General features: G+C 69.8%; 49 protein-coding genes and 3 tRNA genes (1 of these 52 cut by a window edge). 25 read left to right on the forward strand and 27 right to left on the reverse strand.

Going from position 1 to position 56,203, the window contains the following annotated elements:
- Positions 1 to 174: 174 nt before the first annotated feature.
- From ACIBK4_RS31390 to ACIBK4_RS31400, 3 genes are all read right to left on the reverse strand, one after another.
- Positions 175 to 1,053: an LLM class F420-dependent oxidoreductase gene (locus ACIBK4_RS31390; protein WP_399000099.1), complete on the reverse strand. Its 879-nt coding sequence runs from the start codon at positions 1,051 to 1,053 to the stop codon at positions 175 to 177.
- 81 nt (positions 1,054 to 1,134) lie between these two features.
- Positions 1,135 to 1,653, reverse strand: coding sequence for a heme-degrading domain-containing protein (locus ACIBK4_RS31395; RefSeq protein WP_399000101.1), 519 nt, complete (start codon positions 1,651 to 1,653; stop codon positions 1,135 to 1,137).
- The gene (locus ACIBK4_RS31400; protein WP_399000104.1) at positions 1,650 to 2,735 is read right to left on the reverse strand and encodes a Gfo/Idh/MocA family oxidoreductase; all 1,086 of its coding nucleotides are present in this window, start codon (positions 2,733 to 2,735) and stop codon (positions 1,650 to 1,652) included. Before ACIBK4_RS31400 ends, ACIBK4_RS31395 begins: the two co-directional genes overlap by 4 nt.
- A gap of 101 nt (positions 2,736 to 2,836) precedes the next feature.
- On the opposite strand from ACIBK4_RS31400, the gene ACIBK4_RS31405 reads away from it, so the two are divergent.
- The 9 genes from ACIBK4_RS31405 (at position 2,837) to ACIBK4_RS31445 (ending at position 11,663) form a co-directional block, all read left to right on the forward strand.
- Positions 2,837 to 4,117: an ROK family protein gene (locus ACIBK4_RS31405; RefSeq protein WP_399000762.1), complete on the forward strand. Its 1,281-nt coding sequence runs from the start codon at positions 2,837 to 2,839 to the stop codon at positions 4,115 to 4,117.
- Between the two features lie 208 nt (positions 4,118 to 4,325).
- Positions 4,326 to 5,138, forward strand: coding sequence for a hypothetical protein (locus tag ACIBK4_RS31410; RefSeq protein ID WP_399000106.1), 813 nt, complete (start codon positions 4,326 to 4,328; stop codon positions 5,136 to 5,138).
- A 31-nt stretch (positions 5,139 to 5,169) separates the two neighbouring features.
- Positions 5,170 to 5,925: a GntR family transcriptional regulator gene (locus ACIBK4_RS31415; RefSeq protein ID WP_399000108.1), complete on the forward strand. Its 756-nt coding sequence runs from the start codon at positions 5,170 to 5,172 to the stop codon at positions 5,923 to 5,925.
- A 131-nt stretch (positions 5,926 to 6,056) separates the two neighbouring features.
- A complete protein-coding gene (locus ACIBK4_RS31420) occupies positions 6,057 to 7,181 on the forward strand; it encodes a TIGR03364 family FAD-dependent oxidoreductase (RefSeq protein WP_399000110.1) in 1,125 nt (374 codons plus the stop codon).
- Between the two features lie 8 nt (positions 7,182 to 7,189).
- Positions 7,190 to 7,876: a phosphonatase-like hydrolase gene (locus ACIBK4_RS31425; protein ID WP_399000764.1), complete on the forward strand. Its 687-nt coding sequence runs from the start codon at positions 7,190 to 7,192 to the stop codon at positions 7,874 to 7,876.
- The gene (locus tag ACIBK4_RS31430) at positions 7,873 to 8,919 is read left to right on the forward strand and encodes an ABC transporter ATP-binding protein (protein ID WP_399000112.1); all 1,047 of its coding nucleotides are present in this window, start codon (positions 7,873 to 7,875) and stop codon (positions 8,917 to 8,919) included. The genes ACIBK4_RS31425 and ACIBK4_RS31430 overlap by 4 nt, the downstream gene beginning before the upstream one ends.
- The gene (locus ACIBK4_RS31435; protein ID WP_399000114.1) at positions 8,912 to 9,772 is read left to right on the forward strand and encodes a 2-aminoethylphosphonate ABC transporter permease subunit; all 861 of its coding nucleotides are present in this window, start codon (positions 8,912 to 8,914) and stop codon (positions 9,770 to 9,772) included. The genes ACIBK4_RS31430 and ACIBK4_RS31435 overlap by 8 nt, the downstream gene beginning before the upstream one ends.
- Positions 9,759 to 10,556 carry an ABC transporter permease gene (locus ACIBK4_RS31440; protein ID WP_399000116.1) on the forward strand — a complete coding sequence of 266 codons (798 nt, stop codon included), beginning with the start codon at positions 9,759 to 9,761 and terminating at the stop codon, positions 10,554 to 10,556. The genes ACIBK4_RS31435 and ACIBK4_RS31440 overlap by 14 nt, the downstream gene beginning before the upstream one ends.
- A gap of 51 nt (positions 10,557 to 10,607) precedes the next feature.
- The gene (locus tag ACIBK4_RS31445; RefSeq protein ID WP_399000118.1) at positions 10,608 to 11,663 is read left to right on the forward strand and encodes a 2-aminoethylphosphonate ABC transporter substrate-binding protein; all 1,056 of its coding nucleotides are present in this window, start codon (positions 10,608 to 10,610) and stop codon (positions 11,661 to 11,663) included.
- A gap of 3 nt (positions 11,664 to 11,666) precedes the next feature.
- Here ACIBK4_RS31445 and ACIBK4_RS31450 read toward each other — a convergent pair whose 3' ends face one another.
- Positions 11,667 to 12,446 carry an HAD-IIA family hydrolase gene (locus ACIBK4_RS31450; protein ID WP_399000121.1) on the reverse strand — a complete coding sequence of 260 codons (780 nt, stop codon included), beginning with the start codon at positions 12,444 to 12,446 and terminating at the stop codon, positions 11,667 to 11,669.
- A gap of 156 nt (positions 12,447 to 12,602) precedes the next feature.
- Here ACIBK4_RS31450 and ACIBK4_RS31455 point away from each other — a divergent pair, with 156 nt between their 5' ends.
- Together ACIBK4_RS31455 and ACIBK4_RS31460 are read left to right on the forward strand one after the other, a co-directional pair.
- A complete protein-coding gene (locus ACIBK4_RS31455) occupies positions 12,603 to 13,148 on the forward strand; it encodes a hypothetical protein (RefSeq protein ID WP_399000123.1) in 546 nt (181 codons plus the stop codon).
- A 5-nt stretch (positions 13,149 to 13,153) separates the two neighbouring features.
- Positions 13,154 to 13,837, forward strand: coding sequence for a class F sortase (locus ACIBK4_RS31460; protein WP_399000125.1), 684 nt, complete (start codon positions 13,154 to 13,156; stop codon positions 13,835 to 13,837).
- A 281-nt stretch (positions 13,838 to 14,118) separates the two neighbouring features.
- Here ACIBK4_RS31460 and ACIBK4_RS31465 read toward each other — a convergent pair whose 3' ends face one another.
- The gene (locus tag ACIBK4_RS31465) at positions 14,119 to 14,871 is read right to left on the reverse strand and encodes an ANTAR domain-containing protein (RefSeq protein ID WP_399000127.1); all 753 of its coding nucleotides are present in this window, start codon (positions 14,869 to 14,871) and stop codon (positions 14,119 to 14,121) included.
- Positions 14,872 to 15,047: 176 nt separating this feature from the next.
- Here ACIBK4_RS31465 and ACIBK4_RS31470 point away from each other — a divergent pair, with 176 nt between their 5' ends.
- Positions 15,048 to 16,079: a glycoside hydrolase family 6 protein gene (locus ACIBK4_RS31470; RefSeq protein WP_399000129.1), complete on the forward strand. Its 1,032-nt coding sequence runs from the start codon at positions 15,048 to 15,050 to the stop codon at positions 16,077 to 16,079.
- 40 nt (positions 16,080 to 16,119) lie between these two features.
- Here ACIBK4_RS31470 and ACIBK4_RS31475 read toward each other — a convergent pair whose 3' ends face one another.
- Complete coding sequence (locus tag ACIBK4_RS31475; protein WP_399000132.1) at positions 16,120 to 16,497, reverse strand: MerR family transcriptional regulator; 378 nt, start codon at positions 16,495 to 16,497, stop codon at positions 16,120 to 16,122.
- Between the two features lie 76 nt (positions 16,498 to 16,573).
- On the opposite strand from ACIBK4_RS31475, the gene ACIBK4_RS31480 reads away from it, so the two are divergent.
- Positions 16,574 to 17,302 (forward strand): SDR family oxidoreductase, encoded by a 729-nt coding sequence (locus tag ACIBK4_RS31480; protein WP_399000134.1) that lies wholly within the window; start codon positions 16,574 to 16,576, stop codon positions 17,300 to 17,302.
- Positions 17,303 to 17,350: 48 nt separating this feature from the next.
- Here ACIBK4_RS31480 and ACIBK4_RS31485 read toward each other — a convergent pair whose 3' ends face one another.
- From ACIBK4_RS31485 to ACIBK4_RS31500, 4 genes are all read right to left on the reverse strand, one after another.
- On the reverse strand, positions 17,351 to 19,285 hold the full coding sequence (locus ACIBK4_RS31485; protein WP_399000136.1) for a galactose oxidase-like domain-containing protein: 1,935 nt from the start codon (positions 19,283 to 19,285) through the stop codon (positions 17,351 to 17,353).
- Positions 19,282 to 21,279: a glycosyltransferase family 2 protein gene (locus ACIBK4_RS31490; protein ID WP_399000138.1), complete on the reverse strand. Its 1,998-nt coding sequence runs from the start codon at positions 21,277 to 21,279 to the stop codon at positions 19,282 to 19,284. Before ACIBK4_RS31490 ends, ACIBK4_RS31485 begins: the two co-directional genes overlap by 4 nt.
- Before the next feature lie 321 nt (positions 21,280 to 21,600).
- Positions 21,601 to 22,314 carry a FadR/GntR family transcriptional regulator gene (locus ACIBK4_RS31495; protein ID WP_366432499.1) on the reverse strand — a complete coding sequence of 238 codons (714 nt, stop codon included), beginning with the start codon at positions 22,312 to 22,314 and terminating at the stop codon, positions 21,601 to 21,603.
- 104 nt (positions 22,315 to 22,418) lie between these two features.
- Positions 22,419 to 22,492: transfer RNA gene (locus ACIBK4_RS31500), tRNA-Lys, on the reverse strand.
- Between the two features lie 180 nt (positions 22,493 to 22,672).
- Here ACIBK4_RS31500 and ACIBK4_RS31505 point away from each other — a divergent pair.
- From ACIBK4_RS31505 to ACIBK4_RS31525, 5 genes are all read left to right on the forward strand, one after another.
- Entirely contained in the window at positions 22,673 to 24,019 is a 1,347-nt protein-coding gene (locus tag ACIBK4_RS31505; protein WP_399000141.1) for a peptidoglycan-binding protein, read from the forward strand.
- Between the two features lie 77 nt (positions 24,020 to 24,096).
- The gene (locus tag ACIBK4_RS31510) at positions 24,097 to 25,224 is read left to right on the forward strand and encodes an SPFH domain-containing protein (protein WP_399000143.1); all 1,128 of its coding nucleotides are present in this window, start codon (positions 24,097 to 24,099) and stop codon (positions 25,222 to 25,224) included.
- A gap of 97 nt (positions 25,225 to 25,321) precedes the next feature.
- Positions 25,322 to 25,930 (forward strand): lytic polysaccharide monooxygenase, encoded by a 609-nt coding sequence (locus ACIBK4_RS31515; RefSeq protein WP_399000145.1) that lies wholly within the window; start codon positions 25,322 to 25,324, stop codon positions 25,928 to 25,930.
- A gap of 104 nt (positions 25,931 to 26,034) precedes the next feature.
- Positions 26,035 to 26,499, forward strand: coding sequence for a DUF3592 domain-containing protein (locus ACIBK4_RS31520; protein WP_399000147.1), 465 nt, complete (start codon positions 26,035 to 26,037; stop codon positions 26,497 to 26,499).
- 41 nt (positions 26,500 to 26,540) lie between these two features.
- Positions 26,541 to 28,196, forward strand: coding sequence for a long-chain-fatty-acid--CoA ligase (locus ACIBK4_RS31525; protein WP_399000149.1), 1,656 nt, complete (start codon positions 26,541 to 26,543; stop codon positions 28,194 to 28,196).
- Here ACIBK4_RS31525 and ACIBK4_RS31530 read toward each other — a convergent pair whose 3' ends face one another.
- Together ACIBK4_RS31530 and ACIBK4_RS31535 are read right to left on the reverse strand one after the other, a co-directional pair.
- Entirely contained in the window at positions 28,197 to 28,658 is a 462-nt protein-coding gene (locus ACIBK4_RS31530; RefSeq protein WP_399000151.1) for a PH domain-containing protein, read from the reverse strand. It lies immediately after the preceding gene.
- Position 28,659: 1 nt separating this feature from the next.
- Complete coding sequence (locus ACIBK4_RS31535; RefSeq protein ID WP_399000153.1) at positions 28,660 to 35,283, reverse strand: RHS repeat-associated core domain-containing protein; 6,624 nt, start codon at positions 35,281 to 35,283, stop codon at positions 28,660 to 28,662.
- Positions 35,284 to 35,787: 504 nt separating this feature from the next.
- Between ACIBK4_RS31535 and ACIBK4_RS31540 the strand changes: the two genes are divergently transcribed.
- Positions 35,788 to 36,084: a hypothetical protein gene (locus ACIBK4_RS31540; protein ID WP_399000155.1), complete on the forward strand. Its 297-nt coding sequence runs from the start codon at positions 35,788 to 35,790 to the stop codon at positions 36,082 to 36,084.
- A 121-nt stretch (positions 36,085 to 36,205) separates the two neighbouring features.
- Here the strand turns inward: ACIBK4_RS31540 and ACIBK4_RS31545 are convergent.
- The 6 genes from ACIBK4_RS31545 to ehuB form a co-directional block, all read right to left on the reverse strand.
- A tRNA-Lys gene (locus ACIBK4_RS31545) sits at positions 36,206 to 36,279 on the reverse strand.
- Positions 36,280 to 36,402: 123 nt separating this feature from the next.
- Positions 36,403 to 37,161: an IclR family transcriptional regulator gene (locus ACIBK4_RS31550; RefSeq protein ID WP_399000157.1), complete on the reverse strand. Its 759-nt coding sequence runs from the start codon at positions 37,159 to 37,161 to the stop codon at positions 36,403 to 36,405.
- 220 nt (positions 37,162 to 37,381) lie between these two features.
- Positions 37,382 to 38,179: an ectoine/hydroxyectoine ABC transporter ATP-binding protein EhuA gene (ehuA, locus tag ACIBK4_RS31555; protein ID WP_399000159.1), complete on the reverse strand. Its 798-nt coding sequence runs from the start codon at positions 38,177 to 38,179 to the stop codon at positions 37,382 to 37,384.
- The gene (gene ehuD / locus ACIBK4_RS31560; protein ID WP_399000161.1) at positions 38,169 to 38,819 is read right to left on the reverse strand and encodes an ectoine/hydroxyectoine ABC transporter permease subunit EhuD; all 651 of its coding nucleotides are present in this window, start codon (positions 38,817 to 38,819) and stop codon (positions 38,169 to 38,171) included. The genes ehuA and ehuD overlap by 11 nt, the downstream gene beginning before the upstream one ends.
- On the reverse strand, positions 38,819 to 39,535 hold the full coding sequence (gene ehuC, locus ACIBK4_RS31565; protein ID WP_399000163.1) for an ectoine/hydroxyectoine ABC transporter permease subunit EhuC: 717 nt from the start codon (positions 39,533 to 39,535) through the stop codon (positions 38,819 to 38,821). The genes ehuD and ehuC overlap by 1 nt, the downstream gene beginning before the upstream one ends.
- On the reverse strand, positions 39,532 to 40,449 hold the full coding sequence (gene ehuB / locus ACIBK4_RS31570; protein ID WP_399000165.1) for an ectoine/hydroxyectoine ABC transporter substrate-binding protein EhuB: 918 nt from the start codon (positions 40,447 to 40,449) through the stop codon (positions 39,532 to 39,534). The genes ehuC and ehuB overlap by 4 nt, the downstream gene beginning before the upstream one ends.
- Before the next feature lie 47 nt (positions 40,450 to 40,496).
- On the opposite strand from ehuB, the gene ACIBK4_RS31575 reads away from it, so the two are divergent.
- On the forward strand, positions 40,497 to 40,991 hold the full coding sequence (locus tag ACIBK4_RS31575; RefSeq protein WP_019056630.1) for a DUF3830 family protein: 495 nt from the start codon (positions 40,497 to 40,499) through the stop codon (positions 40,989 to 40,991).
- On the opposite strand, the gene ACIBK4_RS31580 is transcribed toward ACIBK4_RS31575, so the two are convergent.
- Positions 40,972 to 42,375 (reverse strand): amidase, encoded by a 1,404-nt coding sequence (locus tag ACIBK4_RS31580; protein WP_399000167.1) that lies wholly within the window; start codon positions 42,373 to 42,375, stop codon positions 40,972 to 40,974. The genes ACIBK4_RS31575 and ACIBK4_RS31580 overlap by 20 nt on opposite strands.
- Before the next feature lie 22 nt (positions 42,376 to 42,397).
- The gene (locus ACIBK4_RS31585) at positions 42,398 to 43,360 is read right to left on the reverse strand and encodes a D-2-hydroxyacid dehydrogenase (RefSeq protein WP_399000169.1); all 963 of its coding nucleotides are present in this window, start codon (positions 43,358 to 43,360) and stop codon (positions 42,398 to 42,400) included.
- A 169-nt stretch (positions 43,361 to 43,529) separates the two neighbouring features.
- Here ACIBK4_RS31585 and ACIBK4_RS31590 point away from each other — a divergent pair, with 169 nt between their 5' ends.
- Complete coding sequence (locus ACIBK4_RS31590) at positions 43,530 to 44,315, forward strand: aspartate/glutamate racemase family protein (protein ID WP_318016523.1); 786 nt, start codon at positions 43,530 to 43,532, stop codon at positions 44,313 to 44,315.
- Positions 44,312 to 45,046 (forward strand): aspartate/glutamate racemase family protein, encoded by a 735-nt coding sequence (locus ACIBK4_RS31595; protein WP_399000172.1) that lies wholly within the window; start codon positions 44,312 to 44,314, stop codon positions 45,044 to 45,046. The genes ACIBK4_RS31590 and ACIBK4_RS31595 overlap by 4 nt, the downstream gene beginning before the upstream one ends.
- Positions 45,047 to 45,063: 17 nt before the next feature.
- Here ACIBK4_RS31595 and ACIBK4_RS31600 read toward each other — a convergent pair whose 3' ends face one another.
- Positions 45,064 to 45,483 (reverse strand): MarR family transcriptional regulator, encoded by a 420-nt coding sequence (locus ACIBK4_RS31600; protein WP_399000174.1) that lies wholly within the window; start codon positions 45,481 to 45,483, stop codon positions 45,064 to 45,066.
- 71 nt (positions 45,484 to 45,554) lie between these two features.
- On the opposite strand from ACIBK4_RS31600, the gene ACIBK4_RS31605 reads away from it, so the two are divergent.
- Positions 45,555 to 47,006, forward strand: a complete 1,452-nt coding sequence (locus ACIBK4_RS31605) for a DHA2 family efflux MFS transporter permease subunit (RefSeq protein WP_399000176.1) — start codon at positions 45,555 to 45,557, stop codon at positions 47,004 to 47,006.
- 43 nt (positions 47,007 to 47,049) lie between these two features.
- The gene (locus tag ACIBK4_RS31610; protein WP_399000178.1) at positions 47,050 to 48,171 is read left to right on the forward strand and encodes an LLM class flavin-dependent oxidoreductase; all 1,122 of its coding nucleotides are present in this window, start codon (positions 47,050 to 47,052) and stop codon (positions 48,169 to 48,171) included.
- Here ACIBK4_RS31610 and ACIBK4_RS31615 read toward each other — a convergent pair.
- Positions 48,159 to 50,051 carry a putative bifunctional diguanylate cyclase/phosphodiesterase gene (locus tag ACIBK4_RS31615; RefSeq protein WP_399000180.1) on the reverse strand — a complete coding sequence of 631 codons (1,893 nt, stop codon included), beginning with the start codon at positions 50,049 to 50,051 and terminating at the stop codon, positions 48,159 to 48,161. The genes ACIBK4_RS31610 and ACIBK4_RS31615 overlap by 13 nt on opposite strands.
- 376 nt (positions 50,052 to 50,427) lie before the next feature.
- Here ACIBK4_RS31615 and ACIBK4_RS31620 point away from each other — a divergent pair, with 376 nt between their 5' ends.
- Positions 50,428 to 51,756, forward strand: coding sequence for a M6 family metalloprotease domain-containing protein (locus ACIBK4_RS31620; RefSeq protein WP_399000182.1), 1,329 nt, complete (start codon positions 50,428 to 50,430; stop codon positions 51,754 to 51,756).
- Positions 51,757 to 51,813: 57 nt separating this feature from the next.
- Here ACIBK4_RS31620 and ACIBK4_RS31625 read toward each other — a convergent pair.
- The 5 genes from ACIBK4_RS31625 to ACIBK4_RS31645 form a co-directional block, all read right to left on the reverse strand.
- Positions 51,814 to 51,887 (reverse strand) — tRNA-Lys (locus ACIBK4_RS31625).
- A complete protein-coding gene (locus ACIBK4_RS31630) occupies positions 51,878 to 52,492 on the reverse strand; it encodes a bifunctional DNA primase/polymerase (protein ID WP_399000184.1) in 615 nt (204 codons plus the stop codon). The genes ACIBK4_RS31625 and ACIBK4_RS31630 overlap by 10 nt, the downstream gene beginning before the upstream one ends.
- 228 nt (positions 52,493 to 52,720) lie before the next feature.
- Positions 52,721 to 53,092 (reverse strand): hypothetical protein, encoded by a 372-nt coding sequence (locus ACIBK4_RS31635; protein ID WP_399000186.1) that lies wholly within the window; start codon positions 53,090 to 53,092, stop codon positions 52,721 to 52,723.
- A gap of 320 nt (positions 53,093 to 53,412) precedes the next feature.
- On the reverse strand, positions 53,413 to 54,753 hold the full coding sequence (locus tag ACIBK4_RS31640) for an AAA domain-containing protein (RefSeq protein WP_399000189.1): 1,341 nt from the start codon (positions 54,751 to 54,753) through the stop codon (positions 53,413 to 53,415).
- A protein-coding gene (locus ACIBK4_RS31645) for a hypothetical protein (RefSeq protein WP_399000191.1) crosses the window boundary here: on the reverse strand, positions 54,750 to 56,203 show its 3' portion. It continues 145 nt past the right edge of the window; 1,454 of the gene's 1,599 nt are visible here — the last part of the coding sequence; its start codon lies beyond the right edge, outside the window; the stop codon is at positions 54,750 to 54,752. The genes ACIBK4_RS31640 and ACIBK4_RS31645 overlap by 4 nt, the downstream gene beginning before the upstream one ends.

The raw sequence follows: 56,203 nt of genomic DNA on the forward strand, positions 1-56,203 counted from the left end.
CCGCACCCACTCCGCGCTCGTCAGATCACCCCGCCCCATGCCGAGACCAACGAGCCGGCAACCCGACAGTCACATGATCCGCCGGACAGAACCTAAGGGGTGGGGGACTGCGCGTTGTTTGCGGGTGCGCGTGCGCTGTGGCTGGTCGCGCAGTTCCCCGCGCCCCTAAAAGACTCAGGTCAGTAGAGAGGCGAGCCTGCGCCATGCCTCTCGGGGGAGGTCTTCGCGGGAGCTGGCGTCCACCACCTGTAGGGCTACGTGGTCCGCGCCCGCCGTCAGGAAGGCGTCGATCTTTGCGCGGATCGAGGAGTCCTTGCCCCATGCGAAGACCGCGTCCACCAAGCGGTCGCTGCCGCCGTTCGCCAGGTCGGACTCGGTGAAGCCGTTGCGGAGGAAGTTGTTGGTGTAGTTGGGGAGGGTCAGGTACATGGACAGGTAGTCGCGGGCCAGGGTGCGGGCTCGGGTCGGGTCCGTTTCCAGGACTACCTTCAACTCCGGGGCCAGGAGCGGGGTTTCGCCCAGGATCGTGCGGGCCTTGGCCGTGTGCTCCGGTGTCACCAGGTACGGGATCGAGCCGGCCGAGCGGTCGCGGGCCAGTTCCAGGGTCTTCGGGCCCAGGGCGGCCAGGAGGCGGCGGTCGGCGGGGACTCCGGCGGTGTCCAGGGCGTCCAGGTAGGTCACCAGTGCCGAGTACGGGCGGCGGTACTGGTCCGCCAGCTTGGCGTGGCTCACCCCGAGGCCGAGCAGGAAGCGGCCGGGGTGGGCCGCCTCCAACTCCGCGAAGTCCGCGGCGCTTTCGGCCGCGTCGTACTGCCAGATGCTCTGGATGCTGGTGCCGACGGCGAGCGTCGAGGTCGCCTCGATGAGCGGTACGGCGTGCCGGGCGGCGCTGCTGCCGCCCAACCAGACCGCGCCGTAGCCGAGTTGCTCCAGCTCCGCCGCGGCCTCCGCCAACTCGCCGCGCCGGGACGGGTCTTCCGAGCGCAGGCCCACGCTCCAGATGCCGTACCGGCCGACCGTTTCCCTCAGCTTCTTCGGCGTATCGCTGCTCATCGCTGCTGTTCCTTCCGCTGGCCGGCCGTCTGTACCTGTGGACAGTGCCAACCGGGGGCGGGTCCTGCTTAATCCCGTCGTTCAATCCCGTCGTTCGTCGTCCAGGAACTGCTCCAGCGCCGCCACCACGAACCGGTGATCCTGGAGTTGCGGCAGACCGCTCACCGTCACCGTGCCGATCACGCCGACGCCCTCGACCCTGATCGGGAACGAGCCGCCGTGGGCCGCGTACTCGTCGGGGTCCAGGCGGGAGGAGTCCTCGAAGGTGGTGCCCTTGGCGCGGTAGCGGGTGCCGACCAAGTAGGAGGCCGCGCCGAAGCGTTCGACGACCTTGCGCTTACGGTCGATCCACGCGTCGTTGTCCGGAACCGAGCCCGGCAGTGCCGCGTGGAAGAGCTGCTGGCCGCCGCGCCGGATGTCGATGGCGACCGGGGCCTGGCTCTCGCGGGCCCGTTCCACGAGGAGGGAACCCAGGGCCCACGCGTCGTCGTAGGTGAAGCGCTGGAACACCAAGTGCCGTTCCTGCGCTTCGAGTTCCTCCACCGTGGGGGTGATCTCGGGGGCGATCCGCTGGGTGATCGAGGGCTTGTGCTGGGTCACAGGGTCACCGTCACTCCGTCGCGGGCGCTGCGGCGCGCGGCTTCCAGTACGTCGAGGGCGGCGGCCGCCTCCAGGGCGGTCACCGGGTTGGGGGCGCCGTCGCGGAGGGCGGCGGCGACGGCCGCGTAGTACGCGGGGTAGTCGCCGGGGAGGGTCGGCTCGGGGCGGCCACCGCCGGTGAGAGGGGACTCGCCGGCGCCTACACGGCCGTAGAGCGACTCGGGTTCCTGGCCCCAAGTGGCGGATGTGCCGGGGCGCCTGCCGTCGCGCAGGTCGGCCTCCTGGGGGTCGAGGCCGTACTTGACGTAGCCCGCCTTGGAGCCCAACACGCGGAAACGCGGGCCGAGTTGGGCGGTCGTCGCGGAGACGTACAGGTGTGAGCGGACGCCGTTCGTGTGGGTCAGGGCGAAGAACGTGTCGTCGTCCGTCTCCGCGCCCGGGCGGCGGATGTCCGACTCGGCGTACACGGAGGTGGCGGGGCCGAAGAGGGCCAGGGCCTGGTCCACGACGTGGCTGCCGAGGTCGTAGAGGAGACCTCCGATCTCTGCCGGGTCGCCGGACTCGCGCCAGCCGCCCTTGGGCTGCGGGCGCCAGCGCTCGAACCGTGACTCGAAGCGCCAGACGTCGCCCAGCTCGCCCTCGGCCAGCAGCTTGTGCAGGGTCAGGAAGTCGTTGTCCCAGCGGCGGTTCTGGAAGACCGAGAGGAGGAGGGAGTGTTCCTCGGCGAGGGCCGCCAGGTCGCGGGCCTCGGCGGCGGTGCCGGCGATCGGCTTGTCCACGACGACCGGGAGGCCGGCCTTGAGGGCGGTCGTCGCGAGCGCGACGTGCGTCTTGTTCGGGGACGCGATGACGATCAGGTCCAACTCGTCGGCGCGGGCGAACAGTTCGTCGGGGGTCGCGGCCGTGCGGACGTCCGGGAACTCCGCGCGGGCCTGTTCCTGCCGCTCGGGGTTCGAGGTGACGACCGTGTCGAGGGTCAGGCCCTCGGTGGCGGCGATCAGCGGGGCGTGGAAGACGGAGCCCGCGAGGCCGTAGCCCACGAGGCCGACGCGGAGAGGTGTGCGAGTGGTGCGTCCAGTCATGCCCTCCACTTTCGCAACGCTGTTGCCAAAGTGCAAGTGGTGGGGACAATGGGGGTGTGGACAACAGTGCGCGGGGTGGGAGCGGAGCCCGGACGACGGGGGTGGGCCGGGGTGTGGCGGCGGCCCGGGGTGTAGGGGCGGGTGCGGGTGTGGGTGCCGTGGGGGCGAATCTGCTTGCCGTGCGGAGTCATAACGCCGCGTTGGTGCTCGATCTGCTGCGGACGGCCGGTGTGGAGGGGATCAGCCGGCTCGAACTCGCCGAGCGCACCGGGCTCACCCCGCAGGCCGTCAGCAAGATCACCGCCCGGTTGCGGGACTCCGGGCTCGCCGCGGAGGCGGGGCGGCGCGCGTCCACCGGCGGCAAGCCGCGCACGGTTCTGCGGTTGGTGCCGGAGGCCGGGCATGCGGTGGGGGTGCATCTGGACCGGGACGAGTTGCGGGTGGTGCTGGTGGATCTCACGGGGGCGGTGGTGGGGGAGCGGGGCGCGCCGTTGGATTTGGGGGCGGGGGCCGGGGTTGTTGTGGAGGCGGTTGCCCGGGAGGTCGAGATGGTGGTGGGGGGAGTGGGGGTATCGGCCGGGGGCGGGGTCGGGGGCGGCTCGCAGGTTGCCGGTGCGGAGGCTGGCGATGTGGCTGCCGTGGGCATTGAGCGCCCTCCCGCTGATCCCGTGCGCCCCTCCAACTCGCCGTCCGCAACGCCCCGTTCCCTCGCCGACGCTCACCTGCTCGGGGTCGGCGTGGCCCTCCCCGGGCCCCTCGATCACGCCCACGGGATCCTGCACCGGGTCACCGGGTTTCCCGAGTGGGACGGGTTTCCGTTGCGGGACGCGCTCGCCCGGCGGCTCGGGGTGCCCGTCGTCGTCGACAAGGACACGAACGCCGCCGCGTTGGGGCTGGCCGTGGCCGGGGAGGGCGGGTCCTTCGCCTATCTGCATCTCGGGACCGGGCTCGGTGCCGGGCTGGTGATCGGTGGGGGTGTGCACCGGGGGGCGCGGACCGGGGCCGGGGAGTTCGGGCACCAGGTGATCCAGCTGGACGGGCCACCCTGCGACTGCGGGAACCGGGGCTGTATCGAGGCCCTGTGCCTGGCCGCCGTAGCGCGCGGCGACCTCGATGAAGCGGCGCGGGTGCTCGGTGCCGGCGCCGCGAATCTCGTGGGCCTGCTCGACATCGACCTCGTGCTGCTGGGCGGCCGCACCGTCGCAGCCGACCCGGAACCCTTCGTACGCGGAGTCGCCACCGTCCTCGACGAACGCGCCCGGCGCGAAGGCGCCCGCGAGGCTGCCGTACCCGTACGGGTCGCTCCCGGCGGGGCGCGGGGTGTTGCCGAGGGGGCGGCGCAGCTGCTGCTGGGGCCGCTGTTCGGACGGGCGGACGGGTAGCCGGGCCGTCGGGGGGCCGGAGAAGCGGGGGCGGAAGTGGTCCGGAGAGGCGAGGGGGGCAAGTGGTCCGGAGAGGCCTGGCCCTTCCCCCGGATCTGCGACACGTCCGCCGAACAGACCTCCCCCCGCCCCCGTTCGAGGCATTCGCGCCCCGCGCTCGGCACGGCACCCTCGATCGGCGGCCCCCGTCCGGCACGCTCATGTGCTTATGCGACTGCCCCTGAGACCGCGCACCCCACTGCGCACACCCCTGTCCCTCTGCCTCGCCGCAGCCGCCCCCCTCCTCATCACCGCCGCGCCACCGTCCCAGGCGGCAGCCCGCGCCGCCGCTCCCGCCCACGTAACGGCCGCCGCCCCCGCCTGCGCCGCCCCCGACGCCCGTAGCTTCCCCCTCACCACCCGCATCCACGACGGTCCCGACACCTACACGGCCGGTGGCGGCTACGGCACCTGGTATCTCGATCTCACCAACACCACCGCCCGCCGCTGCACCGCGATCCACCCGGTCGTCGTCCTCGTCGACCAACAGCGCGCTCTGAAACCGTCCCAGCCCAAGCTGGAGTTCTATGACGGCACCCGCCCGCGCCCCTACCCGGTCCACTTCGAGAAGACCGACGAGGCCGAACTCGTCGGCGTCTTCGACGACGGCTTCCCGGGTTTCACCGTCGACCCCGGCAAGACCCTCACGGTGAAGGTGCGCCTCGCCCTCGCCCCGGACGCCGTCGCGAACGAGATCACCGCCGACGCGGCCGTCGTACAACGGCATGCCGACGACGGGGACTGGATCGGTCAGTCCAACGACTACCGCTTCGACGTCGAGCCCGCCGACCCCACCGCCCCGGTCACGTCCACGGCCACCTCCGCCCCGTCCACCGAACCCTCGCCCCCGGCCGACGGGGACCTCTCGTTCACCGACGAACTCGCCCGCACCGGCATCGGCACCGAACATCTCGTCCTCGCCGCCACGTCCGTCCTCCTCGTCACCACCGGCGCCCTGCTGGTGTCCCGGAGGCGGCGCTAGCGCGGGGCGCCGCTTCTGCGACGATCTACGCGTGGACTACCCGAACGACCAGGCTCCCGGCGCCCCCGTCCGCTCCGGCATCCCGGAGCACGGCCGCATCCCCAAGTACTACGCGGTCAAGGCTCAAATCGCCGTGCTCGTCGACGAGTTGGGGGAGGGCAGCCTGATCCCCACCGAGCGCGACCTCTCCGAGCGGTACGAGGTCGCCCGCGAGACCGTGCGGCAGGCGCTGCGCGAACTCGTGCTGGAGGGCAGGCTGCGCCGGCAGGGGCGCGGCACGGTCGTCGCGGGTCCCAAGCTGGAACAGCCGCTGTCCCTGGCCAGCTACACCGAGGGCGTACGGCGGCAGGGGCGCACCCCGGGCCGCAGCCTCGTCACGCTCGACCGGTTCCCCTGCACCGACGCCCTCGCCGCCGAGACCGGACTGACCCGGGGCGAACCCGTCTGGCACCTGGAGCGCGTCCTGCTCGCCGACGACGAGCGCGTCGGCCTCGAAAGCACCTACGTCTCCGTCGCCCGAGTCCCGCAACTCGACACGGACTTCGAGCCCGATTCCTCCTTCTACGGCTACCTCAACGCGCGCGGCATCCACTTCGGCGACGCCGACGAACGCATCGAGACCGTGCTCGCCACCCCCCGCGAGGCCCTCCTCATCGGCACCCCGCCCGCCCTTCCGATGCTGCTGATCCACCGGGTGTCGAGGGACACGGAGGGGCAGCCGCTGGAACGCGTCCGGGGCCTGTACCGGGGCGACCGCTTCTCCTTCACCACGCACCACAGCGGCTGAACCCACCTCTGCCGCAGCACCGTCATTTATCACGGATAGATAACGGGTCTAGCCCAAACGTGATGGGTCGTTCACGCTTTCGTTGGGAGCCGGACCTTTCCGGTTCCCGGATCCCGAGGAGCGTGGCCGTCGTGAGAGTGACAGTCGTCGGAGGCGGCGTGGTGGGCACCATGCACGCCTGGCAAGCAGTGGAACGCGGCCATGAGGTCGTACAGATCGAGCGCGAGGCGGAGGCTCGCGGCGCTTCGTTGCGCAACTTCGGGCAGATCTGGGTGAGTGGCCGCGCGGGCGGGGAAGAGCTCGAAACCGCCCTGCGCGCACGGGAGTTGTGGGAGGAGATCGGGGCCCGCGTCCCGGCGCTCGGCTTCCGGGCCAACGGGTCGCTGACCCCGGTCAGGGGCGACCGCGAACTCGCCGTCGCCGAGGCCGCCGTAGCCCGTGAGGACTCGGCCGCGCGCGGCTACAAGCTCCTCACCCCCGGCGAGGCCCGTGCCGTGAACCCCGCTCTGCGCGGCGACTTCACCGCCGCCCTGTACTGCGAGCGCGACGCGGCCGTCGAACCCCGTACCGCCCAACTCGCCCTGCGCGCCGAACTGTCGAAGTCCCCGAACTACACCTTCCTGCCGGGCCGCGAGGTCCGCGAGGTGATCGGCGAGCACGCGGTACGCGACGACCACGGCGACGTGCACGCCTCCGACGTGGTCGTACTGTGCACCGGCGCCTGGCTCGGCGGGCTCGTCCGCGAACTCGCCGGACCCGAACTCCCCGTCCGCCGCGTCCGGTTGCAGATGATGCAGACCGACCCGCTCGGCGAACCGCTCACCACGTCGATCGCCGACGCGGACAGCTTCCGCTACTACCCCGCCTACCGAGGCCAGGCCCTCGACCAACTCAACGCCGAACAGCCACAGTTGCCGACCCCGGCCGCGCACGCCATGCAACTCCTCATGGTGCAGCGCGCCGACGGCGGACTGACCATCGGCGACACCCACGAGTACGAGCACCCCTTCGCCTTCGACACCACCGAGGCGCCCTACGACCATCTCGCCGAGGTCGTCGAGTCGTTCCTCGGGCGCCCCCTCCCGAAGATCCGCCGCCGCTGGGCCGGCGTGTACGCGCAGTGCACCGACCCCGCCCGCGTCGTCCACCGCCAACAGGTGCGCGACGGCGTGTGGTTGGTGACCGGACCGGGCGGGCGCGGCATGACCTGCTCCCCGGCGATCGCCGAGACCACCGCGAACGAACTGGACTGGTGACCACCCCCATGACCTCCCTGATGAACCCCACGACACCCGACATCCGTCTCGTCGTCCTCGACATGGCCGGCACGACCGTCGCCGACGGCGGCCTGGTCGAGGCGGCGTTCGCCGCGGCCGCCCGGCACCTGGGTGCGGAACCGGCCGACATGCTCGACTACGTCCGCGCCACCATGGGCGAGTCCAAGATCTCCGTCTTCCGCCATCTCTTCGGCGACGAGACCAAGGCCCAGGACGCCAACAAGGCCTTCGAAGCGGCGTACGCCGATCTCGTCGACGGCGGTCGTGTCGCCGCCCTGCCGGGCGCCCGCGAGACCATCGAGACCCTCAAGTCCCAAGGCCGTACGGTCGTGTTGACCACCGGCTTCGCCCGCACCACCCAGGACGCGATCCTGGCCGCGCTCGGCTGGCAGGACCTCGCGGACCTCACACTGTGCCCCGCCGACGCGGGTGGCCGGGGGCGCCCCTACCCGGACATGGTGCTGACTGCCTTTCTGCGTACGTCAGTTGCCGACGACGTACGGCAGGTCGCCGTCGTCGGTGACACCTCGTACGACATGCTCAGCGGGGTTCGGGCGGGGGCGGGGCTGGTTGCCGGTGTGCTGACCGGTGCGCACGGCGCGGACGCGTTGCGGGCGGCGGGGGCGGGTCAAGTCCTCGCTGGCGTAGGCCAGTTGCCCGGAGCCCTCGCATGACGAACGGCATCCGCTTCGACTCCGTCACCGTCGCCTACGACGGCATGGTCGTCCTTGACGCCCTCGATCTCACCGTCGAACCCGGTGAGGTCATGGCGCTCCTCGGGCCGTCCGGGTCCGGCAAGACCACCGCGTTGCGGGCGGTCGCCGGGTTTGTGCGGCCGGTGTCGGGGCGGGTGTTCCTCGGTGGGCGGGATGTCACCGACCTGCCGCCGTATCGGCGGGGGGTCGGGATGGTCGTGCAGCAGTATGCGCTGTTCCCGCACTTGCGCGTCGAGGACAACGTGGCGTTCGGGCTCAAGGCGCAGAAGGTGCCGCGTGGGGAGATCCGGGCGAGGGTTTCCGAGGCGCTGGAGATGGTCGGTATGGGGGAGTATGCGCAGCGCCATCCGCGGGAGTTGTCCGGTGGGCAGCAGCAACGCGTGGCGATTGCGCGGGCGTTGGCCATCCGGCCCGGGGTTCTTCTTCTGGACGAGCCGCTCTCCGCGCTTGACGCGCAGCTGCGGTCCGGGATGTTGGGTGAACTTGCCCGACTGCACCGGGAGTTGCCGGATGTCTCGATCCTCTACGTCACCCATGACCAGGTTGAGGCGCTGACTCTGGCCGATCGGATTGCCGTGATGGATCGGGCTCGGCTTCAGGAGTGTGGGTCGCCTCGGGAGTTGTACCGGGCGCCCAAGAGTGAGTTCACGGCGGGGTTTGTCGGGAGCGCGAATTTGTTGCCGGTGACTGTGGGGGAGCGGGGGGTGTTCTTTGGGGAGCGGCGGGTTGAGGTGCGGGGGGTTGTTTCCGGCGGGGAGGCGACCTTGTGTGTACGGCCGCATCTCGTCGGGCTGGGGGAGGGGCCCAATCAACTCGCCGGTGTCGTACGGGAGATCCAGTGGCGCGGGGCCACTCATCGGCTTTACGTCGATGTGGATGGGCGGCGGGTCATGGCTGACGTGCCGGAGCTGAAGAAGCCGCCTGTGTATGGGGATGCGGTGACGTTGCATTTCGCGCCGGAGGATGCGGTGTTGCTGTCTGCTGGAGTTGGCGATGAGTGAGGTTGTTCGTTGGGTGCGGGCCGGTGGGGGCTGGTCGCGCCCACGCGGCGGTAGCCGCAAATCAAATACAGCCCCGCGCCCCTTGGGTATCGTCCTGGCGCCTGTTGCATTGCTCGGGGTGTTCTTTCTCTACCCACTCGCCCTTGTTGTTCAGCAGTCCTTTCAGCCCGACAACGACGGGACGTCCTTCCAGCCCTACGCCGACGTCTTCTCCTCGGAGTTGTTCCGTACCGCCCTCTGGACCACCGTCTGGATCGCCGTCGTCTCGACCATCGGGTGTCTGGTCCTCGGGTTCGTGCTGGCACTGATCATCGCCTTTGTCCCCTTTCCCGGAGCCAGGACGGTCGCCCGCTTCATCGACGTCTACCTCTCCTTCCCCTCCTTCCTGATCACGCTCGCCCTGCTCTTCATCTACGGCACCACCGGCATCGTCGGGTCGTTCCAGTTCCTCGCGACGCCCTGGGGTGTGCTGCTCGCGGAGGTCACCTACTTCACGCCGTTTGTGATGCGGCCGTTGCTCGCCGCGTTCTCGCAGTTGGACACCGCGCAGTTGGAGGCGGCTTCGAGTCTCGGAGCCAAGGCGCCCCGGATCATCCGGCAGGTCATCCTGCCGGAGGCGCTCCCCGCGCTTGCCGCCGGCGGAAGCCTCGTGCTCGTCCTCTGTCTCAACGAGTTCGGGATCGTGCTGTTCACCGGCGCGAAAGGGGTCACGACCCTCCCCATGCTCGTCTACAGCAAGGCGATCCTGGAGTCGGACTACCCGGGCGCGTGTGTGGTCGCCGTCGTCAACGTCCTTATTTCCGTGGGGCTTTACGGGCTCTACCGGGTGGTGAGCCGTCGTGTTGGTGCATAGCCGCAAGGCGAAGTGGGCCGTGTGGCTGGTCTTCGCCGTGCTTTTCCTGCCCCTCTTCGCGCTGCCCCTCCTCGTCGTCCTCGGGGCGTCCTTCGCCACGAACTGGTCCGGTGTCCTGCCCTCAGGTTTCACCACCTCCCACTACTCCGCCGCCACCCGGGGTGAGGCCCTCCAGGCGCTCACCACCAGCCTGGTCACCGCTCTCACCGCGAGTTTGCTGGCGCTCGGCATCGGGACCTGGGCCGCGCTTGCCGCCGCCGGGCTCAAGAAGCGTCAACGCCGGGTGATGGACGCCCTGTTCGTGCTGCCGGTGGCCGTGCCCTCCGTCGTGGTGGGGCTCGCGATCCTCGTCGCGTTCTCCAAGCCGCCGATGCTGCTCAACGGCACCCGGTGGATCGTGATCCTCGCCCACACCGTGCTCGTGACCGCCTTCGCCTACCAGTCCGTGTCCGCCGCGATCGTCCGGCTCGACCCGGCCTACGAACAGGCCGCCGCCTCTCTCGGCGCCCGGCCGCTGTACGTCCTGTGGCGGATCCGGCTGCCGTTGCTGATGCCGGCGCTCACCGCCGCCGTAGGGCTCTGTTTCGCCCTGTCCATGGGCGAGTTGAGCGCCACGATGATGCTCTATCCGCCCGACTGGACCACGCTTCCGGTCCTCATCTACTCGGCCACCGACCGCGGCGCCCTCTTCGCCGGGTCCGCGCTCGCCGTGGTCCTGATGGCGGCGACCTTGCTCGTCCTGCTCGTCGTCTCGCGCGTCCGCAATCGGGCCGCGTACCGCTGATCCGCAAGTACAGCCTCAACTGACCTCACCACGCCAGGAGTTGGCCTCGCCATGCCCAGAAACGCACTCAAGATCGCCGTAGCCGTCTCGCTCTGTGCCACCCCGCTGCTCACCGCGTGCGGCGGCACCTCCGCCGCCTCCGATGCCAAGGTCGTCACCGTCTACAGCGCCGACGGGCTCAAGGGCGAGAACGGTGACGGCTGGTACGACCAGGTCTTCAAGGACTTCCAGAAGCAGACCGGGATCGAGGTCAAGTACGTCGAGGGCGGCTCCGGCGAGATGGTGCAGCGTGCCGTCCGTGAGAAGAGCAACCCGCAGGCGGATGTGCTCGTGACCCTGCCGCCGTTCATCCAACAGGCCGACAGCAAGGGGCTGTTGCAGAAGTACAGCCCGGCCGGAGCCGACCAGGTGAGCGGTGGCGACAAGGCCGCCGACGGGACCTGGACGTCCGTCGTCAACAACTACTTCGGGTTCGTCTACAACAAGAAGCAGCTCGGCCAAGCGCCCACCACCTGGGACGAGTTGCTCGACAGCAAGTACAAGAACAAGCTCCAGTACTCCACGCCCGGAGTCGCCGGTGACGGAACCGCCGTACTGATCAAGGCGATTCACGACTTCGGTGGCAAGGACGCGGCCCTCGCCTATCTGAAGAAGCTGCAGTCCAACAACGTCGGCCCCTCCGCCTCCACCGGCAAGCTCGCGCCCAAGGTCGACAAGGGGGAACTCCTCGTCGCCAACGGCGATGTGCAGATGAACTACGCCCAGTCCAAGACCATGCCGAACCTCGGCATCTGGTTCCCGGCGAAGCAGGGCGGCAAGCCCACCACCTTCGCGCTGCCGTACGCGGCCGGGCTCGTCACCAAGGCCCCGCACAGCGCCAACGGCAGGAAGCTGCTCGACTTCATGCTCGGCCTCAAGGCCCAGCAGCAGGTCAGCTCGGTCGGCGGCGGCTTCAGCGCCCGTCAGGACGTCAAGGCCACCGACGCCAACGCCACCGCCCTGACCAAGCTCATGACCGGCGTCGAGATCTTCCAGCCGGACTGGACCGACATCGACAAGAACCTGACGTCGTACGTCGAGGACTGGCAGTCGGCGACCGGCAGTTGAGTCTCAGATCAGGTCGACCAGGTCCGCGATGGATTCCACGACCGTCGTGGGGCGGTACGGATAGCGCTCCACATCGCCCCTCGTCGTCAGGCCGGTGAGCACGAGGAACGTCTCCATCCCGGCCTCCAGTCCGGCCAGGACGTCCGTGTCCATGCGGTCGCCGATCATGGCGCTGGTCTCCGAGTGCGCGCCGATGGTGTTCAGCGCCGACCGCATCATCAGCGGGTTCGGCTTGCCGACGAAGTAGGGCTCCTTGCCGGTCGCCTTGGTGATCAGCGCGGCCACCGACCCGGTGGCCGGCAGGGCGCCCTCGGGCGAGGGGCCGGTGTTGTCGGGGTTCGTCGCGATGAACCGGGCGCCGTCGTTGATCAGCCGGATCGCCTTGGTCAGGGCCTCGAAGGAGTACGTCCGGGTCTCGCCCAGGATCACGAAGTCGGGGTCCGAGTCGGTCAGCACGTAGCCCGCGTCGTGCAGTGCCGTGGTCAGGCCGGCCTCGCCGATCACATACGCGGTGCCGCCGGGGTGCTGGTTGTCCAGGAAGGCGGCGGTGGCCAGGGCCGAGGTCCAGATGTTCTCCACCGGGACGTCGAGACCGATCCGGTTGAGGCGGGCGTGCAGGTCGCGCGCGGTGTAGATCGAGTTGTTGGTGAGGACCAGGAACGGGCGTCCCTTTTCGCGCAGCGTCTTGATGAACGCGTCCGCGCCGGGCACCGGGACGCCCTCGTGCATCAGCACCCCGTCCATGTCGGTGAGCCACGATTCGATGGGCTTGCGCTCTGTCATGGGTGGGCACTCCTGCGGTACGCGGACATGAGGTGGCATGTGCGGTGACCATGCTATGCACCTTCCGTCGGCGTCCCCCATACGGAGCAGCCGGGCGTGGCTGAGGATGCGGGTGCCCGGTCCGAGGAGGAGTCTCCAGATATCTGGAGGTTCACGATGGGTTCACTGAAAGTCACACTCTGTGCGGGTGTCGCGGTGGTCCTCGCGGCGCTCACCCCGACGGCGTACGCGGCGGACGGAGGCGGTGTCACGGTGACCCCAGCCTCCCCGGCCCCCGGCGCCGACGTCGCGCTCAGGATCAGCGGCTGTGCCGGTACGACGGGCTCGGCCGCGTCCGCCGCGTTCGTCGCCGACGCCAAACTCGTCGGCACGGCCGGCACCCTCGCCGGTGAGACCCGGGTCCGCACCTCGCTGGAGCCGGGCAGCTACGACGTGAAGATCACCTGCGGGAGCGTGACGGTGAAGGGCGCGATCAAGGTCGTGGCGGATGCGTCCCAGGCGCCGTCCGGGCTGCCGTCCGCGGCTGCCTCGCCGGTGTCTCCCGTTCACGCGGGTGGTGGGGGTACGGCGCACCTCGCGGCCGTGGACGCGCGGGCGGCCGGGCCCGGGACCGCGCACGCGGTGGTGGGGCTCCTGCTGGCCGGTGTCGCCGCGACGGCCGTGGCGCTGCGCAGCGCCCGCCGGAGCCGCAGGGCGGGCTGACCGTCATGTTCGATCACGACCGGCCCGTCGAGCACGGGCGTTCCGCCGGTACCGGGCGGCTGCTGACCGGGGTCGCGTGGGCCGTGCTGCTGCTCGGGCTCTGGCTGTGGGGGCAGGACCTGACCGACATCCGGCAGGGCATATCCGCACCGGCGACCGGTGACATGGCGGCCGTCGGACGGCCCCCGGAGGCCGAACTCCCGCCCGCCGCCAAGCCGTTGGGCAACGCGCTGCCCCAGCGCATCGACATCCCCCAACTCGCCGTCCAGGCACCGGTGGTGGCCCGCGGCCTCGACGCGCAGGGCGCGATCGACCCACCGCCGTTCGACCAGGCGGGCGTGGTCGGCTGGTACGGGAGTGGAGTACGACCGGGGGCCGCGGGCACCGCCCTGATGGTCGGGCACGTCGACACCGAGACCCGGCCCGCCGTCTTCTACAAGCTCAGCACGCTCCGCCCGGGCGGCACGATCCGCGTGATCCGCGACGACGGCAAGGTCGCCGAGTTCACCGTCGACGACGTCCGCGTCCTGACCCGCGCCCACTTCGACGCCCAACAGGCCTACGGCACCCGGCAGTCGGGCCGCGCCGAACTCCGCCTGATCACCTGCGGCGGCACCTTCGACCGCGCCAGCCGCAGCTACACCGCGAACGTGATCGTGTCCGCCTACCTCACCGGCACCGGACTGTGACAACCGGGCCCGGCCGACGACCTGCTCCCCCCTTGAAGCCGCCGACCGGGCTGGTCCTCAACCGCACGCGCACGGGCTGCGGGAGTAACCCGGCGAACAGCGCGGGAGGTCTGGAAAACCAGTGGTGGAAGGTGTGCTCTTGGCCGGGGGCCGGGGCCGTTGAGAAAGACTCTAGAACGAATGGGCGTCCGGGCCTAGAGGGCGAATAACGCCATGTCTCACAACAGTTGCTCTCTGTCATATGCACTGGTCACTGTCGATCCACCAAGTCCCGTACGGACCTACGGACTTGGGCGCGGTACGACGTCGGCCACGCCTCCCTCGACCACCGCCCGCGCCACGTGGTCCAGCGGTATGCGGCGCCGCCGCGCATGCCCGCGCAGCGCGATGAACGCCTCGTCGGTACCGACCTGCCAGCGTTCGGCGAGCATCCCCTTGGCCTGCTCGATCCGCACCCGGCTCGATAACGCCTCCTGCAACTGCCCGGCCAGGCACCGGGATTGGGCGTAGGCGCGGTGATTCTCCAGCCCCAGGGCGACGGCGTCGGCGAGCGCCTGCGCGACCACCAGCTCCGAACGCCCGCTCTCGGACTCCCCGTTGGGCGGCGTCGGCACGAACACATTGAGCGCGCCGAGCAGAACGTCCCCCCGGCGCACCGGCACCGCGAAGGTCGCCACGATGCCGTGCCGCAGGGCCCGTTCGGTGAACTCCGGCCAGCGGGCGGCCGCATGGGCCACGCTGATCGCCACCGGCGGAACGGGCCGCCCGGAGCCGTAGCTCTCCAGGCACGGCCCACCACCGCGCTGCGCCTCCAGCAGTTCGAGCGCCATTTCCTCCCGGCACCCGCTCCCGGCCAGCGACACCGCGCGCCCGCCGTCGATCAGCATGATCCCGGCCGCCCGGGCGGACAGCAGCTCCACGCAGTGATCGGAGAGCCGTCGCAGATAGTCCCCGGTGTCGAAGGTCTCCGTCAGCGTGTCGGCGGCCTCCACCAGCGCCGCGGCGAGCCGGCCCTCGCGGGACGTGTGGTGCATGACGGCCACCTTCCCCTGCCCCCGGACAGAGCCCGCCGGACAGACCCTAGGCAGCGCGTCTACCCCGAGGGGCGGAGGTGTAACAGCCGTCCGACAACACCGCGGGCGTTCTCGTGGGCGGCACGCCGCGTATGTCACGATTGACCCTTGGATCGGTACAGCCAAGGGGGAGTTGGATGTACGGCAGCCAGGGGACCCCGGTCCCCTTCGGCACACGGACGTCGGCGCTGGTCCTGGGGGCGGCCCTGCTGATGGCGGGGTGCTCCTCCTCGGGGGACGGGGACAAGAAGCCCGACGTGAACGCGAAGATCACTCAGCAGGCCGAGGGAGCCGACCCGATCTGGGTCAACCCGGACACCAACGCGGCCCGCCAGCTGGCCACTTACGTCAAGGCCGGCAAGACGGCCGACGCCGAGCAGATCAGAAAGATCGCCGAACAGCCGACCGGCGAGTGGATCGGCGCGGAGAACCCGAAGGCGGAGGCCCAGGGCTTCACCGAGGCCGCCGACCGGGCCGGCCGCACCGCACTCCTGGTCCTCTACAACATCCCGCACCGCGACTGCGGCCAGTACTCCCAGGGCGGAGCGGGCGACGGCGACGCGTACCGCCGGTGGATCGACGCGGTGGCACAGGGCATCGCGGACCGCTCGGCCACCGTGATCCTGGAACCGGACGCACTCCTGCACCTGGTGGACGGCTGCACCCCCGCCCAGTTCCAGGCCGAGCGCTACGACCTGCTCGCCTACGCGATCACCGAGCTCAAGTCCCTGAAGAACACGAAGGTCTACCTGGACGCCGGGAACGCGGGCTGGGGCCACCCGGACGAGATCTACCAGCCCCTCCAACGAGCGGGCATCACCAAGGCCGACGGCTTCGCGGTCAACGTCTCCAACTTCTACTCGACCCAGGACTCCATCGCCTACGGCAAACAGCTCTCGTCAAAGACCGGCAACAAACACTTCGTCATCGACACCAGCCGCAACGGCAACGGACCGTATACGGACGGCGACGCGGACGAGAACTGGTGCAACCCGCCGGGCCGGGCGTTGGGCGAAACCCCGACCACGAAGACCGCGGACCCGTTGGTGGACGCGTACTTGTGGATCAAACGCCCGGGGGAGTCGGACGGCGAGTGCAAGGGCGGCCCCAAGGCGGGCCAGTGGTGGCCGAGTTACGCGCTGAAGCTGGCCAAGTCCTCCCACCACTGAGGTCGGTCGGATCGCTGACGAGACGTCCGGCCGACCGCGTCTACGGGTGTGTGTCCGTGATCGCGATGACCTTGTCGAGGTGGTCCAGGGCGCCTTGCAGGTCGTCGACCTTGGCCTGGATGCGCTCGCGCTCGGCTCGCAGCATGGCTCGTTGCTCGGCGTCGGTGTGCCCGGAGTCGAAGCACGGCAGGAGTTCGGTGATCCTCCGGCTGGTGAGGCCGGCGGCGTACATCTGCTGGACGAAGCGGACCAGGGAGATGGCGTCCTGCCGGTACAGGCGCTGGCCGGACGGGCTGCGTTCCGCGACGAGCAGCCCTTGCTGCTCGTAGTAGCGCACGGCGCGCACGGAGACGCCGGCACCTCGTGCCACCTCGCCGATGCGGATCAACCGCTCGGCCGCGGCCACTGCGACAGTCATGGTGATTCCTCTCACCCCTGGCCCTGACGGCCGGCACTTGCCCCTGACGTTGGTGTCAGGTTTTAGCGTAACGGCCATGGACATCAACAACTCCGTCGCCCTTGTCACCGGAGCCAACCGCGGCCTGGGCCGCGCCTTCGCCCAGCGCCTGCTCGAACGGGGCGCCCGCAAGGTCTACGCGACGGCCCGCCGACCGGAGACCGTGGACCTCCCCGGGGTCGAGGTGCTGCCCCTCGACATCGCCGATCCCGCAGCCGTGCGGGCCGCCGCCGAGGCCGCCCCGGACGTCTCGCTGCTCATCAACAACGCGGGGATCCAGACGGGGACCAATCTGGTGACCGGTTCGCTGGACGCGGTGCGGCACGAGCTGGAGACCAACATGTTCGGCCACCTGGGAATGATCCGGGAGTTCGCGCCGGCGCTCGCCGGGAACGGCGGGGGCGCGATCGTCAACGTGCTCTCCGCCATGTCGTGGTTCGGGGGCCAGGGCGCCAATGCCTACCACCTGACCAAGGCCGCCGCCTGGGCCATGACCAACGGCGTCCGCCTGGAACTCGCCGAGCAGGGCACGCTCGTCACAGCGGTACACCTCGGCCTGGCCGACACCGACATGGCGGCGGGCTGGCCCGTGGCCAAGATCGCGCCGTCGGACCTGGCCGACGCGGTGCTCGACGGTGTCGAGGCGGGCTCCGCCGAGGTCCTCGCCGACCAGTGGAGCCGGGACATCAAGTCCCGACTGCCGCTGACGCCGGAGGAGTTCAACGCCGCGATGGACCGCGCCCTGGCGGCGCTGATGGCGGCCTGAGGAACCCCTCAGGCCGCACGGACTCCGGTCGGCCGGCCAAGGCGACCGCTACGGCACCTTCACCCAGAGCGCCTTGCTCGGCGTCCCCAGATCATCGTCCACGAACAGCATGTACCACCCGGACTGCACCAGGTTCTTGTCCTTGGGCACCGTCACCGTGACCTTGTTCCCGGCCGTCTTGAAGTCCAGCGCGATGGACCGCTGATCGACATCCGTGACATGCGTGGACGCACTGGGCCGAATCAACCGCACCTTCTTGATCGAAGAAGCATGCGCCGAGGTGAACGTCCCCGAGGCCCCCCGAGCAATGGACTTTGGCCCCCCGGAAATATCCGGCCGGGAATCCCGGTAAAGATACGGAGGCGTGTAGATCTCGATCCGCTGCTCAAAAACTCCCGGCTTCGTGTTCGCCTTGTCCGCATACAACGGATTCGACCCGAAGAACATCACCCGACCGTCCGGCAACAGAATCGACCCGGAGTGGTAGTTCCGCCCCACCAGCGGATCGGCGACCTCCTCGAAGGTGTTGGTGTCGGGGTGGTAGAGCCGAGCCTGCAGAATGTCGGAGTCACTGCGCCCCCGATAGTCCTCGGACCCACCCGACACCAGCACCGTGTCATCCGGCAGAATCGAGGTCTGCGGATACCGGGTCCCCTTCTCCAGCGAGGGCCCGTCCACGAACTTGGGATGCGCGTCCTTCAGATCGACGAGCCGGGTCTTGTTGGTGGACAACTTCGACTCACCGACACCCCCGCCCCCGATGACCATGTACTTCTCGTCCTGAGCCGGCGCCAGCAACACCGTCGCCGAGGTCTCCAACATGTTCGGATCACTGAGCCCCGGCACCTTGGTGAACGCGTTGGTGTCGACGTCCCAAATCCCGGGATCCCGCCCCACGTTGGCCGGCCCGTACCCCGCATTGGACCCCGAGTAGAACAACTTCCCGTTCTCCATCAGGAACAGCGCCGGATACGTGGGGAACTGCCGCTTGGTCTTCGTGTACGTCCACTTCTTGGTCGCCGGATCGAAGACCTCGTTCTTCCCCGGCACCAACTGCCCGATGTCATCGAGCCCGGAGACACTGAGCACTTTCCCATCGCTCAGAGTCGTCAGCGTCGGATACCACCGGGCTTCGTTCATCGGGTCGACCTTGATGTACTTCTCGGCGACCGGGTCGAACTCGTACGCGTTCTTGATCCCCTCGAAGTCCCGCTTGTCCAGCCCGAACTTGTTCCCGATGCCATACGTGTTGCGCTCGTCCGCACCGGTCAACCCCTGGATCCGGTAGTTGTCCTGCGCCCCGGTCTCGTACGTGACGCCTTCCTTCGGCGCCTCGACGACGACCCGGGCGTAACCGGGGTTGTTCCGCAGGAACTTGCCGGTGCTCTTGTCGAACACCTTGGTCGCGCGCGGGATCAGCACCGAGTCCGTCGACACGAACGACTTGCCGTTCGCCTTCCCCGTGAACTTCGTGCCCTGGGGCAACGTCATCGGTTTGTCGGGATTCTCGTTGTAGAGAATCATGACGCCACCGGCTTTCTTGACGTCACCCTTCAGCTTCTCGTACTTCTTCGTGCCGCCCGCGATGAGGATGTTCCCGTTGGCGAGTTGGGTGTGCCCCGTGCAGAACAGGTCGGCCGGAGTCGGGATCTTCTTGATGGTCCCCTTCACCGGGTCCCAGATCCGCGACTCGAACTTCTTCGCGTTGAAGTTGTCCTGATTGTTCCCCGAGCCCGCGACGAGCAGCACCTTCCCGGTGTGCAGGAGCACCGCGTGAATGGTGTCCTGCCGGTACTCCTTGGGGAACTGGATGATGTCCCAGTGGCCGTTGTCGGCCTTGTACTCGGGCTTGTTGATGACGTACTGGTGGTATCTCTCGGTCCCGAATCTGTACAGCCAGGGCCCGTTCATCCCGGCCAGGGCGATGACGACCACCGTGCTGATCGCGAGTCGACGGGCACGGCGCCGGCCGGCTTCCTTCATTCCTTACGACCCCCCGCCCCACCGAGCGCGATCTGCATGGTCTGCTCACCCGTGCCGCCGGAGGCCGCCCAACTGGGCTTCTGCTGCGGGGAATGCGGGCCGTGCGGAGCGTGCTGGCCATGCGGAGCCTGAGCGACCGGCTGCGGCTGTGGCGGCGGAACGGCGTCCTCCGGCTCGACAGCCGGAAACACAGGAGGCCGCTTCCTCTCCTGCCGCAGCATGTACCGCCATGCCAGGATCGGCGACGCGGTGATCAGCAGGGCGAACGTCGCCCAGGTGATCATCGCCGGATGGGAGTGCCCGTTCTCGAACCCCGCCATCAGCGATCCGCCGAAGATCAGGATGAAGAACCAGTGCACCCGGAACGTCCCGAACAACGTGTCCGGGCTGGCCGAGTCGCCCTTGGGCGTGACCACGAACCTGCTCTTGCGCCGCAGTACGGCGTCCAGCAGCGAGCGCGCGTAGATCGGCGCCGACAGCGCGGACATCACCATGCCCGCGACCCCGCCCGACCCCTCCGGCTCGTGCGGCGAGACGTTGTGCCGCCGGTTCCAGATGTACAGCCCGATCTGCAGCGCGGACGCGTTGCCGTAGAGCATCAGCCACACCGTCGGGTCGATGTTCACACCCGATGCGCCCAGGCCCAGGAACAGCGCACAACTCAGCGCCGCCAGTATCCAGTTGAGGGCCGACATCGGGTAGAAGATGATCATCATGGTGTAGTTGAAGAGCTTGCCCGGAGGCATCGAGAAGAAGCCCTTCCAGTACTGCTTGAGGATCGTCTCGTACGTCCCGCGCGACCACCGGAGTTGCTGCGTGAAGAAGTCCGTCCAGGCGCTGGGCCCTTCGCCGACCGCGAGCACGTCCGGCGTGTAGACCGACTTCCACTTCTTGCCGGTGGCCGGGTTCTTGGCCCGGTGCATCTCGAAGCCGGTGGCCATGTCCTCGGTGATCGAGTCGTACAGGCCGCCGATCTGCTGAAGTGCCTTGATCCGTACGGCGTTTGACGTGCCGACGAACATCGGCGAGCCATAGCGGTTGCCGGCCCGCTGGATCAGGGCGTGGAACAGGAACTGCTGCGACTCGGCGGCCTTGGTGACCGGGCCCTCGTAATTGCCGTACACCTGGGGGCCGATGACGAATCCGACGTCCGGGTCGCGGAAGAAACCGAGCATCCGCTCCAGGTAGTTGGGCAGCGGCACGTGGTCGGTGTCGACGGAGGCGAAGTAGTCGTACTCGTCGCCGTGCGCCTCCAGCCAGGCGTTGTAGTTGCCGTGCTTGGTCTTGGCGCGGTGCGCGCCCTTGGGGCGGTTCCACTTCTCGACTCCCTTGCGGGTGAAGTGGTGTACGCCGAGCCGCCCGCAGACGGCCTTGACCTCGGGGTCGTCGCCCTCGTCGAGCAGCCACACGTGCAACAGGCCCCGGTGGCGCAGCCGTACGGCCGCCTCCAGGGTCCTGGTGACCATCTCCAGGGGCTCCTTGCCGGGCACGAACGTCGTGATGAACGCGACGCGGGTGCCCATCTCGGGGACCACCGGGACCGGGTCGCGGGCGACGAGCGTGGCGTGCGCGTTGGACAGCACGTTCATGCAGCGGAAGAACTCGATCAGACCGATCGCGACCAGCATCACGATGTCCAGCGCGGGCAGGAAGTCGTAGGCGGGATAGTCGCGTTGGGTCCAGTGCTCGGGCTGCATCAGCCAGCCCAGCAGGATCAGGGAGAGCAGCGGTGCCGCGCTCAGCATCAGGGCGGCGCGGACGCGGTGCGTCTCCTGCGACAGCAGCGAGCGGTACTGGACCTTGTACGGCCGGTCCGGGGCGGGCTGGGTGAGGGGTCCCGCCAGGCGGCTGTAGTGCTCGTAGTCGTATCTCGGAAGTGTGCTCTTGATTCTGCGGAGACTGCCGGTCCGGTGTTGTCCCGGGACTCTGAGTTCGGTGGTTTGTGTTGGTGACGGGTCGAAGTTCTGCCGGGCGCCCGTCGGCGTCGACGTCATGAGTCATCCCCCCAACACGCGGAAAAGCGCGTGTCTGTGTTGTCTCGGCCGCCCGTCGGCGTCCCCCTCGACTCACGACGGGCGTGTCAGTGGTGGCCACAGTCACCACACAGTCCACTCACAGAGATGTGCGACTGCGACCGTCCGGTTGCGAGATGCCCCCTCCGACATCTGTTCCTGGGCGGGGCCCCTCCTCCCCGCGAAACCGCGCGACCGGTTCCGTACGTACCCCCTCAACTGCCGTGTACCGGCAGTATCTTCAAAACCAGGGTTCTACGGTGCTCAGCTTGATCGCAAGACACGAAACGCGGTGTTTACCGGTCATACGCGTTCATTGGGGCGCGTGTGGGGATCATGTGGAGCCGTTGTGGACAGTCTTGTGCGCACGTTGTCGAAGTGTTCTCTTATGGCGTTCTCGGCGCGTTTCGCATCCCCGGACCGGACCGCGTCGAGGATCGCCCGGTGCTGGCGGCAGGTGACCCCGGGGTCCTGCGGGCCGGCCGCGAGATCGGTGTGGACGCGGTGGAAGGCGTCCCAGAACGCCTCCAGGACCTCGCTCAGCAGCGCGTTGTCCAGGCCCCGGTAGAGGGTGGCGTGGAAGGCGCGGTCGGTGGCCGCCAGCCCGACGCCTTCGGCCGCCTCCCGCTCCATCTGCCGTACCAGCGCGTCGAGTTCGGCGAGATCCCGCTCGGGCAGCCGCCCCGCGAGCCGGGCGACGAGCCCCGACTCCACCGCCTCCCGCAGTTCGAGCAGTTGCAGCAGACTGTCCTCGCCGCGGTAGTGCCCCACGACCGTACGGAACGCGAGCCCCTCGACCATCGGCGCGAGCGACATCGGGCCGACGTACGTCCCGAACCCGTGCCGGATCTCGACGATCCCCATCGCCTGCAGCGCCTTGAGCGCCTCGCGCACCGAGTTCCGGCTCGCACCGAGAAACACCATCAGCTCGGGCTCGGTCGGCAGCGGGGCCCCGGAGGACAGCCGACGGTCGAGGATGAGCTGCTTGATCCGCTCCTGCAGGTCACGGGCTGTCATGGCCAGAGGGTATCCGGCCAAACGGGGGCTGAGCCGCGTTCCGCCCGCACGGATGTTCCGCCCATGCGAAAGGCCCCCCGCAGTGCGGAGGGCCTCGCTGTCTGTGCGCCGCCAGGGACTCGAACCCCGGACCCGCTGATTAAGAGTCAGCTGCTCTAACCAACTGAGCTAGCGGCGCGCGTGTTGACCTGCACAACTCTACCGGACGCTCAGGGGTGCTCCCGACCACCCCCGGACCGGTGCCGGTCGGGCCCTGTACATCATTCGGACCGTCAACATGCGAGTCCGGAAGACAGTTGAGAAGCTGGCGGATGTGCATGAGCGCGGATATTTCCACCTGGAGTGTGAGGGGCGTCGCATGGAGACTCCGGTATTCGAGGAATTCGATCCCGCGAGCGATTGCGACTGCCCTGGATGTGCTGACCGGCGGCGCCTCCAGCCGCATTCCCCGACCGGCCGCACCGGCGGCCACCCCGCCGCCCAGCGGGCTCTCTTCGTGGCGGCCGCCGCGTCCGCCGCCCTCGCCGCCGGGCACACCGCACCGGCCGCCGCCACCGCGCACGCTCCGGCCCGGCCCGGTGTTCCCGCAGGTGACACGGGCGACGAGCCCGCGACCCCGCAGGGCGGCAAGGCCCCGCTGCACGGCCCGAGCGGCAAACCGGCGAAGCCGGCCGGCGCGGTCAAGGCGCCCACGACCACCCGCGCGGAGATCATCAACCGGGCCAAGACCTGGATCGCGGCCCAGGTGCCGTACAGCATGAACGCGTACTGGTCGGACGGTTACCGGCAGGACTGCTCGGGGTTCGTCTCGATGGCCTGGGGACTGCCGGGCAACGAATGGACCGGAAGTCTCGACCAGTACGGGGTGCGTATTACCAAGGACGAACTGGAGCCCGGCGACATTCTCCTGTTCCACAATCTCGCGAACCCCGAGAAAGGCTCGCACGTCGTCATTTTCGGCGGCTGGACCGACTACACGCACACCTACTACATCGCCCTGGAGGAGACCCCCTCGCACGCCCGCCGCCAGTCCACGCCGTACGCGTACTGGAGCCACTCGGACAGCTATGTGCCGTACCGCTACAAGGGCGTGACGGGCGGTACGGAAGGGGTGACACCCGTGACCCCGGTGACCCCGGTGGACGCGGGCAAGGCGAACACGCCGTACCCGGGAGCGGCGTCTTTCGGCCCCGGCGCCAACAACCAGTACGTCACCCAGCTCGGCACGATGCTCGTCGCCCGGGGCGCCGGGGCGTACTACACCTCGGGTCCCGGCCCGCGCTGGTCGGACGCGGACCGGCGGGCCACCCAGGCCTTCCAGCTCGCCCAGGGCTGGACCGGCGCGGACGCGGACGGCCTGCCCGGCCCGCAGACCTGGCAACTGCTCGTCACCGGCAAGGGCAAGAACGTCGGCGGCACGGTGCCCGTGGGCGCGGCGGGCCCGCCCGCACCCTCCTCGCACGGCGTCCCCGGCTTCCCGGGCAAGGCCATGTTCCGCCTCGGCGCGAACAACAAGTACGTCACCGAGCTGGGGAAGCAGCTGGTCAAGAAGGGCTTCGGCAAGTACTACACGACCGGCCCGGGACCGCGCTGGGGCGAGCCGGACCGGCGCAACGTCGAGGCATTCCAGCGCGCCCAGGGCTGGCGCGGCGGCGCGGCGGACGGCTACCCGGGCCCGGAGACCTGGCGCCGCCTCTTCTCGTGACCGACGAACAACCACGCTCATCACCCCGCTCATCCCCACCCGTTGTGACGCATCTGGCGCGGAGGCTGGAGGCACCTATGAGTACGACGACCACTTCACAGACGCCCGAGAACGAGGGCCCGCCCGAGGGACCGACCCGTCCCGCGCGGCTCATCCAGAACGAGGCGACCACCGAGATCCCCGTCCACCTGCTGTTCCGCGACGACCCCGACCCGGTCTCGGTCCCGCTCAAGCCGGCCGTCGTCGCGCGCCGCCAGGGCACCGGCGAACAGCCCCGCTTCCGCCGCCCGGTCCCGGCCAAGCCGCGCCCGGCCCCGGAGGTCGACCCCGACCTGGTGGAACGCCCCGCCCGGGTCCTGCCCGGCACGGCGGGCGTGCTCGCCGGTTCCTGCGGCCTGGCCGGCTGCCTCGCCACCTCGTGGTGGGCGGGCCTCCTGCCCCCGCTCGCGACCGAGGCCCTACGACTGCCGTTCTACGCCGGTGCCGGACTCGGTCCCGCGCAGTGGGCCGCGTACGCCGGGGCCGGCGCGCTGGGTCTGTTCGGCTTCGGGGGGCTGGCCCGGGGCCGTACCGGACGGGCCTGGGTGCTGGGCCTGTTCGGCCGGTACCGGGGGACCGTCCGGCGCACCGGGCTGATGTGGGTCAACCCGTTGCTGCTGCGCCGCCGGGTCGACGTACGGCTGCGGCACTGGCGCAGTGAGCCGATGCCGGGGGCCGACGCGAACGGGGTCGCGCTGCGGGTCGTGACGCTGGTGGTGTGGCGGGTGCGGGACACCGCGCGGGCCACGCTCGGGGTCGAGGACCACGAGACGTATCTGCGCGAGTGCGTGGAGGCGGCGCTGGCCCGGGTGCCGGTCGAGCCGCCGGGCGGAGGCGCGAAGGGCGCGGCCGACCTGGCCGTCGACGCGCTGACCCGGCTGGTCGCGGCGGACGCGGCGCCGGTCGGCATCGAGGTGTTCTCGGTACGGCCGGTGCGGGTCGAGTACGCCCCGGAAGTGGCCGCCGCGATGACCCGCCGCCGTATCGCCGCGCTGGACGCGCAGCAGCGGGCGACCATGCTCACCTCGGTCGTCGACTCCGTGGAGGACACGGTGACGCGGCTGACCATGCGGGGTCTGGTGGAGCTGGACGACTACGAACGCCGGGCGCTGGTCAAGGACTTGACGGTCGCGTTCTGCTCGGGGCGGGGGGAAGCCGCGCCGTGAGCGGTATGGACACGGTCAAGTAAGGGCAATAATCTGGGACTTGGTCTAGACCTGCACGGCTCACGGAACTCCCCACACGTTTCCCAGGAGCGGCAGCATGCGCAAAAAGACCAAGTGGTACGCCGCCGTGCTCGGGCTCACCACGGCCGGGGCCATCGTGCTCTCGTCCGGGGCCGCGAGCAGCCACGGCTACACCGACCTCCCCATCAGCAGGCAGAAGCTCTGTGCCAACGGCACGGTGACGAACTGCGGTGACATCCAGTACGAGCCGCAGAGCGTCGAGGGCCCCAAGGGCTTCCCGGCGGCCGGCCCCGCCGACGGCCAGATCTGCAACGGCGGAATCAGCCGCTTCGCCCAACTCGGCGCGCCGAAGACCCCGTCGGGCGCCGCGTGGCCGACGACCAAGGTGACGGGTGGTCAGTCGTACACGTTCCGCTGGCAGTTCACGGCGATCCACGCGACGACGGACTTCAAGTACTACGTCACCAAGGCGGGTTGGAACCAGAGCCACAACCTGGCCCGCTCGGACCTCAACACCACCCCGTTCCTCACCGTCCCCTACAACGGCCAGCGCCCCTCGTCGTCCACCATCTCCCACACCGGCACGCTCCCGTCCGGCCTCTCCGGCCACCACGTGATCGTCGCCGTGTGGACGATCGCGGACACGACCAACGCGTTCTACTCCTGCTCGGACGTCACGTTCTGAGCGGGTGGCTCCGCGCGTGAAGTTCTGAGCATTGCTTGAGACAGTCCGGCATCCCCCGGGGGTAGGTTCCCTCCACCAAGCGGTACTTGACCTCGGGGGACACCATGGACGCCATGTTCTACGCCATACCCGTACTCATCATCGTCGTGCTGCTGTGCGCCGCGGTCGCGGTGGTCCGCCGCGCGCGGGCGACGAGCCGTGCCTGGAGCAGCGGCCTGACGGCCGAGGCCCGCTGTCTGCGGACGTACACGACGACCAGCGGCGGCGGGGAGACCCGGGTGACGACGAGGCTCAACCACGTCTACGAGTTCACGACGCGCGAGGGCCGCGCCGTCCGGTTCGAGGAGCAGGGCGGGTCGGGGACGGTCGTGGAGGGCGACATCGTCACCGCGTACTACACGGCGGACCACCCCGAGCGGGCCACCGCCCAGGCCCCGGCCCGCGGGAAGCTCATGGCGGGGACGGGTGCCGCGCTGGTGTTCTTCGGCGTGTTCATCGCCTTCTGCGTCGGGTTCATCATCGTGACCCACGAGTCGTTCTCGACGGCCGGCGACCTGATGACCCCGTAGCCCCTCCACATCTGACGGTACGTCAACTACCGTGCGCCCTCATGGAGTCCAGCAGGCGTACCGTCGCGGAACTCGTGCAGGCACGGTGGGGCGACCACCGCCCGGGCCTGTGGTGCGGGCAACAGATGCTCACCCACCACGAGACGGCGTCCGGCGCGGCAGCCAGAGCGGCGTTGCTGACCGACCTGCTCCCACCCGGCGCCGAGCCCCACGTGGGCGTCCTGCTCGACAACACCCCTGAATATCCCCTGTGGTTGAGCGCGGCGGCCCTCGCGGGCGCGGCCGTCGCCGGCATCAACCCCACCCGCCGAGGTCCCGAACTGGCCCGCGACATCCAGCACACCGAGTGCCGGATCCTGGTCACGGAACGCACCCACCTCCAGCTCCTCGAAGACCTTCAACTTCCCGGCGTACGCCTGCTGGTGACGGACACTCAGGCCTACGACGACCTGCTCGCCCCGTACGCGGACACGCACCCGTCCGCCTTCTCCCACGCCACCCCCGACGACCGCATCCTGCTCTACTTCACCTCCGGTTCCACCGGCGCCCCGAAGGCCGCGATCTGCACGCAGGGTCGGTTGGCGGCAGCGGGACGCTCACTGGTCGACAGCTTCGGAGTCCTCCCCGACGACGTGCACTACATCTGCATGCCGATGTTCCACGGCAACGCGGTGATCGCCGACTGGGCACCGGCGTTGGCGGCCGGGGCGGGGGTGGCGCTGCGGCGGCGGTTCTCGGCGTCGGGGTTCCTGGCGGACGTACGGGCGTACGGGGCCACGTACTTCACGTATGTCGGCCGTGCCGTGCAGTACGTGCTGGCCACCGAGGAGCGCGCCGACGACCGGGACAACCCGCTGCGGATGGGCTTCGGCACCGAGGCGGGGGCGGTGGACGCGGCGGCGTTCGAGCGGCGGTTCGGGGTGCGGCTGGTGGAGGGGTACGGGTCCTCGGAGGGCGGGGCGGCGGTGCAGTGGTCGCCGGGGACACCGTCGGGAGCGGTCGGGCGGGCGGCGCCCGGGCTCGCCGTACTCGATCCGGAGACGCGGACGGAGTGCCCGCCGGCGGCCTTCGACTCGGCCGGTCGGCTGCTCAACGGAGAAGAGGCGATAGGGGAGTTGGTGAACCGCGGCGCCAACCCCTTCGAGGGGTACTGGCGCAATCCCGAGGCCGACGCCGAGCGCCGCCGCGCGGGCTGGTACTGGACCGGCGACCTCTTCTACCGCGACACCGACGGCTACCTCTACTTCGCCGGCCGCACCGACGACCGTCTCCGCGTCGACAGCGAGAACCTCGCCGCCGCGATGATCGAGAACATCCTCGCCCGCTACGAGGGCGCCGACGCCGTGGCGGTCTACGCGGTACCGGACCCGGTCACCGGCGACCAGGTCATGGCCACGATCGCCGGCCGCTTCGACCCGCTCGACTTCGCCGAATTCCTGCTGGCCCAGCCGGACTTGGGGACGAAGATGGCACCCCGGTTCGTGCGGGTGGTGGAGCGGATGCCGGTGACGGCCACCAACAAGATCCATCGGGCGGGGCTGCGGCGGGAGGGGGTCGTGTGTGCCGATCCGGTGTGGTGGCGGGCGCCGGGGGAGGCGGCGTACCGGAGGCTGACTCCCGAGGACGCCGAAGGGCCCCTCGTCGCAACGAGGGGCCCTTCACAGGTGCGCCGTCAGGGACTCGACATCAGGGAATGATCACCGCTGCGACGACGTCAGCGCACGGTGCAGGATGTCGTCCTGGCGTACGACGCCGGCCGGGACCCGGGACGCGATCGTCTCGATGAGCCGGCGCCGGTCCGGTTTCGAGACGAAGGTCAGCGTCGCCTCCGCCCGGCCGGCGCTTCGTCGTTTGAGGACCAGGAACAGGTGCACATTGCGCGACTCGATCGCCACCGTGCCGATCTCGTCCCACCCGAGGCGCTTGGTCCGGAAGGCCCGGCGTACGGCGATTCCCTGCTCCCCGACGACCATCACGCTCAGCCGCGTGACGACGAAGGGAAGGAGCAGCGCGCACAGCCCGAAGACCGCCCAGCCGGTCCTGCCGAAGACGACGTCGCCGCCGATCACGATGCGCGGTACGACCAGGAACAGCAGGATCGGACTGAACGCCATGAGCATCCGGTACGGTGACGGCCTGATCGACAGGTGTCCGGTCATGTCAACCACCGCCGCAGATCTTGCGGAGGTTCTCCAAGGTCTTCTCGACCGGCGCACCTCGCGTCCCCAGACGTATGGCCTTGGCGGCCTTGCCCACTACGGCTGTTCCGACGACATCCCCGGTCAGGTAACGGATGGCGTTGCCGCACGAATGCCCGGCGCGGTACTTGTCGCAGCCGTCGATGACCAGAAGCGCCTGGGAAGCGATCATCACGCCTGCGCTGAGGGCCGCGAGAGGCCCCGTCACCACGTCGCAGACCGCGCAGACAATGCTGACGACGGTGAATACGCCGGCGGCAGCCGTGGACCAACTGTTGATCTGGTTGAGGACGTCGGCGTGCTTGTGGACGAACCCGGTGATGCTGCCCCACCCGAACAGCCCTGTCGGGTCGACCCCGTTGAGCGGGTTGCCGTCGACGTAGCAGTACGGGCTGAGCGTCTGCTGCACCGCGGGGTCGACGGTGAGGAACTGGGCGGTGGCCGGGTCGTAGTAGCGGGCCCGCAGGTAGACGAAGCCGGTCTCGGCGTCGGTGTACTGGCCGGTGTACTGCAGGGGCGTGGAGGCCGTGCCGGTGTGGCCGGTCACGGTCCCGTACGGCGAGTACGCGTAGGTGCCGGTGACGGCTCCGGCGGAGCTGGTGAGGGCCCGGGTGGAGCCGAGCTGGTCGTGGAAGTAGTACTGGGCGGTGGTGCCGGTGATCTGCTCCACCGGGAGTCCGGTGGGGCCGTAGAGGTAGGCCGCAGTGCCGTCCGAGAGGAGGGCCGGCGTGTCCTCGGAGTCCCAACTGAAGGCGGTCGTCGTGCCGTTGACCGTCTTCGAGGCCCGCAGCCCGCTGCCGTCGTAGGTGTAGGCGGCGGTTGTCGCCGAGGAGGCGACGCCGGTGAGCTCGTCGGCCTGGTCGTAGCTGTAGGTGGTGGAGGCCGCGCCCGTGGTCGCCTTGGTCCGGTTGCCCTGGGTGTCGTAGGCGTACGTCGTGGCGCCGGTGGGCGCGCTCGCGCAGGACGGGCTGCTCGGCATCGTGCCGGTGGTGGACCAGCACAGCTGGTCGGCCGCGTCGAACGCCTGGCCAGTGCCGCCGACCTGCACCGGGTTGTCGGCCGCGTCGTAGGCGAACGACGTGGTGGTCGACCCCGTGGTCGAGGACTTCACCTGGTCCAGGGAGGTGTACTGGTACGACTGGCCGGTGTCGCCGGCGAGTTGGCCCGCGTTGTCCCTGGTGTAAGTGAGGGACGCCAGCGTGGTGCTGCCGCTGGTCAGGGTGTCGGCGGTGGCCTGGTCGGCGGTGTTGAACGTGGTGGTCGCGACCGTGCCGTTGGGGTAGGTGGTGGTCCTCCACTGACCGTCGGCGTTGTAACCGAAGGCCGTGGACTGGCTGTTCCAGTCCTGAAGGGCCGTCAGGCGGTTGGCCTTGTCGAAGGTCCGGGTGGCCGTCCGGGTCGTGGTGCCGGGGTAACTGACCGAAGTCTCATTGCTGTTGGCGTCGAAGCCGTAGCCGGTCGTCGCGCCCGAGCCGCTGGTCTGCGTCACGAGTTCGCCGAAGGTGTCGTAGCTCCAGCTGCTGGTGCCGGTGCCGTCGGTCATGCCGGTGCGGCGGCCCATCGCGTCGTAGCCGATGCCGGTGACGTTCGGCGTGGTGCCGTCCGAGTAGCTGATGGAGGCGGTGTTGCCGGCCGGGTCGTAGGTGTAGGTGGTGACCCGGTTCGCCGGGTCGGTGACGGTGAGTAGATCGCCCGCCGCGTCGTACACCGAGGTGGTGGTGCGGCCAGCGGGGTCGGTGCTGGTGGTCTGGCGGCCCTGGGCGTCGTAGCCGTAGTTCGTGGCGTTGCCCGCGCCGTCGGTGGTTCTGCTGGTGGTGCCGTCGGGGTTGTAGGCGATCTTCTGGACGGTGGCGTCGGGACGGGTCACGGTGGTGCGGCGGTCGGCGGCGTCGTAACCGTAGGTGGTCTTCCTGGCGTTGGCGTCGGTGGCCGAGACCTGGTCGCCGTCCGCGTCGTAGACGGCGGCGGTGGTGTGGCCGAGCGGGTCGGTGGTGCCGGTCCGGTTGTCCCAGGCGTCGTAGGTATAGGTCGTGCAGCCGGTGGCCGGTGGGGTGCAGCCGGGTACGGTGCCCGCGGCGGTGCCGATCGGGGAGACCGTCGAGGTGAGCACGCCGCGTGAAGTGTCGTAGCCGTACTGGGTCTTGTCGCCCTCGGCGTCGGTGGCGCTGGTGACGTCGCCCGCCGTGTCGTAGGTGGCGTGGCTGGTGTTGCCGCGGGCGTCGACGGTGCGGGTGGCGTCGCCGGGGTGGGCGGTGTCGTCGTAGTTGACGGCGGTGGTGCGGGCGGCCGCGCTTTCGTCGACGGGCTGCGTGGTGGTGCTGGTGAGCAGGCCGTAGTCGTCGCCCCCGGCGGCGATGTGCCCGGTCTCGTCGTAGGCGTAGTCGGTGCGCAGGCCGTCCGGGGTGATGGTGGTGGTGAGGTTGTCGCTGTCGTCGTAGGCGTGGGTGGTGGTGAAGCCGCGGGCGTCGCTCGCGGAGATCTGGTTGCCGTGGTCGTCGTAGGCGAAGGTCTGCAGGTTGCCGTTGGGGTCGCTGATGGAGGTGACGCCGAGGCTGACCGGGTCGTAGGTGTAGTTCCAGGTGCCGGCGTCGGAGGTGCCGTAGCCCTTGGTCTCGGAGGTGAGCAGGCCCTCGGCGTAGGTGTCCAGCGTCTTGTGCCCGGACGGGTCGGTGACCAGGGTCTGCCCGTCGGTGAGACCTGTGCCGCTGTCGGGGCCGTAGGTGAAGGTCGTGGCGTGGCCGAGCGGGTCGGTCTGGGTGAGGACGCGCTCCGAGCTGTCGTACGTCATCGCGGTGACCGGCGCCGGGGTGGCCGTGCTGCCGTAGTTGTCCGGCGAGCGCATCGAGGCCATCAAGTGCGCTGCCGTGTAGGTGAATTGGGTGTGGTCGTCGTCCAGCAGCGACGGGCTCCGGGTGCTGCCCGCGCCGTAGACGTCGGTCAGGTCGCCGTTGCTGTCGTATCCGTACGTGACCTTGCGTCCGGCGGAGTCGGCGAGCGCGGTGATGTGGGTTCCGGTCCAGGTCAGGGTGTAGACGCGGCCGCCGGGGTCGGTGATCGTGTGCAGGTTGCCGGAGCTGTCGTAGGCCAGGGTCGTGGCGTAGGGCGGGACCGCCTTGCTGCCGACCAGGTCGGTTTCGGAGATCAGGTGTCCGGTGGCCGCGTCGAAGGTGAAGACGTCTTTCGAGGTGCGGGTGAAGACGTAGTCCGAACCGTCCTTGACCAGGGTGGCGTCATAGCGTGGCGCGCTCGGCGCGTACGTACCCGAGGTGTCGTCGAAAGTGACCTGGGAGCCGTCTTCCTGATGAACCGTCACATCGCCGCTGGTGCTGTCGGTGGTCGCGCTCAGGTTGTACGAGTCCGTCCAGCCCCAGCCGAAGGGGCCGTTGACGGCGAGGGACGCGTTGGGTCCGGTGGAGCTGGCCAGCGCGGAGGCGTAGGTGCGGGTGAAGTCCAGCGGCATGCCGCGGCCCGGCGTCGACAGGTCGGTGAAGGTGTCACCGAAGGCGCCGGTGCTGGTGTCGACCGGGTCACCGGCCGTCCGCTTGGCGCAACCGCACTGGATCCAGGCCGGGTTGCTGCCCTTGGGGGCGTCCTTGATGCCGGGCGGGCCACCGATGGGCTCACCCGGGGTGCCGCCTTCGGGGATGAAGGAGACCGCGTCGTAGGCGACGTCGTAGTCGGCGTAGTTGATGTTGCCGGAGCCGGTGATGTCGCTCTTGTTGGTGAGCTTGACGGTGGCGCCGTTCTCCATCGCGAAGGTGCCGATGGTGACCCACTGCTCCGAGCCCCAGTCCTGGTTCACCCGGATCTTCCAGGGGCTCACCCCGCCGCCGGGATTGATCGTGTAGACGACGTTGGTGGCGCTGGCGGCGGTCGACGGGAAGTGCAGCTTGATCTTGTAGTACTGAAGCTTGGGAAGAGCCGGGGTCCAGGTACCGGTGTTGATCTCGGCCGGGTTGGAGCCGTCCTCGGTGTGGGTGAACAGCGTGTGGCCGCCGAAGCCGACCCCGAGCTGGTGGGTGTCGAGCGCGCCGATCGGATCACCGGCGCTGTTGGTTCCGTAGGAGTACGAAAACGTGCCGCCCTGCGACCAGTTGGACGATCCGCAGCCGACCAGGTTCAGCGGTGGCTGGCTCTGCGACTCGTCGACGATGATCGGCGCGCCGTGGCCCTCGTCATGGACATGGGCGGTGTCCAGGGAGCAGGAGGGCGGATGCGCGTGCGGCTGGACGAGCGCCGGTTCGCCGGAGCCGGCGGCCGCGGTGTAACTGCTGGTGGCGCAGGTCGTGGCGCAGTCGGAGACGAAGGTGACCGGCTGGTGCCACCAGCACTCGGAGTCCGACAGGGTGCAGTACTTGGCGTTCGTGGCGCCGGTGGAGTCGCAGAGGTTGTCGCTGGTGCAGAAGGCGTCGACCGGCGGGATCTGCAGCCAGCTCTTGCCGCCGTGGTAGTCCGGCGTGGTGTACGCGGGCGCGTTGAAGCGCAGGATCGGGCTGCCCATCCAGCCCATGATGCGTTCCTGGTAGGGCCAGCTCGCCGGGTGCGAGGCGTCGGCGTAGGAGTCGCGCAGATAGGGGGCACGGGTGGGCGGGTAGTCGGGGTTGCGGGGGTTGTTGGCCCAGCCGAGGCCCCAGGTGCCGTCGGGTCCGGTGCAGGTGGCGCTCGGGGTGCAGCCGGTGGTGTTGCCGAACGCGGCGGTCGGCTGCACGCCGGAGTTGTACGCCCAGGCGGCGAGGTACCAGTTCTCCAGGTACTTCGGGTCGCCGCCGTTGACGGTGATCCCGGCGTCGTAGAGCTGGTTCCAGGTGTGCTCCAGGATCTGCAGCCCGGCGGCCAGGTTCTCCTGGTAGTCCACCGCGATCTTCCACTGGCCGTGCACCGAGTAGGTGGTGTCACCGGTGGACATGCCGGTGGTGACCTGGCCGAGGCCGTAGCCGCAGTCCGCCTTCGAGTAGTCCATCGAGGTGATCAGACCGCCCGCGCCGTAGTAGTCGGCGACCAGCGCGCCACCGGGAATGCCGGGCAGGGCATGCCAGGACGCCTGGCTGTAGTTGGACTCCTGCGCCACGATCGCCTCGTACACCGAACGCGGCACCGAGTCCCAGGTGTCGGACGACGGGTGCTCCAGGGCGATCTTCGCGAAGTCGCCGTTGGGGGAGTACGACGCCAGGCCGAGGTTGGCGTAGCCGGCGGGCCGCGCGTACGACGAGCCGGTGAGCAGCCCCTGTTCGGCCATCTGTATCGCCCAGGTCACCTGCGCGGTGCCGGGCTGCATCACCTGCTTGTCCTCGGCGAGCCGGTCCACCGCGCACTTCGGGGTGGTGGTGGCCGCGGTGACGGCCTTGGTGGTGGCGGCCGTGGTGGTGGCTGTGGTGGCGGCCGTGGTGGTGCTTGAGGACACCAGTGCGGAGCGCTGCGCGGACCGCGAGGCGGCGGTGTCGCCGCTGCCGCCGCTACCGGCGGAAGCCGTCGGCACGGCATTCGGCAGCGTGGTCGCGGAGCGTTTGGTCGACTTCGCGGCGGACCGCTTCAGCAGCTTCCCGCTCCGGGTCGCCAGGACCAGCGGCGCGGACTGCGGCGTCCTGCTCCCGGCGCCCGTCACCGCCCCACCGTCCAGCGACACATTCGTCGCCCCGTACGGCAACGGGCCGGTGCCGATCCTCCGGACCCCGGATCCCGAGGTCACCCGGGTGGCGCCGACGGCGAGCGCGTGGCCCGCCCGGCCCTGCATCAACTGCAGGGACGCGTGCGCCCCTTCACCCAGCGTGGACAGTTTCCCGGACCGCTCCCGCATGATCAGCGAGGACTTGTCCGCGGCCCGTTGCAGCGCGAAGTCGACGCCGCCGCCGGCCGCCGGGCGCAGGTCGTAGGGGACGCCGCCGGTGTTCGCCAGCCGCACCGGACGCCCGGCCGTGCCGCCCTGCTCGGGTATCCGCACCAGGCCGGTCCCCATCACGCCCACCGGGCCGTCGGCGGTGGGGACCACCGAGGTCAGCTGACCGTCCACCGTGGTGGTGTGCTCGACCTTCCCGGTCGGCAGATCCACCGACAGGACCTGGGTGGTGCGCTGGTTGTCACCGGGGTTGACGGTGAACTCCGCGGCGTCGGCGGTACCGCAGCCCGGTGAGTGGTACTTCAGGGCGACCCCGGAGGCGACCGGCTTCACCGCACCGGTGCCGAGGTTCACCGAAAAGGCGAATGCCCCGTGGTCCCGGGCCGCGGCTATGTTCACCGACGACGCCGGCAGAACTGTCACCGCGGCGAATTTCCCGTCGCCGGAGACGCACTGATAACCCGTCCAGGCCGAGTCGTCGATGTCGGCGGGCCGCAATACGGCCATTTCCCGCCAGGTGTATCCGCTGCCGCCGGTGGCCACGTCGACGTGGTAACCCGCACCGTCGCCCCAGCCGTTGACCATCACGTCCGCCGCGGGGCCGGCGGCGTCCTCGGGCGACGCGGACGTCGTGATCGTGGCCGCGGTTGCCGCTGCCTTCCCGGACCCGGCCGGGGTGCTCGCGGTCGCCACGGCCGCCACGGCCGGAGAGACGGTCCCCGCCATCACCATCGCCACCGAGACCAGGACCACGCCTGGTGCAACCCGCCCTGGAGCAAGGCGCGTTGGTGTGATCAACTTCGGCACGACCAGCTTCGGCGCGACCAGCTTCGGCCATCTTCGTGATCGAGTCACCCGACCCACCCCCGTCCCCCGTGCGCCCCCTGCCGGGGCAGCACCCACGCCGGCCCCCGTCCCCCGATGGCCCGTCGAGCCAACGCGAACGGAGGCAAACGCCACAGACGGTATCCCCGGAGAATCAAAGCGGGAGCAATGCGATCTCCATGAAGATTCACGGAATGCAAATTCCCTCAAAAGGCCGCCCAAACCATGAAGTTCGTCATGGTCAACACGCACGTCGAATGGGCGTCGAATGGGCGTCGAACATGCGGTATGTCTAAGTTGTGTGGCCTGGGCAAGTGATTAGTCGAAATCTATGAATTCCATCGATTATTTCCCCGGCGATCCGCCAGGGTATGGGGCCCCAAGCTGCTTGACCGTGGTGGTGGACCCGCCCGGTGCCAGTACCGTGCGGCCATGGCAAGCAAGCGGCAGCCGTACTGGCGCACCATGGGGACCCCGACGACCCTCGTGCTCTACCGAACCGTCGACGCCTGGCGGTACGCGATCTACTTCACCCAACCGTCGGGCGTCGCCGACGGCGCTCTCAAGGATCCCGCGCCCTCGTCCGAGCCCGATAGCGCGCAGGCTGCCTGCCACAAGGCGGCCGAAGAACTCACGCACAGGCGGCTGGAGGTCCTCTGGCGCGAGTCCGATCAACCGGACTGGTGGACGGGCACCGTCACCGGCGCCGATCCCTGTCCACCTGCCTGACCGGATCAGCGCGTCCACCGCGCAGCCGGACGCCGGCGCCGTTGGCCCCTCGCCGGCACCCACCCCCGAAAACGACCAAGGGCACCCTCCCAATAAGAAGGATGCCCTCGATCACATACTGTGCGCCGCCAGGGACTCGAACCCCGGACCCGCTGATTAAGAGTCAGCTGCTCTAACCAACTGAGCTAGCGGCGCATGACTTACGCCTTCCGCTGGATCTGAGTCTCGCGGAGGGCGACAAGAAAAATACTACCTGGTCCGGAGGGGTGCTTCGGACCAGGGTCGGGGCGGCCGCGCTCCCCGATACCGCGTCTTCGTCTAGATGGCCAGGGAGAGCAGGACCGGGCCCGCCTCGCGGTTCAGTGTGTCCGCCGCCTGGCGCAGGCGGTGGGCGTGTTCCACCGGGAGGGAGAGGGCCAGGCAGCCCACCGAGGCGCCGGCCGTGATCGGGACCGCCGCGCAGACCGTGCCCACCGCGTACTCCTGGAGGTCCAGGTGGGGGACGGTCGGCGGCTGGGCCTCCAGGCGGGAGAGGAGGAGCCGGTCGCTGGTGATCGTGCGTGAGGTGAGGCGGGCCATCTTGTGGCGGGAGAGATGGTCGCGCCGGCCGTTGTGGTCGAGCTGGCCCAGCAGGCTCTTGCCGAGCGCCGTCGCGTGCGCGGAGACGCGGAAGTCGACCCACTCGTTCACCGCCGGGGTGGTGGGCCCGGCCGCGTACTGGGTGATCGTGACCTCGCCGTCGACGTACCGGCTGACGTAGACCGCCGCGCCCAGCGAGTCGCGCAGCCGGTCCAGTGTCCGCTGGATCTGCTCGCGCACCGCCTGTTCCCGGCCGGCCGCGGAGCCGAGCCGGCTCAGGGACTCGCCGGTGATGTACGCGCCGTCGGTGAGCTGCTCGACGTAGCCCTCGCGGCGCAGGGTCCGCAGCAGTATCGTCAGGCGCTCGGTGCCGAGGGCGGTGACGCGGGCGAGTTCGGTGTCCGTGACACCGGTGGAGTGCCCGGCGACTGTCTCCAGGATGCGCAGGGCGTCCTGTACCGATTGGTAGGGAGCGGTCGGCTCGTGCATCAGCGCCACGGTGTTTCTCCCTGCGCTCGCTTTTTGGGCCGTGATACCGGACAGCGAATCTTCTCCACGATAGCTGTCAAACGGCCGATGTGGTGCGGGTGTTGGCGAGAATATGGCCTTGCCTATGCCCTCCCAACTGCGGTGCGAGCCTTTTGGCATATTCCTTTGGCATGCCACGTGGCGTAGACCTTGGGTGTTCGATTGCTCACTGGTCGTAGTTGAATAATTGTCAAAGAATGGCGCCGAGAAATTCGCGGGTCCGTTCTTGTTCCGGATCGCCGAAGATCCGCTCCGGCGGGCCCGATTCGATGACCTTTCCGGAGTCGAACATCAGGACTTGATCCGAAATGTCACGGGCGAAATTCATCTCGTGGGTCACACAGAGCATCGTGATGTCGGTGGTGCGGGCGATGTCGCGCAGCACGTCGAGCACGCCCGCGACCAACTCCGGGTCGAGCGCCGAGGTCACCTCGTCCAGCAGGAGCACCTGCGGGCGCATCGCCAGCGCCCGCGCGATCGCGACGCGCTGCTGCTGGCCGCCGGAGAGCTGGGTCGGGCGGGCGCCGGCCTTGTCGGCGAGGCCGACCAGGTCGAGCAACTCCAGGGCGCGCGCCTCCGCTTCCTCCTTGGGCAGGCCCAGGACGGTGACCGGCGCCTCGGTGACATTGCGCAGCACGGTCATGTTCGGGAAGAGGTTGAACTGCTGGAACACCATCCCGATCTTCTTGCGGATCTCCCGGACCTGCTTCTCGGGCGCGGGGAAGAGCTGCTCCCCGTCGACGGTGATCGTGCCCTCGTCCGGCTTGGTCAGGGTCATCAGCAGCCGCAGGATCGTGGTCTTGCCCGACCCGGACGGACCGATCAGGGTGACGTGCTTGCCGGACTCCACGGAGAAGTCGAGGTCGTCGAGCACGGTGTTGGACCCGAAGCGCTTGGTGACGTGGTCCAGGCGGATCAACTCGCTGCCGTCCACCGGGGGGTTGGCGTTGGCGTCGGTCTCTGTCGTCAGGGGTGTGTCAGCGGACAAGGCGTCGCTCCAGGGCTCGGATCAGCAGGGAGGCGGGATAGGAGATGAGGATGAAGGCCACGCCGATCACGGTGATGGGCTCGGTGAACTGGTAGTGCTGCTGGGAGAACAGCCGGGCCTGGCCCATCAGTTCGAGCACGGTGATCACCATGAGGATCGGGGTGTCCTTGAGCATCGCGATCACGTAGTTGCCGAGCGCCGGGACCACCCGGCGGATCGCCTGCGGCAGGATCACGGCCGTCCAGGTCCGGCGCACCGGCAGGTTCAGCGCGGTCGCCGCCTCCCACTGGCCGACGGGCACCGCCTCGATGCCAGCGCGGTAGACCTGCATCGTGTACGTCGAGTAGTGCAGCCCGATCGCGAAGACACCGGTGGTCAGCGCGGAGAACGTCAGGCCCCACTCGGGCAACACGTAGAACAGGAAGAACAGTTGGACCAGCAGCGGGGTGTCCCGGACGAACTCGGTGACGACCCCGACCGGCCAGCGCACCCAGCGCGACGGCGTCCGCATCAGCAGCGCCCACACCAGCCCGAGGACGAACGAGATCAGCGATCCGAAGACCAGGATCTGCAGGGTGACTTTCAGGCCGTCCCAGAAGAACGGCATGAACTCGCTCACGGCGTTCCAGTCCCACTTCATCAGATCTGCGCTCCGATCCCTGTGGTCTGGGCACGCTTCAGTTCACGCGCGGCCCGGTCGGTACCGGCCTCCTTGCCGATCCCCGCCTTCAGCTTCTTCTCCAGCCCGCGCATCAGCCGGGTGAGCGTGAACGCGATCACGAAGTAGATCAGCAGGATGTACGTGTAGATCTCAGCGCTCTGCTGGAGCGCGAGCCGCACCAGGTTGGCGCTGAAGGTGAGGTCGCCCATGCCCATGACCGACACCAGGGCGGTGCCCTTGAGCAGTTCGATCAGCAGGTTGCAGAAGGACGGGATCATCTCGGGTATCGCCTGCGGCAGCAGGATCAGCCGCATCCGCTGCCAGGGCGTGAAGCTGAGCGCGACCCCGCCCTCCTGCTGCGCCGGGTCGACCGCGTTGAGGGCGCCGCGCACGATCTCCGTGCCGTACGCGCCGTAGGTCAGGCCCAACGCGAGCGTGCCCGCCCACAGCGGGACCAGCTGCCAGCCGAAGGCGACCGGGAGCACGAAGAACACCCAGAAGATCATGACCAGGGCGGAGGTGCCGCGGAACACCTCGGTGTAGAAACCGGCGAGGAAGCGCACGATCCACAGCCGGTGGGTGCGGGCGATGCCGACGACGAAGGCCACGACGGTCGCCAACAGCGCGCTGAGGACGAGGAGTTGGACGGTGGTCCAGATCCCCTTGAGGACGAGTTCCCAGAGGCCTGACGTCATCCGCTGCAGAGCTCCTTCGCGGTGAGGTTCGTCATCTCGGCCTTGCTGAACCCGAAGGGCCGCAGGATCCGGTACAACTCCCCGCTCTTCTTGAGCTTGTGCAGCTCGACGTTGAAGGCGTCGCGCAGCTTCGTCTCGGTCGGCCGGAACGCGAAGGCGCCCCCGTCGATGCGCGGTTTCCCGTCGACGAGCGGGGCGAACGGCGTGGTCGACTCGGCCTTGGCGGAGTTCTTCACGACCGCGCGCGTGGTGAGCGCCGTACCGGCGAAGACGTCGACTCGCCCTGCTTCTACGGCATTCAGCCCCGCGACCTGGTCCGGGACGATCAGGATGTCGCTCTGCTTGTACCCGGCGCTGACGGCGTGCTGGATCTGCGCGTACCCGGTGCCGGTGGCGAACTTCGCCTTCTTCGCGACGACGTCCTTGTAGGTGTGCAGCCCCTTCGGGTTGCCCTTGCGGACGACGAACGAGTCGAGCACCTGGTAGTCGGGGTCGGCGAAGATGACCTGCTGACAGCGGTCCGGGTTCACGTACATGCCGGCGGCCACGACGTCGAACTGCTGCGAGTTCAGGCCCGGGATGAGCGAGCCGAACTCGGTGGGCACGGGCTGGATGTTGTCGACGCCGAGCCGCTGGAAGATGACCTTCGCCAACGCCGGTGCCTCACCGGTCAGTTGGCCTTGCTTGTCGATGTAACCGAACGGGATCTCACCCGCGATCCCCAGCCGTACGACGCCCTGCGCCTTCAGCCGGTCGAGCAGATCACCGCCGCTCGTGGTCGACGCGGTGGCCACACGGCTGCAGCCGGCCGCGCCCAGCGCACCTGCCGCCGCCACCCCGGCGAGCAGTGCCCGACGGGTGTGACCCGGCGTGTGACCGGATGTGTGTCTGTCGTTCCCAATTGGTGGAGCCATGGGCGCGCAGCTACCCGACCGCTCCCGGGTTATGCACCCTGGAAGACATGACGGATCACTTCATCGAGGTCTCACTCGCAAAGCGGAACGTCCACTGCCGGGCAAAACTGCTGGTGGAACGCGCCCCGCTGACCTGCGCGGCCATCTGGGACGCACTCCCGCTAATCGGCGACGTCTACCACGCCAAGTACGCCCGCAACGAGATCTACGCCCTTTTCCCGCCATTCGCAGAAACGGAACCCCCGCTGGAAAACCCCACAGTCACCCCCATACCGGGCGATCTCTGCTATTTCGCCTTCGCCGGCACGGAACTCGGCACGAAGGCCTACGGCTACGACCGCGAGGTCCGCGCCGGCACGACGGTCGTCGACCTGGCCCTGTTCTACGAACGCAACAACCTCCTCCTCAACGGTGACGTGGGCTGGGTGCCCGGCATCGTCTGGGGCCAGGTGGTCGAGGGCCTGGAGGAGATGGCGGAGGCCTGCAACGACCTGTGGCGGTCGGGGGCGGCGGGGGAGAGCCTCAGCTTCCGGAGGGCCTGACCCCGGAATCCTCGGCGCCCAACAGCGCGTGCGCCGCCCGCAGCACCAGATCGTCCCGGTGCCGTGCGCCCACGATCTGCAACCCGATCGGCAGCCCGTCGCCGTCGTTCCCCACGGGGACGGTGGCGGCGGGCTGCTGGGTGAGGTTGAAGGGGTACGTGAAGGGGGTCCAGCCCGTCCAGCGGCGGTACCCGGAGCCCTTCGGGACCTCAACTCCCGCCTCGAACGCGGTGATCGGGAGCGTCGGCGTCACGAGGAGGTCGTAGCGCTCGTGGAACTGGCCCATCCTGCGGCCGAGTTCCATACGGGCGTCCACCGCCGCCAGATAGTCCAGCGCGGAGAAGCCCGCTCCCGTCGCGCAGATCTCCCGTAGCCCCGGGTCGAGCAACTCCCTTTGCTGCGGGGTGAGTTTCTGGGTCACCCGGGCCGCGCCGCTGAACCACAGGGTGTGGAAGGCGTCCACCGGGTCGCTGAAGTCGGGGTCGGTCTCCTCGACGTACGCACCGAGGGAGGCCAGCCGCTCAACGCCCCGCCGTACCGCCGCCGCGACCGCCGGACGCACCGCGACCTGGCCGCCGAGGGACGGGGAGTACGCGATCCGCAGGCCCTGTATGCCGTCCGCGAGCGCCTCCGTGAAGGAGCCCCGCGCGCGGTCGAGGCCCGACCAGTCGCGGGCGTCCGGTACCCCGATCACGTCCAGCAGCAGCGCCGCGTCCGCCGCGTCCCGGGTCATCGGGCCGACGTGCGACAGCGTGCCGAACGCGCTCGCCGGGTACAGCGGCACCCTGCCGTACGTCGGCTTCAGGCCGAAGATGCCGCAGAAGGACGCGGGGATACGGACACTGCCGCCGCCGTCTGTACCGAGCGACAAGGGCCCCGCGCCGAGGGCAACGGCCGCCGCGCTCCCGCCACTTGAGCCACCCGCTGTGCGCGAGGGGTCGTGCGGGTTGCGCGTGATCCCGGAGAGCGGGGAGTCCGTGACGCCCTTCCAGCCGAACTCCGGGGTCGTCGTCTTGCCGATGAACACCGCGCCGTGTTCCCGGAGTCTGGCCACCGAGGGCGCGTCCTCGTCCCAACTACCCTGCTCGGCAATGGTCTTGGAGCCGCGCAGGGTCGGCGCGCCGCGCTGGAGCAGGATGTCCTTGACCGTGACCGGCACCCCGTCCAGGAGTCCGGACGGCTCCCCGCGCTGCCAGCGTTCCGCGGACTCGGTGGCCCGCGCCAACGCGCCTTCCGCGTCGAGCCGTACGAAAGCGTTCACGGCGGGCTGGATCTCCTCGGCCCGTTCGAGGGTGGCGCGGGTCGCGTCGACGGGACTGAACTCCCTTCTGCGGTAGCCGTCGAGGAGTTCCACGGCGGTCAGCTCGGTGAGTTCGGTCGTCATCCGGCCCTCCAGAGTGGGGAGTTCAGTGCCCCGGTACGTACCCACGCTTCTTGTCGACCACGTTCGGCAGCGGCTTTCCCGCCTCCCATCTCTCGTACGCCGCGACGAACTGCGTGCCGAGTTCGTCCCGCCAGCCGACCGTGTCGCCGCTCATGTGCGGGGAGATGATCAGCCCGGGGACGTGCCACAACGGGCTGTCGGGGGTGAGGGGTTCGGCCTCGAAGACGTCGAGGGCGGCACCCGCGATCCAGTGCTTCGTCAGCGCCTCGGCGAGCGCGTTTTCTACGACGAGTTGGCCCCGGCCCACATTGATGAAGCGCGCCGAGGGCTGCATGCAGCCGAAGCGGCGGGCGTCGAACATGCCCCGGGTGTCGTCGGTGAGCGGGGCCGCCGAGATCACCCAGTCGGCGCGGGCCATCAGCCGGTCGAGTTCGCCGGGGCCGTGGATGCCGGTGCGCGGGGTGCGGCCGACGAGCGCGGTCGTCACGCCAAGTGCCTTGAGGGTACGGACGATTGCCCGCCCGATGGGCCCGGACCCGACCACGCAGGCGCGGGTTCCGGCCACGCGCTGCGCCTCGCGGTGCCGCCAGATCTGCTGCCGCTGGAGGTCCAGCGTCCTGGGCAGATCCTTGGCCATCGCGAGGACGAGGGCGGCGACGTACTCGGCGATCGGCTGGTCGAAGACGCCCCGCGCGTTCGTCACCACCGTGTCGGAGTCGGCGAGTTCGGGGCACATCAGGTGGTCCACGCCCGCGCTGGCGGTGTGCACCCAGCGCGGCCGGGGACCCTCACCCGGCCAGGCGGAGCGCACCGCGTGCGAGGCGAAGTCCCACACCAACAGGACGTCGGCGGACGGCAGTTGCTCAGCGAGGGTCGACTCGTCGGCGTGCTCGACGCGCACCCGGCCGGTGAGCTTGCCGAGCCGGGGCAGCGGGTCGGCGTCCAGGACGAGAAGGGTGGGCAGGGCAGGGGGAGTTGCGGTCATGCGAAGCCGTTTCTCGCGAGAGGTACAGCGTGAGGCACGGCGGGGGCACCGAGCGCGGCCGTCTGACATGCACGGATTGACCACGCTCGCACTCGAACCTACCTTCGTCAACACGGACGCCCGCACGGACCGTTGTCACCCCGTTTCTCTTGGTGAGGCCGGTGTAGCCATGCATGTTTCCTTCCTGGGCGGACCCCGCCCGCAGCGCGGTGTCGGTGTCGTCGCCCCCTTCGACTTCGCGCTGGACCGCGAGTTGTGGCGCTGGGTCCCCGACGACATCTCGCTGCACCTCACGCGGACGCCGTTCGTGCCCGTCGAGGTGAGCCTCGACCTGGCCCGGCTCGTCAGCGAGCACGAGACGCTCCACGACGCGGTCCGCACGCTGAACGCGGTCGCCCCCGAGGTCGTCGCGTACGCCTGCACCTCCGGCAGCTTCGTCGGCGGGGTCGCCGGGGAGCGCGCGATGTGCGAGGCGATGACCCGGGCCGGCGAGGTCCCGTCCCTGACCACCTCGGGCGCCCTGCTGGCCGCCCTCACCGAACTCGGCGCCCGCCGCATCGCCCTGGTCACCCCCTACACCGTGTCCGTCACCCAGTCCCTGGAGGAGTACCTCGCCGAGGCTGGCGTCGAGGTCACCGGCCGCGCCTTCATGGGCCTGACCCGGCACATCTGGAAGGTGCCGTACCGCGACGTCGTCGACATGGCCCGCCAGGCCGTCAAGGGCGAGGCCGACGCGCTCTTCATCAGCTGCACCAACCTCCCGACGTACGACGTGATCCCCCAACTGGAGGCGGAACTGCGCATACCGGTCGTATCGGCCAACCAGGTCACGATGTGGGCAGCGCTGCGCCGACTGGGTACGCGTGCCGTGGGCCCCTATCAGGCGCTGCTGGACGAATCGGCGCGCCGCCAGGGGCCGGTACTGCCGGAAGAACACCAGGAAGGCTGGTCATGACCGCACTCGGATTCCTCTACCCGGGCCACTCCGCCGAGGACGACTACCCGCGCATGGAACAGCTCCTCGGCAGCGACGTCCGCCTCGACGTGGTCCACACGGACATCGGCGAGGACGCACACCGCGTGGACGCGCTCCTGAAGATGGGCTCCCCCGAGCGGCTCACGGCAGGCGTCGAACAACTCCGCATGTCCGGCGCCGAGGCCGTCGTCTGGGCCTGCACCAGCGGCAGTTTCGTCTACGGCTGGGAGGGCGCCCACGACCAGATCCGCGCCCTCGCCCGGTCCGCGGGCCTGCCCGCGTCGTCGACGTCCTTCGCCTTCGTCCACGCGGCGAAGGAACTGGGGGTGCGCCGGGTGGCCGTAGGGGCCACGTATCCGGACGACGTGGCCGCCCTCTTCGCCGACTTCCTGCGCGCCGGGGGAGTGGAACCGGTCACGGTCCGCGCCTCCGGCATCATCACCGCCGCCGAGGTCGGCACCTGGGGCTACGACGAGGTCCTCGCCCTGGCCCGCGCGGTGGACGGTCCGGACGCCGAGGCGGTCCTCCTCCCGGACACGGCCCTGCACACGGCGGCCCACATCCCCGACCTGGAGAAGGAACTGGGCAAGCCGGTCCTCACGGCCAACCAGGTCACCGTCTGGGAGGCCTTGCGGCTGGCGGACCGCAAGGTCAACGCGCCTGATCTGGGGGCGCTGTTCACGAGGGAGCCGATCGTGCAGGCGGACTGACCTGCCCGCCACGCCCCTCAGCCGGCCCGCTTCAACAGCCTCTCCAGCCGTTCCAGCAGAGCCAGTACCTCCTCGGGCGCGTCGGTGGCCGCCGCGAGGGCCGGGGCGATCGGCGCCTCGCGGACCGTCTTCATGCGTGGGGACGGTTCGGGGCTGGGGCGGAGCAGGGTGCGGCGGCCGTCCGCCGGGTCGGGCTCGGTGACGAGCGCTTCGGCGGAGCGCAGCCGGGAGACGCAGTTGGAGACCTGGCTCTGCACCAGGCCGGTGCGCCGGGCGACCTCGGTGACCGTGGTGCCGGGGTGGTCGCGGATGTCGGCGGCGACGATCAGCACCGTACGGGTGCTGGTGGGGTGGTCGCCGATGCCCTCGGCGGGGATGGCGGACTCCGCGATCTTCTGCAGGCGGACACCCAGCAGGAACAGGTCGTCGACGTTCATGGACCCATATATATCAGAAAGAGATGCATCTCATCTTGATGCATCTAGATCTGATGGATATGTTTCTCGTCATGACACGGATGACAGGCACGACGAAGGCGGGCACAGCGAAGGCAGGCGCGCCGAAGCTGCGCGGAAACCCCTGGGCCGTCCTGGCCACGCTCTCCCTCGGGTTCTTCATGACCCTCCTCGACATGACGATCGTCAACATCGCGATCCCCGACGTGATGCGCTCCCTGCACGCCGGCCTCGACCAGGTGATGTGGATGGTCAGCGGCTACACCCTTGTCCTCGCCGCCCTCCTGGTGACCGCCGCCCGACTCGGCGACATGAAGGGCCAGCGCACCCTGTTCGCCGCCGGAACCGCCCTGTTCACCCTGGCCAGCGCGGCCTGCGGCCTGGCCACCGGGCCTACGACGCTCATCGCGGCCAGGGTGGTACAAGGCCTCGGCGCGGCCCTGCTCACCCCGCAGACCATGGCGCTGATCGTCGCCACCTTCCCCGCCGCCCGGCGCGGTACCGCACTCGGGATCTGGGGCTCGGTCGCCGGCGTGGCCACCCTCTCCGGCCCCACCCTCGGCGGGCTCATCGTCAGCACGGTCGGCTGGCGCTGGGTGTTCTTCGTCAACATCCCCGTCGGCCTGCTGGTCCTGGCCCTCACCTTCCGCTGGGTACCCGACCTGCGCACCGGCCGCGCCCACCGCCTCGACGTCCCCGGCGTCCTGCTCTCCGGCGCCGCCCTGACCGGCCTCACCTTCGCCCTGATGGAAGGCGACCGCTACTCCTGGAACCCCGGGATCTGGACCCTGGCCGCCTGCTCCCTGGGCCTCGGTGCCCTCTTCCTCCGCCACCAGGCCCAGCGCCAGGACGCCGAACCCCTCATCCCCTTCGCCCTGTTCACGGACCGCGGCTTCACCGTCATGACCGTCCTGATGGGCACGATCGGCGCCGCCCTGATCGGCGCGGTCCTCCCGCTCGGCCTCTTCCTCCAGCAGCAACTGGGCCTCAGCGCGATCCACGCGGGCCTCGCGCTCGCGCCCTCCCCGCTCGTCTCCCTGCTCGTCTCGCCGTACGCGGGCCGTCTCGGTGACCGGATCGGCGGGCGGCGCGTCCTCCTCGCCGGTCTCCTCTCCTTCGGTACGGGCCTCACCGCGGCGATCCTCCTGACGACCCCGGACACCCACGCCCTGACCCTCACCGCACCCCTGATGCTCATGGGCCTCGGCACCGGCTGCATGATCGCCCCGCTCTCCACCGAGGCCATGCGCAACGTCCCGCCGCAGCTGGCCGGAGCGGCCTCGGGTGTCAACAACACGGTCCGGCAACTGGGTTCGGTCCTCGGGGCAGCCGCTACGGCGGCCCTGATGGCGGTCGGTTCCACACCGCTGGCCGGCCTTCACCTGGCGATGGCGCTCCCGGTGACCCTGCTCGCGATCGCGGCCGGCGTCCTCGTGCTGCCCTCGCGCCGCCGGCCGACACACGGACCCACCCCCGGGAATAAAGCGGAGACAGCCTCCTGTTAGCCCGGGAAGGACACCGCACAGCTCACAACAGGAGGCACCCACCGTGGCGGCAGACGACGAGGTCCGGGGCACGACCGACGAGATCAGGGGTACGGCACAGGGCACTGCCCCCGTCCCCCTCTCCGTACTGGACCTGGTGACCGTGGGCGCCGGCCGCACCGCCACCGAGGCGCTGCGCACCAGCGTGAAGATCGCCAAGCTCGCCGAGTCGCGCGGCTTCCACCGCTACTGGGTCGCCGAGCACCACTCGATGCCGGGCGTCGCCTCCTCCTCGCCCGCCGTGATCCTGGCCCACCTCGCCGCCCACACGGACCGCATCCGTCTCGGCTCGGGCGGCGTCATGCTCCCGAACCACGCGCCGCTCGTCATCGCGGAACAGTTCGGCACCCTTGAGGCGCTCGCCCCGAACCGCGTCGACCTGGGCCTCGGCCGCGCCCCCGGCACCGACGGCGCCACCGCCGCAGCCCTGCGCCGCACCGACCGCCTCAACGAAGGCGCCGACGACTTCCCCGAGCAACTCGCCGAACTCACCCGCTTCTTGGACGACGACTTCCCCTCCGGCCACCCCTACGCCCGCATCCACGCGGTCCCGGGCCCGATCCAGTCGACGTCACCCGGCGGCGTCCAGTCCCCGCACCGCCCGCCGGTCTGGCTGCTGGGCTCCTCCGGCTTCAGCGCCCGGCTCGCCGGCATGCTCGGGCTACCGTTCGCCTTCGCCCACCACTTCTCCGCGCAGAACACGATCCCGGCGCTCGACCTCTACCGCGAGTCCTTCCGCCCGAGCGCGGTGCTCGACGCGCCGTACGCCCTGATCGGTGTCTCCGCCCTCGCCACCGACGACGAGAAGGACGCCCGCCGCCAGGTGCTGGCCGCCGCCCTCAACATGGTCCGGCTGCGCACCGGCCGCCCGGGCCTCGTGCCCACCCCCGAAGAGGCCGAGGCGTACGAATTCAGCCCCATGGAGCGGGAGTTCATCACCTCCTGGAACGCCAACGTCATCCACGGCACGGTGGACGAGGTCCGCTCCGGACTCGACGACCTCCAGAAGCGCACGGGCGCCGACGAGTTGATGCTCACGTCCCACGCCCACAACGGCGACCTGCGCCTGCGCTCGTACGAACTGATCGCGGACGCCTACGGGTTGACGGTGGGTCAGGAAGCCTGATTGCAGGCCTTCGTCCCCAGCAGCTCGGAGATACGATCCGGCGCCACCGGGCGGGAGTACAGCCACCCCTGTCCGGTGTCGCAGCCGATACGGCGCAGCCGGGATGCCTGTGCCGAGGTCTCGACGCACTCGGCGGTCACCGACAGGCCCAGCCGGTGGGCGAGTTGGATCATCGCCTCGACGATGACCTCGTCCGCCGGGTTCGGCGCGACGCCCTCGCCCTCGTACTGGAAACCGCGCACGAACGAACCGTCCAACTTCAGGACGGAGACCGGCAGTCGGCTCAGATACGCCAGGTTCGAGTAGCCGGTGCCGAAGTCGTCGATCGCGATGTGCACACCCATGTCGCTCAGCGCCTGGAGCGCCTGCAACGGCCGCCCCGCCGACCCCATCACCGCGGACTCGGTCAGCTCCAACTGGAGCAGATGCGGGGCGAGTCCGGTCTCGGCGAGGGTCTCCGCCACGTCCGCGACCAGATCCGAGTCCCACACCTGGCGTACGGCCACGTTGACGCTCACGAAGATCGGCGGCTCGTCCGGGTGGTCCAACTGCCAACGGCGGGCCTGGCGGCAGGCGGTGACCAGGACCCAGCGGCCGAGCTGCACGATCGAGCCGTCCTCCTCGGCCAGTCCGATGAACCGATTCGGCGTCAGCATGCCGAACTGCGGGTGGTTCCAGCGCACCAACGCCTCGACCCCGCGCAGCCGTCCGTTCTCCATCCCCACCAACGGCTGGTATTCCAGGGTGAATTCACCCCGCTCGATGGCCGGACGGAGCGTGGAGGCCAGTGCCTGGCGGGTCATGCGGTGCGCGTTGCGCTCCGGATCGAACAGCGTCCAGCGGGACTTGCCGTCCGCCTTCGCCCAGTACAGCGTCGTGTCGGCGGCCTGCATCAGCCCGGTGGCCGTCGTACCGGACGCGTGTCGCTCGACCACCCCGATCGACGCCGACAACGACAGCCGCTGCCCGGACAGATCGAACGGCGCCTGCAAGGCCTTCAGCACCGACTCGGCGAGCTCGGCCAGTTGATCGGTCCCGGTCGAGTCCTCGACGAGCAGCGCGAACTCGTCCCCGCCCAGCCGCGCCACCAGCGGCGAACTCGCCCGCGCGTAACCGGCCTCGTCCGCACACCGCGTCAACCGCTCCGCCACGGCCGCCAACAGCCGGTCGCCGACGCGGTGTCCGAGGGTGTCGTTGACCGCCTTGAAGCCGTCCAGGTCCAGATAGCACAGGCCGATCCGCCCGGTACCGCCCTGCTCGTACGACTCCGCCTCCAGCGCGGCCGAGAGCCGCTCGAAGAACAGGGTGCGGTTGGGCAGCCGGGTCACCGGGTCGTGCATCTCCAAGTGCCGTAGCCGCGCCTGGAGTTCACGGCGGGCGCTGATGTCGGTGAGCGACAGCAGCACACCGTGCTCCTCGGCGGGCAGCGGCGCCACGGTCACCTGCACCCACAGCACATGCCCGTCGGGGTGCTTGACCCGGCGGGTGCAGCTCAGCTTGGCCTGCCGGCCGCGCAGCACCTCGCGATAGGCGTGCCAGGTCCGCGCGTCCGACTTCAGATCCATCAACTCGGCCGCGACCAGCCCGGTCAGCGCGGCCCCGGGCTTGCCGAGCAGCGCGCCGAACGTGTCGTTGGCGCTGACGACCAGACCGTCGCGGTCCACGACGGCCATCGCGAGCGGGGCCGCGGAGAAGGCGGACCCGAACCGGCCGCCTTCGAAGGACTCCAGGGACCCGGGGGACTGATGGGACTCGTGAGAATCCGGGAACCCGGTGGAATCGGGGACATCGGTACGAGGCGATGCCTCGCCCTTACTCTCTGTGACGGCTGGCCGGATGAGGTCTGCCGCGGGCGCCGGCCCTTCGGACGTTCCGCTCACCGCTCGCTCCCGCAGTGCACTCGATCTTCGGATGGGTCTCGTCGGGATGGCCGACCGGGTGGGGGGCCGCCGTGCCGTGTCCGTGCAGGAAAGTGTGCCGATCATAGAGGTTGGCCCCCGGCCCTTCCAGCCACTGTCCAGTGTCCCGGAACAACGGCCCATTCCGGCAGATCGTTTCCGCCCGCACCTGGACGGATTCTTCAAATGGCCGACCACATGTGACGTTCCGTGAGTGTTTCCGGATGTGCGCCCGGGCGTGTCTCAGCCGTCCCGGGCGTCCCTCTCACCCTTCTGGTGCAGATAAACAGGGCGTACCCCAACAAACCATCACAGGCTGGGTGTCGGTGTCCCGTGAACCCGCTCCCGGAGGTCCAACGTGCCGTGTCAGCTCCCCCTCAAGGGGCTCTCCCGTACGGCGCTCAAGGGGCTCGCCCGGTGGCGGACGCGACCCGGACTGCGCGGCACCGCGGCCGTGTTCACCACGATGTCTGCGCTCGCCGCGACCTCGATCATGTCCAGCCAGTCGGTCGCCGAGCCGTTCTCGACCACACCCTGCGCCCTCAAGCGCACCGACGCCCACCACTCCGAGGGCCTGGACACCTGGAACACCGCCTACCCGCGCCCCACCCGCGCGCTCAACGCGGTGATGGTCTTCCTCTCCTTCCCCGACGCGACCCCGCGGACCACCCCCGCCGAACTCGCCGCCGACCACTTCCCGGCCACCACCCGCTTCTACGAACGCGCCTCCTACGGCAGATTCACGCTCCGCCCGCACCCGCTGCGGAACTGGATCCGCATGCCGCACGCGTCGACGTCGTACGCCATACAGCGCGACTGGAACCCGGCGAACCGCGCCGCGTACCTCCGTGACGCGCTCGCCGCCGCCGATCCCGAGGTCGACTTCTCGCGCTACGACATCGTCTACTTCGTGGCCGATCCGGACGCGCCCGGTGTCGACTCGGACGCGACGAAGGTCGTCAACCTGGACACCCCGCTGCGGGCCGACGGCACGGACATCCGACGGGTTGTCACGGTGTTCGAGAAGCATCCGCCGGACCGACTGGTCCTCGCCCACGAGACGGGCCATGTCTTCGACCTCCCCGACCTCTACCACCGGCCGGTGGACGGCAAGGGCGACTGGGACACGTACGTCGGCGACTGGGATCTGATGGGCAGCCAATTCGGCTTGTCTCCCGACCTGTTCGCGTGGCACAAGTGGAAGCTGGGCTGGCTGGATCCGCGCCAGGTGGTGTGCGTCCGGGGGACCGCGCCGAAGCGGCTGACCCTGGAACCCGTGGCCGCCGGACCCGGCACCGCCGCGGCCGGCAGCGCGGCCGGATCGCCGGCGTTCGGACTCGGCCTCGGCGCCAAGCTCGCGGTCGTCCGCACCGGGACCGACAGCGCGCTGGCCTTCGAGGCGCGCAGCCCCGTCGGCAACGACAGCACGGCCTGCAAACAGGGCATCCTCGTCTACCGGGTGCGCGACGGCGCCGCCTCCGGCAACGGCCCGATCGAGGTCGTCGACGCCCACCCGCACACCGAGGCCTGCTGGGAGACCTCCGTCTACCCGCCCCTCGCCGACGCCCCGGTCTCCCTCGGCGAGAGCTTCACCGTGCCCGGCGACAACGTCAAGGTCGACGTGGAGGGGCGGACGGCTTCGGGGGCGTGGACGGTGACCATCACGCCGAGTGGGGCGGGGGACTGATCCGGAACGCCGGACACGTCAAAGGGCCCCTCGTTCTCACGAGGGGCCCTTCACAGGTGCGCCGCCAGGGACTCGAACCCCGGACCCGCTGATTAAGAGTCAGCTGCTCTAACCAACTGAGCTAGCGGCGCCTGCTGACGTCGTAGACCTTAGCATCCTGATCCGGGGGAGGAAAAATCGATATGCGTACGGCGGTCCGGGCCGCCCGCACGGCCGCCCAGAGCAGGATTTCGGCCCCGGGAAGCCAAGGCCGACGGGTGTCCGGAGCGACCAGCCAGCGCGAGTCGAACGGGGGCTGCGCGGCCCCGCCGACCAGCGCCGGGACGGTCACCGCGTCGCCCCTGCCGTGACACAGCAATGGCGGAACCGACCCCGTACGACCGCACTCGCCGGGGTCGGTGCCCCACTCCTCCCAGCCCAGCAGCGACGGCAGCCGCTGGGCCGTACCGGGACTGGCGAACAGGAGCATCCGTCCCCGGTATGTGGCCACCGGTCCGGAGCCGGGCCCCTCCTCCCACAAGCGGTCGACCATACGGCGGCCGAAGACCGCCGGGGCGTTCACGACGTCGAAGGCGGAGCCGCAGGGCAGGACGACCGGGGCGTCCGGCCGTTCCTTCCAGAGGGCGAGGGTGCTGCGCGGATACGTTCCTGCCGAGGCGAGCCAGGCGGCACCGTCCGAGGTGACGCCCGCGATGTCGAAGCGGTCGGCGAAGGGCTCATCCTGTGTGCGGCTCATGTCCCCTAGATCTACCGGGCGTGAGCGCTCGCTCTCTGAGGGTTGCCAGAAATCGGGACAGGAGGGGGCGGGAGGGAGTATCTTGCCCGACCGGCATATGCCAGAAGTTCTTTCTGGTGACGGGTGGGACGGGGTGGGATGCGCGGGAGCGGTGGGACCCGAGCAATGCGCTTCCCGAGCAATGCGCTTCCCGAGCAACGAGCTTCCCGAGATACGAGCTGCCCGAGATCACACCGGGTCGACGGCCCCGCTGTCCCGGCCCTCGGTGCCGCGCAGCAGATCGCGCCCGAACTCGACCATCTTCTTCGCGTAGTCCTCGGTCCACGCGGCCAGCTCGGCGATGTCCGCCGGCGTCAGCCGGTCGAACCGGCGCGGATCGGCGAGCTGGGCCGCCGCGATCGCCTGGAACTCCACCGCACGGTCGGTCGCGGCCCGGAACGCGTGGGTCAGCTCCGTCGCCCGGGCCAGCAGGGCGCGGGGGTCGTCTATCGACTCCAAGTCGAAGAAGTGCTCCGGGTCCTCGGCCGCCTGCGCGGGCTCGAAGAGCAGGGGCGCGGGGCGTAGCCGCGATTCGTTGCGACGCGGCGTGTGCTCCGCCATGTCTTCTCCTCCTCGTACGTCACGGATGACCCGCCTCACGAGCCGGACCACCGTCCATTGTCCCCCGGCGGCGCAAGGGGCCCCCGGCATACTCCCGAGGCACCGATCCCGCACCGCATGAGTGGCTGCCCAGCAGCCGGCCCCGGTATTCATCACGCCGCAGGTCGGACTTCAAGGAGCCGCAGGTCAGGGTCTCCAGACCACCCGGTGTTCCGCGAGATGTGCGAGCACCGCGTGATTCGCCTCCCACCCGTCAGGGCTGTTTCCTTCGGCCGCCTCCGGCGGCGTTCCGGACTCCGTCCGGCGGACCGGCGTGCCGGTCACGGTCTCCAGACCACCCGGTGTTCGGCGAGATGCGCCAGCACCGCGTGATTTGCCTCCCACCCGTCAGGAAACTTCACCGTCACCCCCAGCTGTACCGGCTCCGTCGACGGGTGGTCGTCCAGGAGGTCGGTCACGCCCGCTCGGCAGATCACGATGCACGCGTGCCGGTGCCGGGAGGCAAGCACGCACAACCGGCCCGTCTCCAAGTGGAACGCTGTCGCGTCGGGGCGGCCGGAGAGGGGGTGGAGGACCACTGTGACGTCGAACTCCCGTCCCTGGAGCCGGTTCGCCGTGTCCACGGTCACGTCCGTCACGCCCAGCTCCGCGAGCGCCGCGCGGACCGCCGCCGCCTGGTCCCGGTGCGCGGTGCCCACCGCGATGCGGTCGGCGGTCAGGGGAGTGGGGTCGGGTGAGCGTTCGGACGTGGCCGCGCCGCCCCGGTCTAGCAGGCGTCGTACGACCGCCGCCACCGCCCGTACCGCCTCCGGGTCCGTACGAGGGGTGTGGCGGGCGGGAAGTTCCAGCAGGCCCCAACCCGACTCGGCGGCCTCGTCGATGACCCGGTCCGGGCCCGAACCGTCCGACGGGACACCGAAGTTGAGCCGCCGGTCCCCGTGGTCCGTGCCGCTGCGGAAGCGCGTGTACGGGTAGAACGCGTCCGACACGAGGGGCGCTGCCGATGCCGGGAGCCGCCACGACACCGGCAGGCGGTGCTGCGGGAGTTCGGGGTTGTGGGCGAGCAGGGTCGTCACTGCCGAGGCCGAGGGGTCGTAGGACAGGCCCGCCCACTGCTCCGCGCCCACGATCGCGAACGGGTCCAACTGCCCCGGGTCGCCCACGAACAGCGCCCGCTCGAACAGCCCGGCCACGGCCAGCAGCGAGTCCGAGCGCATCTGGTACGCCTCGTCGACGATCGCGTGCCGCCACGGCTCGTCGACCTTCACGTGCGCCCACTTCGCCGCCGTCGAGATGACGACCGGGAGGCCCGCGAGCTCGCCCGCCTTCGCCGACTTCCGTACGTTCGGCAGGTCGTCCAGCGCCTTGTCGTACGGGTCGGCGTCACTGCTGTGGAGGCGGCCGACCGGCAGCTCGCCGTTCTTCTCGGCGAGCCGTACGACGAGGTCGTCGACCTGGGCGTTGGTCTGTGCGACCACCATCAACGGGCGCCCCGCGTCGGCCAGTTCGAGTGCCGCGCGGACGACGAGCGTGGATTTGCCGGCGCCCGGCGGGGAGTCGACGACGACACCGCGAGCCGTGCCGTGGAGCGTGTCGTGGAGGATCGCGTCGGTGGCGCGGCCGGCCTCGGCACCGGGGTCGAACACGGTCTCGGCGCTCACAGGACGTCCTCCTCGGTCACCGCGTCGGCGGCCTCCTGCACTGCGCTCTCCTCACCCGGCGGACCCCCGTGCGTCCACGGTGTCTCCTCCTGGTCGGGCAACTTCGCGCCGCCCCGCTGCTCGTGCTCGAACAACGTGAAGCAGATCCGGTCGCCCTTCTCCGGCAGCGAGCCGGTCTCCGGTTCCTTGCCGCGTCCCATCTTGTCGACGACCCGCAGCACGATGAGGGCGCCCTCTTCCTCGTGGCCCACGAACTCCGCCGACTGCGGCTTCCCGCCGAGCGAGCGGAACACCTTCGCCCGCTCCCCGAGATGCGGCCGGTCGTCCGTGCGGACGGTCACCAGCGGGCGCGGGCGGGGGCTCTTGCCCTCGCTGTACGCCATGACGACATCGATGACCTCGCCCGCGAACGCCTCCCCGGCGAGCCGCCGCCCGGCCATCACCAGCGGGTCGTCCAGGGCCTCCTGGGCGTCCAGGCGGGCCTGTTCGCGCTCGCGCGTGGCGAGCTTGTTGGCCGCGGTGACCGCGTCGTCGCGGCGCGGCTGCGGGGGTTCACCGGCGACGATCCGGTCCCGGTGACCGGTGAACGACCAGCGGTCCCGGGTCCACCGGTCGACGGCGTGCGCGCCCTCCGGCAACGCCCGCAACAGGTCGAGCCCGTGCCACACCGCGTCCCAGGTCGGACGGGTGATGCTCTCGACGAGGGACCTGATCTCCCGCTCGGCGGCGGTGAGTTCACCGAGCCGGTCGTCGGCCTCCAGGCCGTCCTCGGCGGCGGCGAGGGCGGTACGGGCGCGGTCGTAGCGCTCGATGGCGGGGGCGAGCAGCTTGTTGTCGAACGCCGGGTCGGTGGCCGGGCCGGCCGGCGGGCACATCAACTGGCCCCGCGCGTCCCGCCGTAGCTCCGCGTCGAGCGCGGCCTCGGCGCCGGAGACGCCGGCCGGCGGGTCGATCCAGGCGAGCAGCGCGCCCAAGTGCTGGTCCTCCAGGCTGGATTGACCGGTGGCCCAGTGCCGGCCCAGCACCTCGGTGAGCGCGAGCAGCAGCGCGGAACCGGGCACCCGGGCCCGCTCCCCGTAGTGCGTCAGCCAGCGCCCGAGCAACGGCACGTGGGGTGGCGCGGGGTGCGGGGTCTCCGGGTCCTGCTCGGCGGTCCGGCGAAAGCGCATGGAACGGCCCAGGAGTCGTACGAGGTCGATGCCCGCGCGGCTCGGCACGATCAACTGCGGTGCGTCCGCGCACAGTTCGACCTCGACCTTGACCCGCTTGCCGGTCTCCGGATCGGTCTCGTTCCGCTCGGCGGCCTCGACGTCGTCCGCGAACGTGTCGATGTACGGCAGGACCACGTCCGCGAGTTCGGCGAGAAACGCGAACCTGAGGTCACGGTCGCGTGGTTGCGGTACGACGAGCAGCCGCGGCGCGTCCCGGTCCGTACCGACTAGCGCGCCGA

The sequence above is a fragment of the Streptomyces sp. NPDC050528 genome (assembly GCF_044457795.1).
GTDB lineage: Bacteria > Actinomycetota > Actinomycetes > Streptomycetales > Streptomycetaceae > Streptomyces.

Coding starts and splice junctions, on each gene's coding strand:
- ACIBK4_RS31390 (WP_399000099.1), bottom strand. CDS start 1,053: ATGAGCAGCGATACGCCGAAGAAGCTGAGGGAAACGGTCGGCCGGTAC.
- ACIBK4_RS31400 (WP_399000104.1), bottom strand. CDS start 2,735: ATGACTGGACGCACCACTCGCACACCTCTCCGCGTCGGCCTCGTGGGC.
- ACIBK4_RS31410 (WP_399000106.1), top strand. CDS start 4,326: ATGCGACTGCCCCTGAGACCGCGCACCCCACTGCGCACACCCCTGTCC.
- ACIBK4_RS31425 (WP_399000764.1), top strand. CDS start 7,190: ATGACCTCCCTGATGAACCCCACGACACCCGACATCCGTCTCGTCGTC.
- ACIBK4_RS31430 (WP_399000112.1), top strand. CDS start 7,873: ATGACGAACGGCATCCGCTTCGACTCCGTCACCGTCGCCTACGACGGC.
- ACIBK4_RS31435 (WP_399000114.1), top strand. CDS start 8,912: ATGAGTGAGGTTGTTCGTTGGGTGCGGGCCGGTGGGGGCTGGTCGCGC.
- ACIBK4_RS31445 (WP_399000118.1), top strand. CDS start 10,608: ATGCCCAGAAACGCACTCAAGATCGCCGTAGCCGTCTCGCTCTGTGCC.
- ACIBK4_RS31450 (WP_399000121.1), bottom strand. CDS start 12,446: ATGACAGAGCGCAAGCCCATCGAATCGTGGCTCACCGACATGGACGGG.
- ACIBK4_RS31455 (WP_399000123.1), top strand. CDS start 12,603: ATGGGTTCACTGAAAGTCACACTCTGTGCGGGTGTCGCGGTGGTCCTC.
- ACIBK4_RS31460 (WP_399000125.1), top strand. CDS start 13,154: ATGTTCGATCACGACCGGCCCGTCGAGCACGGGCGTTCCGCCGGTACC.
- ACIBK4_RS31465 (WP_399000127.1), bottom strand. CDS start 14,871: ATGCACCACACGTCCCGCGAGGGCCGGCTCGCCGCGGCGCTGGTGGAG.
- ACIBK4_RS31470 (WP_399000129.1), top strand. CDS start 15,048: ATGTACGGCAGCCAGGGGACCCCGGTCCCCTTCGGCACACGGACGTCG.
- ACIBK4_RS31475 (WP_399000132.1), bottom strand. CDS start 16,497: ATGACTGTCGCAGTGGCCGCGGCCGAGCGGTTGATCCGCATCGGCGAG.
- ACIBK4_RS31480 (WP_399000134.1), top strand. CDS start 16,574: ATGGACATCAACAACTCCGTCGCCCTTGTCACCGGAGCCAACCGCGGC.
- ACIBK4_RS31485 (WP_399000136.1), bottom strand. CDS start 19,285: ATGAAGGAAGCCGGCCGGCGCCGTGCCCGTCGACTCGCGATCAGCACG.
- ACIBK4_RS31490 (WP_399000138.1), bottom strand. CDS start 21,279: ATGACGTCGACGCCGACGGGCGCCCGGCAGAACTTCGACCCGTCACCA.
- ACIBK4_RS31495 (WP_366432499.1), bottom strand. CDS start 22,314: ATGACAGCCCGTGACCTGCAGGAGCGGATCAAGCAGCTCATCCTCGAC.
- ACIBK4_RS31505 (WP_399000141.1), top strand. CDS start 22,673: ATGGAGACTCCGGTATTCGAGGAATTCGATCCCGCGAGCGATTGCGAC.
- ACIBK4_RS31510 (WP_399000143.1), top strand. CDS start 24,097: ATGAGTACGACGACCACTTCACAGACGCCCGAGAACGAGGGCCCGCCC.
- ACIBK4_RS31515 (WP_399000145.1), top strand. CDS start 25,322: ATGCGCAAAAAGACCAAGTGGTACGCCGCCGTGCTCGGGCTCACCACG.
- ACIBK4_RS31520 (WP_399000147.1), top strand. CDS start 26,035: ATGGACGCCATGTTCTACGCCATACCCGTACTCATCATCGTCGTGCTG.
- ACIBK4_RS31525 (WP_399000149.1), top strand. CDS start 26,541: ATGGAGTCCAGCAGGCGTACCGTCGCGGAACTCGTGCAGGCACGGTGG.
- ACIBK4_RS31530 (WP_399000151.1), bottom strand. CDS start 28,658: ATGACCGGACACCTGTCGATCAGGCCGTCACCGTACCGGATGCTCATG.
- ACIBK4_RS31540 (WP_399000155.1), top strand. CDS start 35,788: ATGGCAAGCAAGCGGCAGCCGTACTGGCGCACCATGGGGACCCCGACG.
- ehuD (WP_399000161.1), bottom strand. CDS start 38,819: ATGAAGTGGGACTGGAACGCCGTGAGCGAGTTCATGCCGTTCTTCTGG.
- ehuC (WP_399000163.1), bottom strand. CDS start 39,535: ATGACGTCAGGCCTCTGGGAACTCGTCCTCAAGGGGATCTGGACCACC.
- ehuB (WP_399000165.1), bottom strand. CDS start 40,449: ATGGCTCCACCAATTGGGAACGACAGACACACATCCGGTCACACGCCG.
- ACIBK4_RS31575 (WP_019056630.1), top strand. CDS start 40,497: ATGACGGATCACTTCATCGAGGTCTCACTCGCAAAGCGGAACGTCCAC.
- ACIBK4_RS31580 (WP_399000167.1), bottom strand. CDS start 42,375: ATGACGACCGAACTCACCGAGCTGACCGCCGTGGAACTCCTCGACGGC.
- ACIBK4_RS31585 (WP_399000169.1), bottom strand. CDS start 43,360: ATGACCGCAACTCCCCCTGCCCTGCCCACCCTTCTCGTCCTGGACGCC.
- ACIBK4_RS31590 (WP_318016523.1), top strand. CDS start 43,530: ATGCATGTTTCCTTCCTGGGCGGACCCCGCCCGCAGCGCGGTGTCGGT.
- ACIBK4_RS31595 (WP_399000172.1), top strand. CDS start 44,312: ATGACCGCACTCGGATTCCTCTACCCGGGCCACTCCGCCGAGGACGAC.
- ACIBK4_RS31600 (WP_399000174.1), bottom strand. CDS start 45,483: ATGAACGTCGACGACCTGTTCCTGCTGGGTGTCCGCCTGCAGAAGATC.
- ACIBK4_RS31605 (WP_399000176.1), top strand. CDS start 45,555: ATGACACGGATGACAGGCACGACGAAGGCGGGCACAGCGAAGGCAGGC.
- ACIBK4_RS31630 (WP_399000184.1), bottom strand. CDS start 52,492: ATGAGCCGCACACAGGATGAGCCCTTCGCCGACCGCTTCGACATCGCG.
- ACIBK4_RS31635 (WP_399000186.1), bottom strand. CDS start 53,092: ATGGCGGAGCACACGCCGCGTCGCAACGAATCGCGGCTACGCCCCGCG.